We start from the raw sequence: 56,512 nt of genomic DNA, 5'->3' as shown, positions 1-56,512 counted from the left end.
CCCTCCAGGACCTCGATCGCGTCCCGGCGGGCGATGTAGTCCTCGTGCGCGGCCCGGTAGGCGGCGGCCAGCTCCGGATCGGTGGAGAGCCGGGCCTGCATCTCCTTCATGACCCCGTTCGCCTCCAGGGTGCCGATGGCGGAGGCGGCGCGGGGGCAGGTCAGGTAGTACGTGGTGGGGAAGGGGGTGCCGTCCGGGAGCCGCGGCGCGGTCTCGACGACGTCCGGGTTGCCGCACGGGCAGCGGTGCGCGATGGCGCGCAGCCCGCGGGGCGGGCGGCCGAGCTGCGCCTCGAATGCGGCGACGTCCGCCTCGGTCGGCTCGGTGCGTGCGGTCTGCGGAGGGGGCGTTTCCATGCCTGCGTCTGTCTTCTCGTCGGTGGGCGGTGCGGGGCGTGTTGCCGTCACACCATCATCTCGCGCCCGCGTGTTCACGGGGCGCGTCGGCGCGGTCGACGCCGTCCCAGAGGTTGGAGTACCACGGGCGGCCGGCCGCCCCCTGCTCGGCGCGGCGGGCGCGCTCCGCCTCGGGGTCGTTCACGGTGAAACCGGTCTCGCCGGGGAGGACGTAGTGCAAATGCTCGCGGGCGAGGCGGCGGACGTACGCCGGGTCCTGGAGCCGTGCCTTCTCGTCCCGCAGCTCCTCGACCCGGGCCGCGGCCTCGGCGGCCTGGCGCTCCTGCTCGGCGATCTCGCCCTGCTGGGAGACGTACTGCCGCATGGGATAGGCGAGCGCCACGACCAGCGAGCAGACGATCAGGGCGAGGAGGGCCGCGCGGCCGGTGAGCCGGGAGCGGCGGGCCTGACGGCGGGTCTGGGAGCGGTAGACACGGGCGGCGGTCTGCTCCCCGAGCAGCCTGATCCGGGTCGCGGTCGAGAAGCGGTCCCGGTTCTTCGCGGCCATGTCGTGTCGCCTCCCCTGTCCGTTCCCTCACGCGCGTACGTCCCCGCACACGGTACGGGACCGGGTGCGGGGACGTACGGAAGCTACCTGCGGGAGGTCGTTCAGCCCTTGAAGCGGGGGAACGCGCTGCGGCCGGCGTAGACCGCGGCGTCGTCGAGGATCTCCTCGATGCGCAGCAGCTGGTTGTACTTGGCGACGCGCTCGGAGCGGGCCGGGGCGCCGGTCTTGATCTGGCCGCAGTTGGTGGCGACGGCGAGGTCGGCGATGGTGACGTCCTCGGTCTCGCCGGAGCGGTGGGACATCATGCACTTGAAGCCGTTGCGCTGGGCCAGCTCGACGGCGTCCAGGGTCTCGGTCAGCGAACCGATCTGGTTGACCTTCACCAGGAGGGCGTTGGCGGACGCCTCCTCGATGCCGCGGGCCAGGCGCTCCGGGTTGGTGACGAAGAGGTCGTCGCCGACGAGCTGCACCTTGGCGCCGAGCTTCTCGGTGATGACCTTCCAGCCGGCCCAGTCGTCCTCGAACAGCGGGTCCTCGATGGAGACCAGCGGGTAGGAGGCGACGAGCTCCTCGTAGTACTCGGTCATCTCGGCGGCCGAGCGGGACTTGCCCTCGAACTCGTACGAGCCGTCCTTGTAGAACTCGGAGGCGGCGCAGTCGAGCGCGAGCGCGATGTCCTTGCCCGGGACGTAGCCGGCCTGCTTGATGGCCTCGAGGATGAGGTCGAGCGCGGCGCGGTTGGAGTCCAGGTTCGGGGCGAAGCCGCCCTCGTCGCCCAGGCCGGTGGAGAGGCCCTTGGTCTTCAGGACGGACTTGAGGGTGTGGTAGACCTCCGTGCCCCAGCGCAGCGCCTCGGAGAAGGACTCCGCGCCGATCGGGGCGATCATGAACTCCTGGATGTCCACGTTGGAGTCGGCGTGCGAGCCGCCGTTCAGGATGTTCATCATCGGAACGGGCAGCAGGTGCGCGTTCGGGCCGCCGAGGTAGCGGAAGAGCGGCAGGTCCGACGCCTCGGAGGCGGCGTGCGCGACGGCGAGGGAGACGCCGAGGATGGCGTTGGCGCCGAGCGAGGACTTGTCCGGGGTGGCGTCCAGGTCGAACATCGCCTGGTCGATCAGGCGCTGCTCGGTGGCGTCGTAGCCGACGAGCTCCGGGCCGATCTGCTCGATGACGGCGAGGACGGCCTTCTCGACACCCTTGCCCTGGTAGCGGTTCGGGTCACCGTCGCGAAGCTCGAGGGCCTCGAACGCACCGGTGGAGGCGCCGGACGGAACAGCAGCACGGCCGGTGCTGCCGTCGTCGAGGCCGACCTCGACCTCGACCGTGGGGTTGCCTCGGGAGTCCAGGATTTCCCGGGCTACGACGACGTCGATGGACGGCACGAGCATCTCCTTCTGGGATGTGAAGCTAGATGTGAAGCATGCGGCGCAGGGTCTCTTTGGCCTTGCGGCAAGAGCCTAACCGGCTCCGGGGCTCCCGTCGGCCGGGCGCCCGCCCGCTGGGACGAAAAAGGACCCGGGGGCATGCATATGGGGCCAAAGGCCCTCAGATCTACTCGGCGGTAACCACGGGTGGGGCCCGGACGCGCGGAACCCCGGCCCGCAGCGCTCGGGGGAAGGGCGCTGCGGACCGGGGTGGTCACCGCGGGAGGGTCGTGGGGCCCGTGCGAGCCGCCGGACGCGCACGGGCCGCCGGGCTCACTTCAGGTGGAGCTGCTGGCCCGGGTAGATCAGGTCGGCGTCGTCGACGATGTCCTTGTTGAGCTCGAAGAGCTTCGCCCAGCCGCCCTTGACGTCGTGGGCGGCGGCGATGGTGCTCAGGGTGTCGTCGGCCTTGACCTTGTACTCGCCGTCACCCTTCTCGACCTTCTTGCCGGTGGGGGTGGTGACGGTCTTCTTCGGCGCGGCCTTCTTCTCCGCCTTCGGCGCGGTGCGCTTCTCGCTGCGGGTCGTCGGCTGCTCGGCCTTGCGCTCCGGCGCGGGGGCGGCCTGCTCGGCGGAGCCGCCGTCGTACGAGGCGCCGGAGAGGCCCACGCCGCAGCTCGGCCAGGCACCCTTGCCCTGGCCGGCCAGGACCTTCTCGGCGACCTGGATCTGCTGCGACTTGGAGGCCTGGTCGGCGGAGGCGGCGTACGCGGTGCCGCCGTAGGCGGCCCAGGTGGAGGCCGAGAACTGCAGGCCGCCGTAGTAGCCGTTGCCGGTGTTGATGGACCAGTTGCCGCCGGACTCGCACTGGGCGACGGCGTCCCACTCGGAGGACGTGGCGGCGGAGGCGGAGCCCGCGGTCATCAGCGGGGCGGCGACGGCGACACCGGCGACGCCGACGAGCGCGACGGCGCGGGTGGCCTTGGAAGCGCGACGGTGCTTGCCCTTACCCGAAAGCAGCATGGAGTTCTCCTCACCGACGCCTGCGAGGTGAGCTGTCGGGTTCGGACCAAGTGAGTTGTCCGGCCGCGTGACCAGCACGCGGCTCCACCCCAAGCCGGTGTTCCGGCCGTCTCTCAACGGCCGGGACCGGCGCTTACCTTGGGTCCCCCGCTCCTGCCTACGGCGCTTGCGCGACGACTGTTCCCATCGACCGACGGCAGGATTCGGCGTTCCCGGTCGACGAGGCCCGCGGTGGCGAGCGGTGTCGACCGTAAACACAGACCCCCGTGAAGTTCAAAGAGGTCCATAGGGGAGAAATCACCCCTCCTTGCCCCTGCCCAAAAGCCGTTTACGCAGGTGAGAGGCGACAGGAGCAAACTTTGCGGACGTGACACGCCAGTTGGGGCAAAGAGACCCTTGTCTCACTTGCACAGAACCGGACATACAGCCCCTAACTACCCCTGCGCGGGGACGGTTTCGGGGGTCAGGTCGAGGCTCTGGCCAGGGAGGATGAGGTCCGGGTCGGCACCCACCGTTCCACGGTTGGCGTCATAGAGGGCGGTCCAGCCGCCGGGCAGCTCGTTCTGCTGGGCGATCTCGGTGAGGTTGTCCCCCGGCTTGACGGTGTATTCGTCCGCAGTGCCGGGAGTGCCCGTATTGTCCACAGGCTTCCCGGGGGTGGCGTCCTTTGTCGTCCCGTCAGTCCCGGTCGCGCCCTCGGTCGGCTCGGCGCCCTCGGCCGGCTCGCCCGGCGAGGCGTGACGGCCGCCCTCGCGGCTCGCTTCCGTACCGCTTTCGCGCGTGGTGTCCGTTTGGCCCGGCTCTTCGGGGGCGGCGCCGCCGCGGTGCTTGCCGGTGCCGGGGGCGACCGGCTCGGACGGGGTCCCGGACTCCGGCGCGCCGGTGGCCGTGGAGGCGTCCGGCGTCGCCGGGGTGGCGGGCGCGGACGTGGCGGGCGCGGACGCCCTGGGGGTGACGGGCGCGATCGGGGAGGTCCCCGGGGTGGCGGACGCGGACGGGAGGCCGTCGGTCCGGTTCGACTCCGCGGCCGGCCCGGTGGGCTCCTCCGGCGTGATCGGAGGCCCCGGGTCGACGTCGGGGGCGGTGCCGTCGTTGGTCAGACCGGCGATCGGGGCGCAGGTGGCCCACTCGGTGCCGCCCGCGGCGAACGCCCGCTCGGCCACGGTGATCTGCTGCGCCCGGCTGGCGAGGTCCGCACTGGTCGCGTACGACAGGCCGCCGTGCCGCTCCCAGGTCTCCTGGGTGAACTGGAGTCCGCCGTAGAGCCCGTTGCCGAAGTTGGCACTCCACAGGCCACCCGATTCGCACTCGGCCACCCGGTCCCAGGTGGCGACATCGGCGGCCGAGGCGGACCCGGCGCCGAGCAACGGCAGCGCGAGAGCCGATCCGGTCACGCCTGCGGCGACGACTATGGCGGGGGCCTGGCGGGGTCTGCGGTGACGTCCGTTCCCGGAGCGCATGCGAGGTGCCTTTCGCGTGACGGCTGAGACTGCGGTGAACGTAGCGGCATTCGAACGTCAGTCACAAGTCGATGCAGCGGAGATCACGTAAAAGTCACAGTCTTGATGGGCCGTCAGCTGCCAGAACGGGTGAACTCCACCGGAAGCGTGCGCAATCCACGCATGATGAGACCTCCGCGCCACCGCAGATCCGCCGGGTCGGCGGCGAGGCGGAGGTCCGGCAGCCGGGTCAGAAGGGTGGCCAGGGCGATCTGTCCTTCGAGCCGGGCGAGGGGGGCGCCGATGCAGTAGTGGATGCCGTGGCCGTACCCCAGGTGCTGGTTGTCGCGCCGGGACAGATCGAGGGTGTCGGGCGCGTCGAACCGCGCCGGATCGCGGTCGGCGGCGGCGAGCACGACGAGGACGGGATCCCCCGCCGGAATCTGCTGCCCGCCGATCGTCAGCGGCTCCAAGGCGTAGCGCCACGTGGCCAGTTCGACCGGCCCGTCATAGCGCAGCAGCTCCTCGACACCGGTCTCCAAGAGGCCCCGCTCCCCCGCCGCGAGCGACTCCTGCAGACGCGCGCGCTGGCCGGGGTTCCGCAGCAGGGCGTAGACCCCGTTCCCGACCAGATTGACCGTGGTCTCGAAGCCGGCGAAGAGCAGGATGAAGGCCATCGCCGCGGCCTCGTTCTCGGTGAGGTGCTCCCCGTGGTCCGAGGCCTTGATGAGCCCCGAGATCAGGTCGTCCCCGGGGTCGAGCCGCTTGCGGTGGATCAGCTCGGCGAGGTACCCGCGCATCTTCTTCACCGACCGCGCGACCCCGCCGCGCGGCCCGCCGCCGTGCCGGATCATCATCCCGGCCCAGTCCCGGAAGTCGTCCTGGTCCTCGCGCGGGACACCGAGCAGGTCGCAGATGGCGTAGATGGGGAGCGGGAAGGCGAACTCGTGGATCAGGTCGGCGCTGCCCTCCCGCGCGAACCCGTCGATGAGCCGGTCCGTCAGCTCCTGCACCCGGGGCGCGAACTCGGCGACCCGCCGCGGCGTGAACGCCTTCGACACCAGCCGCCGCAGCCGGGTGTGGTCCGGCGGGTCGATGTTGAGCAGGTGCGTCATCAGCTCGGCCTTGCGCTCCCCCGGGATCCCCGTCTTCCCCTTGGCGTGCGCGGACTCGGCGTGGTGCGCCGGGTTCTTCGACAGCCGCTGGTCGGCGAGCGCCTGACGCGCGTCGGCGTAGCGGGTCACCAGCCACGCCTCGACCCCGCTGGGCAGCTGGGCCCGGTGCACGGGGGCGTGCTCGCGGAGCCAGGCGTAGGCGGGGTACGGATCGGTCGCGAACTCCCAGGTGAAGAGCTCGGGAGCGGCGGGGAGACCGGAGACGGAGGGCTGGTCGTGCATGGTGCCGACAGTAACCGGCCGGGCCGGGGGCGGGGCGCCGGGCTGCGGGGCCTCCGCGGCGCGGAGCGCCCCGGCCGCGCGTCCGGGGGCCGCGAGGCGCCTCCCCTCCACAGTGCCCCCCTAGACCGTGAGGCCCTACACCGTGAGGCCCTCCGCCGCGCGGATCGTGTCGCGGTAGGCGCGGGCGGCCGCGCGGAGGGCCGCCTCCGGGTCGACGCCGTCCGCCTCCGCCCGGGCGGCGAGGGCGAGCAGTTCGTAGCCGATGCCCTCGCCGGCCGGAGGTTTCACGTCGAGGCCGGCCGTCCGGACCCGGCCGGCCAGCTTCGTGGCAAGCGCGAGGCCCGGCTGCCCGAGGGGCACCCCGTCCGTCACCGAGGCGCGCTGCTTCTCGGCGGCCTTGGTGCGCAGCCAGTGGGCCTTGACCTCCTCCGGGGTCTCGGCGGTCGCGTCGCCGAAGACGTGCGGGTGGCGGTGGATCAGCTTCTCCACGATCGTCGCGGCGACGTCGTCGACCGAGAAGGGCTCGTCCTCGTCCTCCTCGGCGATCCGGGCGTGGAAGACGACCTGGAGGAGGACGTCGCCGAGCTCCTCGCGCAGCTCGTCGCGGTCGCCGACCTCGATCGCCTCGACGAGTTCGTACGCCTCCTCGATGCCGTACTTCGCGAGCCCCTTGTGGGTCTGCCGGGAGGACCACGGGCACTCCCGGCGGATGCGGTCCATGACCTGCACCAGGTCGAGGAGGCGGGCGCCGGGCAGGTCGTACGAGCCGGGCAGCAGCTCCAGGTCGGGCATGGCCACCCGGCCCGAGCCGGCGAGCCGGGCGAGCCCGTCCGTCAGCGCCTGGTCGCCCTCGCCGGACGGCAGGACGACCACGGTCCGTCCGCCGGCGCACCGGTCGACGAGGTCCTGCGCGGTGGGCCGGGCGTGCTCGACGGTGATCCCGGCCTCGCGGAGGTACGGCAGCTGGGGGTGGTGCTCGTCGGCGCACACCACGCCGTCGGCGGCGCGCAGCGCCTGCCAGGCGGGCCAGGACAGCAGTCCGGGGGCCACGCGATGGCTGGCGGTGAGAAGGACGACACGACCGGTCCCGGCGGGTGCTTCAGCGTTCACCCTTCGACCTTACGCGGGCCCGGCGGGCGCCCGGTCCCCGCGTCCCGCCGCCCGCCCGGCCGGTGAACCGGGCCGTGGCGGCCGCTGCTCCTCGTCCGTTCCTCGTCCGTCCTGCTACGCGCCCGCCGGGACGGCCTGCGGGTCCTGGCTGATCTGGCGCAGCCAGGGCGCGGTGTAGGTGCCGAGCTGGATCTTCTCGTCGTCCCAGGCGCCGAACCGCGGGTTCACGTCGATGTCGAGGTCCTTGGAGGCGGCGGTGAAGACCTCGGTGAGCTTCTTCTGGCCCTCGGGGGTGTTGGCGATGCCGAGCTTGGCGGCGATCTTGTTCATGAGGACGGTGCGGCGGACGACCTCGTCGATCCGGTCGGGGGCGACCCCCTGCTGCTGGAGCAGCATCGCGGCGAGCTGGGCCTCGCCGCCGCTCTGCGCGGCGAACTCGCCGCGCGCCTTCTGGATCTCCCCGCGGCTGACGGTGATGCCGTGGTCGGCGCCGACCCGCTCCACCACCCGGTCGAAGATCATCACGTTGAGCTTCTCGCGGCTGAGGTCACCGGTGGCCTTGATCAGGTCCGCGGACTGGGGCGACTTCTGCTGGGCGGACCGTACGTCCCGCACCTGCGCCTGGAGGCTGGACACCTCGATCCGCTCGCCGCCGACGACGGCGGCGGCCCCCGGGTGGGCGTCGCTGCCGCAGGCGGCGAGCAGCGGAGCCGCGGCGAGGAGCGCGGCGGAGACGGAGAGCGCGGTGCGGCGGTGCAAAGGAGCCTCCCGGCGTGGGTCGTGCGGCAGTGGAACGACCTTGCGGTGATCGATGTTAGGCAGTCGCCGTGGCCGGGGCCACTACTTCGAAGCGACTGTTTCGGTCAACGACTCCCGTGTTCGGGTGGTGTCGGGTCGCAACATGATCGTCCGGGAGACCAGGAAGGTGATGGGGATGGCCGCCGCGGCGGCCATCAGGGGGGCGTAGCGGCTGTCGACGCCGGCCAGGTCGACCAGGACGTAGACGCCGACGGTGGTGATCACGAAGTTCGCCGCGTTGGTGAGCGGGAAGAGCAGGAACTTCCGCCAGGTGGGGCGGGTGCGGTAGGTGAAGTACGAGGTGAGGAAGAACGAGCCGATCATGGAGAACACGGACGCGACGACGTGCGCGGCGATGTACGGCATCCAGGCGACGAGGAGCAGATACGGGCCGTAGTAGGTGGCCGTGTTCACGACGCCGACCAGCGCGAAGCGCACGGCCTGCCAGGTCACCGTCATCGCCGTACGAGCTCCTCCGGGCGCTGCCGCTGGGCGGGCACCCCCACGTTCGTCGCCTTCACCAGGAAGTGCGGGCGTCGCTTCACCTCGTAGTAGATCCTGCCGACGTACTCCCCCACCAGCCCCAGCATCACCATCTGGACGCCGGCCAGCGCCGTGACCGTCACGAGCAGGGTGACGTATCCGGGTGTGTCCACGCCGTTCACCAGCGCGACACCGACGATCCAGGCCGCGTACGCCAGGGCCACCGAGACCAGGACCATTCCCAGATAGACGGCGGCTCGCAGGGGCTTGTTGTTGAAGGAGAGAAGTCCGTCGAGGCCGTAGTTCAGCAGCTTTCCGAAGCTCCATTTCGAGCGGCCTTCCTCCCGCACCGCATTCTCGTACTCGAATGTGGTGGTACGGAATCCGACCCAGGCGAAGATGCCCTTGGAGAATCGGTTGTACTCGGTCAGTTCCAGGATCGAGTCGACCGTTCGGCGGGAAAGCAGCCGGAAGTCGCCGACCCCGTCCACCAGCTCGACGTCCACCAGCCGGTTGATCGCCCAGTAGTAGGCGCGCGCGGTCACGGTGCGGGTCACCCGGTCGCCGGTGCGGGTCCGGCGGGCGATGACCTGGTCGTACCCCTCGGCGTGGAGGGCGACCATGCGGTGCACGAGCTCCGGCGGATGCTGGAGGTCGGCGTCCATGATCACCACGGCGTCGCCCGCGGCGTGCCGCAGGCCGGCCAGCATCGCCGCCTCCTTGCCGAAGTTGCGGCTGAAGGAGACGTAGCGGGCACGGGGGTCGGAGGCGGCGATCTCCTCCAGGAGCGGGAGCGTACGGTCGTGACTTCCGTCGTCCACGTAGACCAGCTCGAATTCGCCGTCGAAGCGGGAGAGTTCGGTGGTCACATGGTCGTGGAAGCGGCCGATGATCTCCTCTTCGTTGAAGCACGGGACCACAATCGAGAGCAGCACGGGAGAAACGACAACGGAGCCGGATGTCGGCGGCGGATTCGCGACGTGACGGCGAGACGACCATTGAATGAACTGGCCGCCGAAGCGCACGATTTCGTTTCTCCGGCTGGCATATTCGAACCATCATGAAGATCAGGACCCAGCGGGCGGGACGCGCCGCGGGGCTCGCCGGGTTCCTCACCGTGCTCGCCGTGTGCACCGGGGACGCCGTCGCCCGTGCCTTCCCCTTCGGCCCGCGCCGACGCGCCGTCAACGACCTGGCCAACCAGTTCGTCCCGTTCCACGCGCACCTGTGGGACCTGCTGCGCGGGGACGCCGACGGCGGGCTGCTCCTCAACTGGCGGTCCGGCTGGGGCACCAGCTTCCTGCCCGACCTCGGCACCTATCTGACGAGCCCCTTCGCTCCGCTCGTCGCGCTGTTCCCGCGCGACGACATCGAGTACGCGGTCTACGCCGTCACGGTCCTGAAGACGGCGGTGGCGGCCGCCGCCATGACCGCGCTGCTGCTGCGCACCCGGCCGGGCACGTGGTGGGCGGCCGGGCTGCTCGGCGCCTCGTACGGCCTGTGCGGCTGGTCCGTCGCCGAGGCCACGTACAACCCCATGTGGCTCGACGGGCTGATCGCCTTCCCGCTGCTGTGCCTGGTGGGCGAGTGGGTGCGGGAGGGGCGGCGGCCGCTCCTCGGGCCGCTGGTGGTCGCGCTCTGCTGGATCGCGAACTTCTACACCGCATACATGGCCACCCTCGGCGCGGCCCTGGTCCTGCTGGTCCGGCTCGCCGAGACCGACTCCTTCCGCCTCCGCGTGGTGGGCCGGGCGGCCGCCACGACCGGGCTCGGCGTGGGGCTCGCCGCGCCCGTCCTGTTCCCCGTCCTCCTCGGCTCCCGGCTCGCGCACCCCGGTCTCATCCGGGAGTTCGCCCCGGTCGCCTGGCCGGACTTCCTCGCCCGGCTGCTGCCCGCCACGTACAGCTTCTCCAGCCCCGCGGTCTTCGTCTTCACCGCCGTGCCGTTGCTCGCGCTGTCGCTGCCGCTGCGCCGGGACGTCGCGTGGCGCGGGCGGTGGCTGTGGGCGGGGCTGGCCGTGACCGTGGCGGTGTCCACGCAGTGGGGCCCGACCCATCTGCTGTGGCACCTCTTCGCCACGCCGAACGGCAGCCCCTACCGGCAGACGTTCGTCCTCGCGGGCGTCCTCGTCCTCACCGCCTGGGCCGGCCTCGCGCACGGCCCGCCCGACCGGCGGGCGCTGCTCGGCGGGGCCGGGGCGGTGGGTCTCGCGGCGGCGGTCGCGCTGCTCAGCCCGCTGGCGCACGGCTGGGCGCTGCTGCTGGGCGCGGCCGGATGCGCCGCCGTCGTCGGGGCGATGCTCCTGCCCCGGCGGGGGCGGTACGCGGCCGTGGCCGCCGTCGTCCTGTCGGGGGCGCTGGTCGGGCAGGCGGCGGCGACCACCGCGTACGCCGACCGGGAGCGGGCGGCCCGCCTCGACGACTATCCGGCGTACGGCGCGGAACACGCGCGGCGGGCCGCGGCGCTCGCGGCTGCCGACGGCTGGCCGGCCTACCGGACGGATTCCGGGCTGCCCCGGGTCGCGGGCAACGACCCGCTGCTGCTGGGCGGGCAGGGCGGCGCCTACTACAGCAGCCACACCCCGGAGGCCCTGACGCGGACGCTGACGGCGCTCGGCGGCGGCTGGACCTCGCGCGGCCGGAACCTGCTGGGCCTCGACAACCCGGTGACGGACGCCCTGTTCGGGGTCGGCGCGCGGTGGCGGGACGGCGCCGTCGTCCGCACGGATCCCGCGCTGGTCCTCCCGCTGGTGACCGTACGGCCGGAGGGCACGGCGCCGCCGCGGTACGGACCTTCGCCGTTCCGCAACCAGGAGCTGCTGCTCGGGGCGCGGGTCTACGAACCGGCGGGGGCGGGCGGGGTCTGCCCGGCCGGCCGCGAGGTCGTCCTCTGGGCGCCGGACTTCACCGGCACGGCCCGGCTCGGGGCCCGGACCGCGCGGCTCCTCGGCGGCCTGCCGAAGCGGCGGGCGGCGATGGTCGCCCTCGGCGTCCCGCGCACGGCGGGCGAACGCCCGGTCCTGACCGGGCGGGGCGAGCGGGGGCAGGTGGAGTGCCTGGACCACGCGCGCCTGCGGACGGCGGTGGCGGGGCTGCGGGCGACGGCGCCGACGTCGGTACGGATCACGTCCACCGGCCTGCGGGCCACCTTCGCCCCCGGCACCCGCGGCACGCTCGTCCTGGCGGCCCCCCGCATCGCGGGCTGGCGCTGCGAGGGCCGCCCGGCCGGTTCGTACGGCGGCCTGGTGGCGACCCCCGTTCCGCCCGCCGGCACCGCGGTGACCTGCGCGTTCCGTCCCCCGGGGCTCCGGGCCGGGCTGGGCGCGGGGGGTGCGGCGGCGGTGCTGCTGCTGGGTTCGGTCCTCCGGCGGCGGCGTTCCTGCGGCCCGTCCGCGCCTTCCATGGGCCCGGGGCCGGGAACGCGCGAGGGGCCGGACGCGGTGCGTCCGGCCCCCTCCGCGCGGAGCGGCGTCAGTTCTTGACGGGCTGCAGGCAGAGGACGAACTTCTCGTGCTCCCACTCCTGCGCCAGCGCGCTCAGCTCGCCGCACTTCTCGACGTCGAAGGTGCCGTCGACGACCTTGGTGACCTTGTAGAGGTCGGGCGCCTTGTCGTCGCACCCCTTGGTCTCGACCTTCGGGTCGTTGTCCGGGCCGGTGACGGTGATGCAGTCGCCGGCCTCGGCGTGGGTGGGAAGGTCGCCGCTGATCGCCGCGTACCCGAACTTCACGCCGAGCGCGATCGCGATGGCCGCGACGATGCCCAGGATCTTCTTGCCCAGGCCGCCCTTCTTCGGCGGCTCGGCGGGGGCGACGGGCTCGCCGAAGGCGGCGGGCTGCTCGGGGGTGACGGGCGGCGGCGTGGTGGTCATGAAGGATTCCTTGGGGACGTGTACATGATCGAACGCGAACGCTACATGTCGCAGATCGGTCAAAACGGACCAGGAGGAACCCGTCACCGATCAGATGCGCACTCGTGATCCTGTCGCCCCGTCAGCCGCCGCCCGGGTCCCTACAGACCCTCCGACTCCGACGCCGCCCGCTGGGCCGCGAAGTTCACCGCGTAGGCGTCGAAGACCGCCGGGTCCTCGTACTTCAGCATCGCCTCGTCGTTCACCTTCAGCGCCATCGTCGTGTACGTGTGGCTGCCGGTGAAGACGATCTTCTTGTTGGCTCCGCCCAGGTACGCGCCGTCGATCAGCAGGTACTTCGTGTGCGACGACGTGCCGCCGCGCTCGTGGGCGTGGAGCTGGTGGAGCACGATGCGGCCCTTCGCCGTCGGGCGCGTCAGCCACTCGGCCACCCGCAGCGGGAACTTCGCCGCGTCGATCGGCCAGTTGTCGAGCTTGCCGTAGACGATCTCGACGTCGCAGCCCGCGTCCGCCAGCTTCCAGAGCTGCTCGGCCACGTCCGGGCGGGCGATGTGGCCCTGCGCGATCCGGATCCGCGTACGGCCGTCGGACGTGCCGAAGCCCGGGGCGTTGCCGTAGCAGGGAGCCGCCGTGCCGACCGGCTGGGCCACCGTCTTCAGGACGTTGACCACCGGGTCGGTGCCGGAGCGCGGGAAGAAGTAGACCTTCGCCTTGCCCGCCTGCGTGTCGTGCGCGTACTCGTCGACCTGCGGGACCTGCCCGACGGCCGCCCCCGCCTGGTCGCCGAAGTACGCCGTGTACGCGTCGAACAGCTCCTTGTTGCCCGCCACCGTCATCGCGTCGTTCCACAGCTTCGTGCGGTCCTGCTCGATGAGGTTGCCCGAGGACTGCACCACCACGTCGTCCACCGGCACGGTGCCGTTCCCCTTGGTACGGGAGAACAGGAAGTACTTGTTGTGGTTGACGTTGTCGTACCAGCCGTTCGGGTCCGCCGCCGTGGTGCCCGGGTCCTTCGCGAGACAGGCCTCCTCCGGCTTGCATATCCGCACCCAGGAGTCGCCGCCGAGCCCGTTCTTGAGGTTCGAGACGGCCGGGTAGCCGGCGGTGTCGGCGTCGAGGACCACCTGGACGGTCACCCCGCGCGCGTGGGCGGCGAGCAGCCGCTCGGTGAGCCACTGGGAGCCGTAGAGGTACAGGGAAACCCGGATGGACGACTGCGGCTCGGCGCCGTCGACGAGCCGGCCCAGGTGGCTGAGGATCCGCCCCTGGGCGGTGGTGTCGCCCGACGGGTCGTTGAAGACCGGCCCGGTCGTGACGGCCGTGACCGGCTCCGCGCTCGCCGCCGGGGTCGCCATCAGCAGGGCGCCCAGCGCGAGCGAGGCCGCCGTCGTTCTGTATCCGTGCTTCTTCGCGCGCTGCTTCGTGGTCACGTGCCCTCGTTCTCGTTCCTTCGGGTGGCGTCCGCGCACCCGCGCGTACGCTGCACGGCCCGGGCGGAGGAGCCGCCCGGGCCGGACGAGAATCATCGCCCGACCGACGATCTTGCGGCCGTGATCCGGCTCACACCCCGTCAGACGTGCGGGCCCATCTGCTGCTGGCGGGCGAGCGCGCGCCGCAGATCGGCCGGGACCGCGTGGTACGGACCGTAGGCGCGCTCGGTGTCGTAGAGCAGCGCCTGGAGGTGCTGGTGCGCCGTCGCGTGGTCGCCCATGGCCAGCAGGAGGTTCCCGATCCGCCGGCGGATGTCGAAGCCGCGCGACGGGTCCGTGCCGCCGTCGACGTACGGCAGCAGCGCGCGGTACTCCGCCAGCGCGTCCGCGGTCTCGCCGAGCTGTTCCAGGCACTGCGCCGCGTCGAAGCGGAACCGCAAGGTCTGCGGGTCGGCCGGGCCCGCCTCCGCGGTGCGGTCCTCGGCCAGGCGGCGCAGCTCCGGCAGGGCGCGGCGGTACTGGCCGTCGTCCATCAGGGTCGTGGCGTACTGCTTGCGCAGGATCCGGACGACGGGCGAGTGCTCGCCGTGCTCGGCCGCGGCGGCGGGCAGGATGCCGCCGAGGATGTCGACGGCCTGGGTGATCGACCCCTCGCCCAGCAGCCGCTTGACCTCGTCGACGGCGGCGGCCACGTCCGGGCGCGAGACGGGCGGGGCGACCGGCGGCGCGACGGGCGGCGGCGGCGGGACGGCGGCCCGGTCGGGCCACGGCGCGTGCGGGCGCAGGAAGGGGCGCGTCGGATCGAGCGGCCCCGAGGGGACCCCGCGCGCGGGCAGCAGCGGCAGCAGCGCCTCGTACACCTCGTGCGCGTCGGACGGCCGGTGCCGGTGGTCCTTGGCGAGCAGCCGCAGGACCAGCGCCTCCAGGGCCTCGGGCACCTCGGGGCGCAGCCGGCGGACCGGCAGCGGCGGCTCGTACAGGTGCCGGTGCAGCACGCCGAGGGCGGTGGAGCCGGCGAAGGGCACGTTCCCGCTGAGGAGTTCGTGGAGCAGCACGCCGAGCGCGTACAGGTCGGTGTACGGGCCGACGGCGCCGCCCATCGCCTGTTCGGGCGCCATGTAGGCGGGGCTGCCGATGGGCGAACCGGTGTGGGTGAGGCGGGTGGTGTCGGTGTCCAGGACGGAGGCGACGCCGAGGTCGAGGACGGTGACGCTGCCGTCGGGGCGCACCATCACGTTCCGCGGCTTGAGGTCGCGGTGGACGATCGGCACCGCGTGCACGGCGGCGAGGACGGCGCACAGCTGCGCGGCAACGGAGACCGCCCAGGGCCAGGGGTACGGGTCGTGTTCGGCCAGGTGGTCGGCGAGGTCCGCGCCCTCGACGTACTGCATGACGAGGTACAGCTCGTCGCCGTCGCTGCCGGCGTCGTGGACGGTGACCAGGCCCGGGTGGTCGACCTGGGCGGTGACCCGGCACTCGCGGACGAAGCGGCGCCGCATCTCGCCGGCGGCGGTGGCGGCGGCCATGTGGTCGGGTCGCAGGAGTTTGACGGCGACACGGCGGTCGAGCCGTGTGTCGTACGCCGTCCACACCTGGCCCATGCCGCCCTGGCCGATGAGCGTGGAGAGTTCGTAACGGCCGCCGATGACGCGTCCGTTCACTTCCCCTCGTCCTTACGGAGGAGGTGGCTCAGCTCGTCCAGCTCGGCGCGGACCTCGTCGAGCCGGGGGTTGTGCGGCTGGGGGGCGGGGGTCTGAGGGGTGTGCGGCGGCGGGGTGGGGTGGGGCTGCTGTTGCGGCTGGGGCGGGACGGCCGGGAGGGGCTGGGCCTGCGGCTGCGGGTGCGCCTGGGGCTGGACCTGGGGGTAGGCGGGCGGGTAGCCGTACCCCGTCCGGTGCTGCGGGACGGTCGTCGCGTACGGCGACGCTCCCGCCGGTCCCATCCGGCGCACCTTGTCGTGCCGGATGTCGGCGTAGAGGAAGTAGGCCGTGAACACGAGGGCGCTGAGCAGGATCAGGCCGACGGTGACGTCCGCCTGCGTCGTCTCGACGTCGTCGGGCATCAGGACCAGGCCGGTGATCACGACGGCGGTCGCCACACCGCACAGGATCCAGTCGGACGTACGGCGCGTCACGATGGCGAGCCGCAGCATCGTCGCCCAGGTCAGCATCCCGCAGCTGAAGAGCGGAAGCGCGGCGAAGAGCACACGGAGCACGACGATCGACGTCGGGAGGGCACGCGGAGGTGCCGGGGGCTCATAGCCGGGGCCGTACATTCCTGCTCCTGGTCACCTGGATCGGTTGCGGGTCCGAGCGTATACACCGACGACGACAACGGCTCCCGGGTTGTACGGAACCGTTGCCGAACCGATCAGGGCGCGGGGGTCAGGGAGCCACCGTGCCGTCCGCGAGCCCGTCGTAGAGACCCTGGACCAGCAGGTCGCCGAGCCGTCCCGCGAGGCGCAGGGCGTCCTCGAACTCGGCGAGGGCGCGGAAGCGTTCGCCGTACCGCTGCTGCTCGGCGAGCGGCAGGCGCGGGAGCTGGAGGCGGCGGACGTCGAGCCGGGTGGCCGTGGAGGCGTAGCTGCTGGCTTGGCGGTTGTTGGCGGTGCCGCGCAGGAACCCGGCGAGGAACCAGGGGTCGAGTGCGGCCGGGTCGGGGCGCAGCAGCTGGAGGTTGCGGCCGAGGGCGGCCCCGGCGGTGGCGGCGTCGACGACCCGGGCGACGGAGCCGCCGCCGAGGACGGGGACGACGACGTCGCCGGCGCGGAGCACGACGGGCTCCTCGGGCGGCCCGTCGGGGAGGGCGCCGGAGGGCGGCTGGGCGGCGAAGACGTCGTTCTCGGTGAGCACCCGGGCGGGGTGGTCCCGGCGGGGCGCCTCGGGGCCGGCCGTGCCGGTGGTGCCCGCGCCGGTGGTGCCCGCGCCGCCGGCACGGAGTTCGAGGGCTCCGGTGCGGGCGAGTTCGCCGACGGTGACGCCGGTGAGACGGGCGGCGGCGGCCGGGTCGGCGGTCGTGGGCGGCGGGGGCGGGGGGGCAAGGGCGACGGTGCGGCTCAGGGTCTCGGCGAGCCGGTCGCGGACCCGCGCCAGGTCCGCCGCGCCGCCGGCGGCGGCCGGGGGCGGCAGGTGGCGGGCGGGGGCCAGGTCGACGTCGTCGTCGAGGAGTTCGATGACGGGCACGGCCCGGCTCGCGCCGGGGACCTGCTCGACGGTGCCGTCCTGGGCGAAGGGCAGCCAGGCGTCGAGGACGGCGGTGTGCACGGCCTGCCAGTCGAGCCGGTCGCGGCCCGGGCCGCCGCCCTGCTGGTCGGCGGCGAGGGACGCGGTGTCGACGACGAGGAGTTCCTGGGAGGCGGCGGTTCCGGCGACGGGCCTGCGCAGCACCCAGAGGTGGAGCGGGATGCCGTACGGCGGCGCGGCGCCGGCGGGCAGGGCGACGACGGCCCGCAGGGCGCCCCGGCGCAGCAGGTCGGCGCGGATGCGGCGGCCGGAGCGGCGGGAGGCCGCGGCGGGCGGCATGAGCAGGACGGCCGTGCCGCCGGGGCGGAGGCGGGCCAGGGCGTGCTGGACCCAGGCGAGTTCGGATTCCGTACGGGCCGGGAAGCCGTACTCCCACCGTGGGTCGTAGGCCAGTTCCTCGTGGCCCCAGTTGCGCTCGTTGAACGGCGGGTGGCACAGCACGGCGTCCGCCGCCAGGTGCGGGAAGGCGTCGGCGCGCAGGCTGTCGCCGGCCCGCACGCGGACGTCGGCGTCGCCGGCCAGGGCCAGGCGCAGGGCGGTGAGGGCGGCCAGGTCGGGGTCGGCGTCCTGGCCGTGGAGGGCGCCGGGCCGCTCGACGGCGCGCAGCAGGGTGCCGGTTCCCGAGGCGGGGTCGAGGACGGTGGGGGGTCCGTCGGTGCCGGCGGCGGCGAGGGCGGCCATCAGGGCGGCGGGCCCGGGCGGAGTGAGCGTGTACTGGCGCGGGTTGGCGTCGAGGTACCGGCCGAGGAGGAACTCGAAGGCCTCACGGGGCCCGGTCTCGGCGGCGAGGTCGGCGGCCCCGCGCACGAGGGGGAGGGACGGGGCGAGTTCGGCGGCGGTGGGGGTGCGCACGCTGCGCTCGGGGCCGAACCGCTCGGTGAGCGTCTCCTCCAGGGCGATCGGCAGGGTCGCGGCGAGCCGTTCGTCGTCGGCGGCGGCGAGCGTCGGCCAGGCCGCGGCCCGGTCGCGTACGAGCAGCAGCACGGCGCCCGCGTGGGCGAGGGCGGTGACGGCTCCCGCGGGATGGCCGGCGACCTGCTGCCAGACCCGCTCGCGCAGGGGGACCTCGGCGAGCTTGCCCTGGGCGCGCAGCCACTCCTCGACCTCGGCGAGGGCGAAGGAGGGACTGGTCTCCGTGCCGCCGACGGGACGGGGGAAGTCGGCGTGCCGGCGCCGCCAGTTGCTGACGGCGGCGCGGCCGACCCCGGCCAGCCGGGCGATCCCGGCGGCGGTCACCTCTGTCGCGCGCTCCGGCACCGTCCGACTCCCTTCGTGGTCCTGCTGTCGTCGTTGTGGCGTCGATAGTACCGACGCGCGCAAGGCTCACCGCTTCACAGCGTGATCAGACCTGAAAGACGTGAACCGTGTTGACTCGGTTCACAGGCTCTGCTGTTATTGATCCATCGCTCCAGTCAGTCGACCGGTCCGGGAGGACACAGTCATGTCGTACGACACCACGCACTTCCAGCCCGCGCCGGCGCCGACGGCGTTCCGCAACGGGCTCGGCACCGCGGCCCTGGTCCTCGGGATCATCGGCACGGTCTCCGGCCTGATCCCGTTCTTCTTCTGGCTGGCGGGCATCCTGGGCCTGATCGCGCTGGTCCTCGGGCTTGTGGGCAAGGGCCGGGTGAAGCGCGGCGAGGCGAACAACAAGGGCGCGACCGTCACGGGCGTCGTCCTCGGCCTCGCGGCCCTGGTCCTCTCGGTGGTCGGCGCAGTGATCACGTTCGCGGCGGTCAGCGAGGCGGTCGACGAGATCGACAAGGCCGTCAAGGACGCCGCCCCGAAGGACCCGACGTCCAAGAAGCCGGGCGCGTCGGCGGGCGGCGGGGACACGGGCACGGCCAAGGCCCTGGGGGCCGGCGCGAGCTCCACGTACGACGACGGGCTGAAGGTCACGGTCTCGGCGGCGAAGACGTACTCCCCGAGCGAGTACGCCGTCGGCCACACCGAGGGCAACAAGGCCTACCAGGTCACCGTCGTCATCGAGAACGGCGGCACGAAGCGGTTCGACTCCACGCTGGCGACGCTGGACGCCCGCGCGGGCAAGGACGGGGTCGCGGCCGAGCAGATCTTCGACGAGAAGGTCGGCAGCGGCTTCGACGGCGCGGTCCTGCCCGGCAAGAAGTCCACGGTCACCTTCGCCTTCGACGCCCCGGCCGACGCGAAGACCCTCATGGTCGACGTGAGCCCCGGCCTGGAGCACAACGCCGCCCAGTGGGAGCTGAAGATCGGCTGACCGCCGGGGCCCCGCGGGCCCCCGCCCCCCGGCACCGCCCGGCGCTCCCCCGCCGCCACGGCGCACCCCACCCCCGCACCGCCCGGCGCCTCCCCGCCGCCTCCGCTCGTCCCCGCCGCCGCCACGGCGCTCGTACCGCACGCAGTCCCACCGCCGCCACGGCGTCCCGCACCGCACGCTTCCCACCTCCGGAGAACCCCGCATGTCCGAGCTCACCCACCCCCGCCCCCGTCCCCGCCTCCGTCTCCGTCGTACGGCGCTCGCCACGGCGTTCTGTGCCGCTCTGGCGCTCGGCGCCGCCGCCTGCGGGCCGTTCGGGGACGACCCGAAGGCCGCCGGGCCGTTCGGGGAGCTGACCGGGCCGCAGATCGCCGACAAGGCGATCACCGCGACCAAGGCCGCCGACTCCCTCACCCTCGACCTGGCCGTCAGGACGACCGACGGGCCGATGAAGGCGCGTCTGGCCGTCGACATCCGGAAGAAGTGCGCCGGCACGCTGACGGTCGGCACGACGGGCACGGCGGAGGTGGTGAAGCCGGACGACACGTTCGCCTACCTCCGCTTCGACGAGGCCTTCCTGCGGGAGCAGGCCAAGGGCGAGTCCGCCGAGATGCAGGAGGCCGTGCTGAAGGAGCTGAGGGGCCGCTGGGTGAAGACGGCGGTGTCGGACCCGGAGGCCAAGGAGAGCCTGGAGCTCTGCGACCTGAAGGCGCTCCTCGCCGACTTCGAGCAGGGGACCGCCCTCTCCGTGAAGAGCGGCGAGACCACGGTCGGCGGCAGGAAGGCGCTCATGCTCACGCAGGCGTTCGACAAGGAGAAGACGACGCTCTACGTCGCCACGGAGGGCGAGCCGCACCTGCTGAAGATCGTGACGGCGGGCGGCGAGGAGCCGGGGACGATCGCCTTCACCGACTACGGCAAGCCGGTCACCGCCACGCCCCCGCCCGCCAAGGACATCCTCGACGAGAAGCAGTAGCCCGAGGAGCGCTGAGCCGAGGAGCCGGGGGACGGCGACGGGGTGTGCGGGCCGCCGGAGGGGGGCGGCCCGCACACCCCGTCGGGTGTTCACGGATCGGTCGGGTTCACAGGCGGTGGCGGACCCAGACGTTCGGCTCGACGTAGACGGCGTAGCCGCGGGAGACATCGCAGTGCACCGGCACCAGGGCGCCCTCGACCTCCACCGGGCCGTCGGTGTCGAAGGGCAGGCCGGTCCACTTGCGCCAGTCGTCCAGGGCGGCGGCGATCGTCATCGACACCGGGGCGACGGACTCCACCGCCCCGCCGGCGCGGACGTGGACCCGCAGCCAGGGGTCGGTGGGCAGCCCGTCCGCCTCGCGGGTACGGAAGGCGTACTCGCTCATCGGCGTACCGGCCTCCAGATGCTTGCCGTTGGGCCGCACCGGCGCGACGAGCTGGGTGAAGCCGAGGCGCTCGGCGTTGTCCCGCATGGCGGCCAGCATCCTGGCGGAGATGCCCCGGCCCAGCGCCTCGCGGGCGACGGTGACCTCGATGGCGCTGACGGTGTCGGGGATCCGGCCGTGCCGCTTGTCGGAGAAGGCCCACAGCAGCACCTGGTCCCAGCCGGTGGCGGGCAGTTCGCCACGGCCCTCGGCCCCGAGCTGGAACGGGACGCTGAACGCGCGCGCCACGACCGTGCCTTCGGGGTCGGTGGCGACCAGGACGTACTCCGGGAGTTCGCCGACGATCCGGCCGATGTTGGCCCAGCCGATCGGGTCGTGGAGCATGAACTCCGGCCACAGGTCGAGCATCCGCCACATCGGCCCCTCGAGTTCGGGACGTTCGGCGAGGGTGGTTATGTTCAGCTCCATCCGCGCAGGCTAACGATCCCGCCCCTGCCCCCCAACCGGTTTTTCTTCGGGCCCGCCCGGTTCCTACGGCAGTTTCTGCCGCGGGCAGGCGGCGAGGACCCGCTTCATCGCGTCCCGCTCGGCGCGTGTGACCCACACGCCGTACTTCTTCTTCACCGCGACCTGCCCGGCCACGTACGGGCAGCGGTACGTCTTGTTCGGCGGCAGCCAGGTCGCCGCGTCGCCGTCGGACTTGCGTCGGTTGGCGCCGGAGTCGACGGCGAGGAGGTTGAGCGGGTCGTTGGCGAACCGGCGCCGCTTGCCCGCGTCCCACTGCTGCGCGCCTTTCTGCCAGGCGTCGGAGAGGGCCACGACATGGTCTATGTCGATCTTGCTGCGGCCGCGGACGTAGTCGACGCGGCCGCCGGTGTAGGGGTCGTCGGCGAGGACCCCGGAGGCGACCTTGCAGCGGCCGTCGGTGAAGCGGACGTCGGCGAGGTCGCGCTTGAGGATGTCGTCGCGGGTGCCGCAGCCGTTGCCGTCGACGTCGGCCCAGGCGCGGCCGAACTTCTCCCGGTCGTAGCCGGTCTTCGGGGCGCGGCCCTTGACGGTGAGGGTGTCCACGGCGGCGAGCGCGGATCCGGCGCCCCCGGGGGCGCCCTTGGCGGGCGGTCCTTCCGGTGGCGGCGTACAGCCGGAGGCGAGGAGGGCGGCGGCGGCGAGCGCGGCGAGACGCGGGATCCTGCGGTAGCTGGGCACGCGGGGATATTAGCCAGGCACCGCGGGGGGTCCGCCAGGGTGCCGGGTCGCCCGGCGCGCGGAATCGGCGCGGGGCGCGTAGCGTCGAATGCGGTGTATGTCCCCTTCCGAAGGAGTCTGGACGCATGGGGATCATGGGCAAGCTCAAAGAGATGATGGGCCAGCACCCGGACAAGACCCAACAGGGGGTCGAACGCGCCGGGGACATGGTCGACAAGAAGACCGGCAACAAGTACACGGGTCAGGTCGACCAGGCACAGCGGCACGTCGGGGACAGGCTCGGCGCGAAGGACCGGCGGGAAGAACCCCCGCCGCCCCCTCCGCCCACCACCTGACGGCGCCGGTCCGACCCAGGACGTGTCGCGACGTTCCCGCCTGGCCGGGAACGCCGGGCACGCGCTGGCTCCACCCCCACACCTCCGCGGCCGTGGACGTGCTTCGCGCACGCCACGGCCGCGGCGCGTTCCGCCGCGCCCCCGCGGCTCCGCTCAGATCTTGCCGATGCCGAGGGTGTTCTCGGCCGGGAGCAGCCCCGAGCCGATCACCGCCAGCCAGGGGCCGCCGAGGAGTTCGGCGAGCCGGGCGGTTCCTTCGTGGCCGAGGGCGTCCCAGGGGGCGGCGGCCAGACGGTCGGTGCGCAGTTCGACCTCCGCGCGCAGGGCCCGGCCGGCCTCGGTGGCCGTGCCGTCGGCGGCGAGCAGACCGCGGGCGGCGAGGCGGTCCCGGGCCGCGCCCCATTCGGCCTCGCTCCAGCCCCGGCTCTCGAAGGTCTTCTCCGAGGCGGCGCCGACCGCGGCGAAGGAGACCAGCGAGGCGGCGGGGTCCAGCTCGGCGGCGATCAGGGCGGCGAGGTGCCCGTCGCCCCGGTGCTCGCGCAGCAGCGTCGCGGCGTGCCAGAGGACGAGGTGCGGCGCCTCCGGCCAGGGCAGCGCGGCGTGGGCGGCGGCGAGCGGTCGCCCCGCCGTCCCGGCGGCCTCGGCGGCGCGGCGCGCCAGCCCGGCGGCCTCGGCGACTTCGGGGCCGTCGACGGTCTCCGCGCCGAGGACGCTCCGGTACGCCCGGTCGGCGGCCCGCAGCCGGGCGGCGAGCACCGCGTCGGGCGCGGCCGTGTGCCAGACCGCCGGGACGTACCGGCCGACCATGTCGGGGCTGAAGCCGTAGAAGGCGGAGGCGACCCGCTCCCGTCCGGCGGGGCCGAGCGGCGCGGCGCGCCAGGCGAAGTAGCTCGGCCAGCGCTCCTCGACGGCGTAGCCGAGGCGGGCGGCCTCGTCGAACGCCTCCGGGGCGTAGTACAGCAGGGCGTGCAGCGGTTCCAGCAGGTGCCACATCTGGCGTACGCGCCCGGGCTGGACGCCTGTCTCCGGTTCCACGGTCATGGCTTCCCCCTCCACCTCATCTTGTCACTGTCTAGATTGCGCGCCCGACTCCAACCTGTCAATGACTAGATCCGCGTAGGATGGGGATTCATGACCGCTCGGCGCACCTATCACCACGGCGACCTGCGGCAGGCCGTCCTGACCGCCGCCCTCGACGTCATCGCCGCCGAGGGCCCCGCGGCGCTGAGCCTGCGCGACCTGGCCCGCCGCGCGGGCGTCTCCCATGCCGCGCCGGCCCACCACTTCAAGGACCGCACGGGCCTGCTGACCGCGATCGCCGCCGAAGGCCACGACCTCCTGGCCGACGCCCTCGCCGCCGCACCCAACCTCCGCGAACGCGGGGTCGCCTACGTCCGCTTCGCCGTCGACCGTCCCGCCCACTTCCAGGTCATGTTCCAGCCCGCCCTGCTGCGGGGCGACGACCCGGACCTGCTGGCGGCCCGGCGACGCTCCTCGGCCGAACTCCGCGCGGGCATCGACTCCCTGACCCCGGCGGCCACCCCCACCGCGGACGCCCGCACGGCGGGCATCGCCGCCTGGTCGCTGGCCCACGGCTTCGCGACGCTCCTGCTGACCGAGAACCTGGACGCGCGCAACGCCCGCTACCCCGGAGACGATCCGCGCGCCGAAGGGGACGGGCAGAGCGCGGAATCGGGGGAAGACGGGGACGGTGCCGCACACCGGGCCGAGGCGGGCCCGATGGGCGACCTGGACCCCACCGAGTACTTCCGCCGCCTCGCGGCCCTGCTGTTCTGAACCCCGCCGACCGCCCCTAGGCCCCTACGACCCGAGGATCGTGGTCAGGAACTCGCCCGTCCACGCCAGCAGTTCGCGTCCCACCACCGGCTTTCCGCCGATCTTGCCGCTCGTCGGGCGCGGGACCAGGATCTGGTGGACCGTCGGCTTGATGACCGTCCGCGGGTACAGGCGCTTGAGCCGGAGCTCCTGGGACTCGCGCAGCTCCACCGGGGCGAAGCGGATGTTCGGACCCTGCAGCACGATCTCGCCGACTCCGCAGGCACGGGCCAGCATGCGCAGGCCCGCCACCAGGAGCAGGTTCTCGACCGGCTCCGGGAGCTTGCCGTAGCGGTCCGTCAGCTCCTCCCGTACCGCCTTGATGTCCTCCTCGGAGTTCGCCGACGCGATGGCGCGGTACGCCTGGAGGCGCAGCCGCTCGCCCGGGGCGTAGTCGTGCGGGACGTGGGCGTCGACCGGCAGTTCGATCTTGACCTCCAGGGCCGGCTCCTCCTCCACCCCGCCCTCCAGCGAGGCGCGGTAGTCCGCGACCGCCTCGCCGACCATCCGTACGTACAGGTCGAAGCCGACGCCCGCGATGTGACCGGACTGCTCACCGCCCAGGAGATTGCCGGCGCCGCGGATCTCCAGGTCCTTCATGGCGACGTACATGCCGGCGCCCATCTCGGTGTGCTGCGCGATCGTCGCAAGACGCTCGTGCGCCGTCTCGGTCAGCGGCTTCTCCGGCGGGTACAGGAAGTAGGCGTAGCCGCGCTCGCGGCCGCGCCCGACCCGGCCGCGCAGCTGGTGCAGCTGCGAAAGACCGAAGTTGTCGCCCCGCTCCACGATCAGCGTGTTCGCGTTGGAGATGTCGATGCCCGACTCGACGATCGTCGTGGAGACCAGGACGTCGAACTTCTTCTCCCAGAAGTCGACCACGACCTGCTCGAGCGCCGACTCGCCCATCTGGCCGTGCGCCGTCGCGATCCGCGCCTCGGGGACGATGTCCCGCAGCCGCGCCGCCGCCCGGTCGATCGACTCGACGCGGTTGTGGATGTAGAAGACCTGGCCCTCGCGGAGCAGTTCACGGCGGATGGCCGCGCCGATCTGCTTCTCCTCGTACGGACCTACGAAGGTGAGGACCGGGTGCCGCTCCTCCGGCGGGGTGGTGATCGTCGACATCTCGCGGATGCCGGTCACCGCCATCTCCAGCGTGCGGGGGATGGGGGTCGCGGACATCGTCAGGACGTCGACGTTGGCCCGCAGCTTCTTCAGCTGCTCCTTGTGCTCGACGCCGAAGCGCTGCTCCTCGTCGACGATGACCAGGCCCAGGTCCTTGAACTTCGTCTCCGACGAGAACAGCCGGTGTGTGCCGATGACGATGTCGACCGAGCCGTCCCGCAGCCCCTCCAGCGTCGCCTTCGACTCGGTCTCCGTCTGGAAGCGGGAGAGCGCCCGGGTGACGACGGGGAACTGCGAGTACCGCTCCGAGAACGTGCCGAAGTGCTGCTGCACGAGCAGCGTGGTCGGGACGAGGACGGCGACCTGCTTGCCGTCCTGCACCGCCTTGAAGGCGGCGCGGACCGCGATCTCCGTCTTGCCGTAGCCGACGTCGCCGCAGATCAGACGGTCCATCGGGACCGTCTTCTCCATGTCCTCCTTCACCTCGGCGATGGTGGACAGCTGGTCGGGCGTCTCCACGTACGGGAAGGCGTCCTCCAGCTCGCGCTGCCAGGGGGTGTCGGGGCCGAAGGCGTGGCCGGGGGCCGCCATCCGCGCCGAGTACAGCTTGATCAGGTCGGCGGCGATCTCCTTGACCGCCTTCTTCGCGCGCGCCTTCGTCTTCGTCCAGTCCGCGCCGCCGAGCCGGTGCAGCGTCGGCGCCTCGCCGCCCACGTACTTGGTGACCTGCTCCAGCTGGTCGGTGGGGATGTACAGCCGGTCGCCGGGCTGGCCGCGCTTGGCCGGCGCGTACTCGACGAGGAGGTACTCACGGGTGGCGCCCTGGACGGTCCGCTGGACCATCTCGATGTACCGGCCGACGCCGTGCTGCTCGTGCACGATGTAGTCGCCGACCTCCAGGGTCAGTGGATCGATCGTCTTGCGGCGCTTGGCCGGCATCCGCCGGCCGTCCTTCCCGGCCGCCTTCTGCCCGGACAGGTCGGTCTCGGTCAGCACCGCCAGCTTGAGCGCCGGGTCGACGAAGCCGTAGTCGATCGAGCCGCAGGCCACATGGACGACCGCCGGGGAGATCTCCGTCAGGTCCGAGTCCAGCCGGGCCGCGATGCCCTCGCCGCCGAGGACCTCGACCGTCCGGGCCGCGGGCCCGTGCGCCTCCGTGACGTAGACCGTGCGCCAGCCGTCGGCCAGCCAGCCCTTCGTGTCGGCGAGCGCCCGCGCGGTGTCGCCGCGGTACGACTCCGGGGCGCGCATGCCCAGCTTGACCGTGTCGGCGTCCAGGTCGGCGTCGTCGTCCGCGCCGAACGGCGAGACCGACCACCACATCATGCCGAGCTCCCGCGCCCGGTCACGGACGTCCGCGATGCCCCACAGCGAGGCCGCGCCGACGTCGATGGGCGCCTCGCCGCCGCCGGCGGTGGCCGCCCAGGACGCCTGCAGGAACTCCTGGGAGGTGGCCACCAGGTCCGCCGCGCGGGTACGCACCCGCTCGGGGTCGCAGACCACGGCCATGGATCCCTCGGGCAGCACGTCGAGCAGCAGCTCCATGTCGTCGACCAGGACCGGCGCCAGGGACTCCATGCCCTCGACGGCGATCCCCTCGGCGATCTTCCCCAGCAGCTCGCCCAGCTCCGGGTGCGCCTCGGCCAGGGCGGCGGCCCGCCGCTTCACCTCGTCGGTGAGCAGCAGCTCACGGCAGGGCGGCGCCCACAGGCCGTGCTCGGCCACTTCCAGGGAGCGCTGGTCGGCGACCTTGAAGTAGCGGATCTCCTCGATGTCGTCGCCCCAGAACTCGATCCGGAGCGGGTGTTCCTCGGTCGGCGGGAAGACGTCCAGGATGCCGCCGCGGACGGCGAACTCGCCGCGCTTCTCGACCAGCTCCACCCGGGAGTACGCGGCCGCCGCCAGCCCTTCCACGACCTCGTTCAGATCGGCGGTGGATCCGGTCCGCAGGGCTACGGGATCCAGGTCGCCGAGGCCCTTGACCTGCGGCTGGAGCACGGAGCGTACGGGGGCGACGACGACGGACACCGGTCCGGCGGCCGGGTCGTCCGCCGAGGGGTGGGCGAGGCGGCGCAGCACCGCGAGGCGCCGGCCGACGGTGTCGGAGCGGGGCGAGAGGCGCTCGTGCGGCAGGGTCTCCCAGGACGGGTACTCGACGACCGTCTCCGGGTCGAGGAGGGTCCGCAGGGCGGCCGCCAGGTCCTCGGCCTCCCGGCCGGTCGCGGTGACGGCCAGCACCGGGCGGCCGGCCCGGCGGGCCAGCGCGGCCACGGCGAAGGGGCGCGCGGCCGGGGGCCCGACCAGGTCCACGTGCATGCGGTTGCCGTCCGCCGCGGCCCTGACCGCTTCGGCGAGGGCCGCGTCCTTGACGACGACGTCGAGCAGACCGTGCAGGCTCATGGACTTCCATCCCGGGAGAGGGCAACGCGAACAGCCCGACACGTGGTACGGGCCGGGGGATCTCCAGACTACGACGTGCCGACGACCCCCGCGCCCGAAACCCGGGGCGGCGGGGGTGTGGCGGCGGGGACAGCGCGGTGACAGGGGGACGAAGGGGGCGGCCTGGAGGCGCTCCGAGGGGCCGCCGTGCCTTGGCGGACGGCGCCCGCCCCAGGGGGGCCAGGGGCCTCGTACGCACGGCCGACCGGAGGCCGCCTCGTGCACACAGCCGTGCCGGGGGCTGCCCGTACGCACGGCCACGGCCCCGGCCGGCATCGTGTGCGATGCCCACCGGGGCCGTACCCCCGTGCTCCCGTCCGTACCGTGCCGTGCACCGGCCCGCGGGCCGTCCGGCTATTCCGGCTGTTCCGGCTATTCGGTCGCGATCGCGTTCAGGACGTTCATCCGTCCCGCCCGGAACGCCGGGACCAGCGCCGCGAACAGTCCCACGAACGCCGAGGCGACGAAGACCGTCAGGATCGTCGGCCACGGGATCTCGAGGACCCCGAGCCCCTCCAGCGCCAGCAGCTTCTGCGCGGCCGTGCCCCAGCCCATGCCCAGGCCGAGGCCGAGCAGCGCGCCGAAGAGGGCGATCACCACCGACTCCAGCCGGATCATGCGGCGCAGCTGGCGGCGGGAGAGGCCGATGGCCCGCATCAGGCCGATCTCGCGGGTCCGCTCGACGACCGAGAGCGCGAGCGTGTTCACCACGCCGAGCACGGCGACGATGATCGCCAGGGCGAGCAGGCCGTAGACGATGTTGAGGAGCTGGCCGACCTGGTCCTTCAGGGTCTGCTTGTAGTCGGCCTGGTTCTGGACGGTGTACTGCGGGTAGGCGGCGAGCGCCTTCTTGAGCGCCGTGTACACCTCGGCTTCCTTGCCGTCCTGCGCGGTCGCGAAGAGGATCATGCTCTGGGGCATCTTCTCGGCCGGGAGGTGGCGGGCGGCGGTGGTGACGTTGGTGTACATCGCCCCCTTGTCGACGTTGTTCTCGTCGGAGGTGATCGCCGCGACCTTCAGGCGCGCGGTCGTCCCGCCCTTGAAGGCGACGGTCAGCGTGTCGCCGACCTTCACCCCGTGCTCGGCGGCGTAGTCGCTGCCGACGGACATCGCGTTCTCGCCGTAGGCGTCGGCGAGGGTGCCGCCGGTGGTGTCACGGCGCAGGTCCTTCGCGTACGTCGGTTCGGCGGCGGCCAGGCCCTTCTCCACGGCCTTGCCGCCGGGCGCGGTGACCGTGGCCTCGATCCACCGGTACTCGGTGACGTGGGCCAGGCCCGGGGTGCGCTCCAGTGCGGCCTGGGCCTGCGGCATGACGGGCTGGCCGTTGGTGGACTGGACGATGAAGTCGGCGCCGACCGAGCGGTCCAGCTCCTCGGTGGCCGAGGCGACCATCGACGAGCCGACCACCGACAGGCAGGCCACGAGGGCGAGCCCGATCATCAGGGCGGCGGCGGTGGCGCCCGTGCGGCGGGGGTTGCGCAGCGCGTTGCGCTCGGCCATCCGGCCGACCGGGCCGAAGACCCGCAGGACGACGACGCCGAGGCCGCGGACGACCCCGCCCGCGAGGAGCGGTCCGACGACGACGAAGCCGATGAGGGAGAGGACGATGCCGAGGCCGAGCCAGAGGGAGCCGGCGGACGCCTTCTCGGCCTGGGTGGCCGCCCACAGCGCGCCGGCGCCGCCGGCGGTGAGGAGCAGGCCGAGCCCGCCGCGGATCCGGCCGGCGCGGCCGTCGGCCGGGGTGCCGGCGTCACGCAGGGCCGCCATCGGGGAGACCTTGCCGGCCCGGCGGGCCGGGATGTAAGCGGCGAGGACGGTGACGACGACGCCGAGGAGGACGCCGAGGGCGGGCGTGGTCCACCGGACGGTGAGGTCGCCGGTGGACAGCTCCATGCCCATGGTGCCCATCAGCTCCATCAGCCCGATGGCGAGCCCGACACCGGCGGCGACGCCGGCGGCCGAGCCGACGAGGCCGAGGAGCAGGGCCTCCAGGAGGACGGAACGGTTGACCTGCTTGCGGCTGGACCCGATGGCCCGCATGAGGCCGATCTCGCGGGTGCGCTGGGCGACGAGCATGGAGAAGGTGTTGACGATGAGGAAGATGCCGACGAGGAACGCGATCCCGGCGAAGCCGAGCATCGCGTACTTCATCACGTCGAGGAAGCCGGCGACGTCCTCGCGGCCGGCGTCCGCGACCTCCGCGGCGGTCTGCAGGGTGTAGCCGGCGCCGACCGCGGAGGCGATGTTCGCCTTCAGCGCCTCGTCGCTGACGCCGGGCGCCGCGTCGGCCGTGATCTGGGTGAACAGGCCTTCTTTGCCGAGGAGTTCACGCTGGGCGGTGGCGGTGTCGAAGTAGACGACGGTGGCGCCGGGGTTGGTGACCTTGAAGTCGACGATGCCGGAGATCCGGGCCGTGAAGTCGCCGGTGACGGCGATGGTGCGCAGCTCGTCGCCGATCTTCAGGCCGTGCTTCTCCGCGGTGCCGCCGTCGACCATCACCTCGGTGGGTCCGCGCGGCTCGTGTCCGGAGGTGACGTCCACCGAACGCAGCTCGATCGGGGACCAGTTGACCGCGATCGTCGGAGCGCCGCCGGTGGGCCCGACGTTCTTGTCGCGGGAGTCGACGACGGTGACGCTCAGCGAGATGACCGAGCCCTGGGCGTCCTTGACGCCCTCCGCGGCGCGGACCCGGTCCACGAGGGAGGCGGGGAGAGTCGCGGGGCGGCCGGTCTGCGGTGTCTCGGACTCGACCGTCCCGTCCCTGGAGCTGACCGTGACGTCGGCGGCGGTCGACGCGAAGAGCTTGTCGAAGGTGGTGTTCATGGTGTCGGTGAACACGAGCGTGCCGCTGACGAACGCCACGGACAGCAGGACGGCGACGGCCGAGAGCGCCATCCGCCCCTTGTGGGCGAGGAAGTTGCGCAGCGAGGTCTTCAGGACGGTCATGACGTCCGCTCCGCGCCGTCGACGTCGGTGGCCTGGGGGCGGCCCGCGGAGAAGAGCAGCATGCGGTCCAGTACGGCGTCGGCGGTGGGCCGGAGCATCTCGTCGACGATCCGTCCGTCCGCGAGGTAGAGCACCCGGTCGGCGTGGCTGGCGGCGACGGGGTCGTGGGTGACCATCACGATGGTCTGGCCGAGCTCGTCGACGGACTGGCGGAGGAAGCCGAGCACCTCCGCCCCGGCCCGGGAGTCGAGGTTTCCGGTCGGCTCGTCGCCGAAGATGATCTCGGGGCGGGCGGCGAGCGCGCGGGCCACGGCGACGCGCTGCTGCTGGCCGCCGGAGAGCTGGGTGGGCCGGTGCTTCAACCGGTCGGCGAGACCGACGGTCGTCACCACCCGGTCGAGCCACTCCTGGTCCGCCTTGCGGCCGGCGATGTCCATCGGCAGCGTGATGTTCTCCAGCGCGTTCAGCGTCGGCAGCAGGTTGAAGGCCTGGAAGATGAAGCCGATCCGGTCGCGGCGCAGTCTGGTGAGCTTTCTGTCCTTCAGGCCGGTGATCTCGGTCTCGTCGAGATGGATCCGGCCGCTGGTGACGGTGTCGAGCCCGGCGAGGCAGTGCATCAGGGTCGACTTGCCGGAGCCCGAGGGCCCCATGATGGCGGTGAACTGCCCGCGGGCGATGTCCACGTCGACGTGGTCGAGCGCCACGACCCGGGTCTCCCCCGCGCCGTACGCCTTGACGACCTGCCGCGCCCGCGCGGCGACGGCCGTACGTCCGCCCGTATCCCCGTGCCGGGGGATGGTCACAGCCGAAGTCACGGTATGTCTCCTCAGGATGGATTGATCATGGCCGGATTCGGCGCATGTCGAGTCTGCGTGGGGGCGGGGCGCGGGTCATTGGTGTCCGCCGCACTCTTCGCCCTGGGGTTTTCCTCAGGGCCGAGCGGGTCCGGGGGGCGGGACGCCCTCCGGAGGACCGGGTGTCTTCCGTAAGAACAAGGTAAAGACGGGAACGTGCTCTCCTCGTCCTCCGCCGGGACGAACGACCCCTGCCCCGTATGGGGGAGAGTCCCCTAGGGGTTCTCCGCCCGCGGTTCGAGTGAGAGGCTGTGCCGACGAAGTAGATGTACGACGCACCGGCACGGTCCGGTACGCGTCGGGGCGCATCGGCCGCAGGGGGAGGAACGACGGGGTGTCCGGGACCACGACGCGGCGGGCCGGTGCCCCCGCCACCACCCCGCGCGGCCGCGGACCGGTCGTCGCCGCCATGATGCTGGGGATGGGGCTGGCCGCCCTGGACGGCACCGTCGTCGCCACGGCCGTGCCCCAGATCGTCGGCGACCTCGGCGGACTGGCGGTGTTCTCCTGGCTGTTCTCCGGCTATCTGCTCGCCGTGACGGTCACCCTTCCGGTCTACGGCAAGCTCTGCGACACCTTCGGCCGCAAGCCGGTCCTGATCGCGGGGACGGTCCTCTTCCTCATCGGCTCCCTGCTCTGCGCGACGGCCTGGAACATGGGCTCGCTCATCGCCTTCCGCGTGGTGCAGGGCCTCGGCGGCGGCGCGCTCCAGGGCACCATCCAGACCCTCGCGGCGGACCTGTACCCGCTGAAGGAACGGCCGAAGATCCAGGCCAAGTTGTCCTCGGTGTGGGCCACGGCGTCGGTGGCGGGCCCGGCGGCGGGCGGCCTCCTCGCGGGGTACGCCGACTGGCGCTGGATCTTCCTGATCAACCTGCCGGTCGGGCTGGTGGCGCTGTGGCTGATCGTCCGCTACCTGGTCGAACCGGAGCGGGGCGGGGCGGCCGGGGCCGGGACCGCCAGGACCGGGGCCGGCACCGCGGCCGCCAAGGCCGGGGCCAGGACCGGCGCCGGGATCGGGGCTGCGCGAGCCGGGGCCGCCGGGGCCAGGACCGGTGCCGGGATCGGGGCTGCGCGAGCCGGGGCCGCCGGGGGCGGGCGGCCCTCCGTGGACTGGGCCGGAGCGCTCGCCATCTTCGGCACCGGCGCGCTCCTGCTCACTGCCCTCGTCCAGGGCGGAGTCGCCTGGCCCTGGCTCTCCGCCCCCTCCCTCGGACTCTTCGGCGGCGCGCTCGCCCTCGCCGCGGTCACCGTCCTCGTCGAACGGCGCGCCGCGGAGCCGATCATTCCCGGCTGGATCTGGCGCCGCCGCACCATCGCCGCCGTCAACCTCGCCCTCGGCGCTCTCGGCCTCCTGATGGTCGCCCCCACCGTCTTCCTGCCGACCTACGCCCAGGCCGTCCTCGGCCTCGGCCCGATCGCCGCCGGTTTCGTCCTCTCCGCCATGACCCTCAGCTGGCCGGTCACCGCCGCCCTGTCCAACCGCGTCTACAACCGCATCGGCTTCCGCTCCACCGCCGTCCTCGGCATCAGCCTCGCCCTGGCCGTCCTGCTGGCCTTCCCCTTCCTGCCCTTCCCCGGCGAACCCTGGCAACCGGCCCTGCTCATGCTGCTGCTCGGCGGCGCCCTCGGCTTCTTCCAGCTCCCGCTGATCGTCGGGGTCCAGTCGACGGTCCCGTACCAGGAGCGCGGCACGACGACCGCGTCCGTCCTCTTCTGCCGCCAGGTCGGACAGAGCGTCGGCGCGGCGCTCTTCGGGGCGGTCGCCAACGGCGTCCTGGCCGCCCGGCTCGGCGGCGGCGGCGACCTCGACTCCCTCGCCCGCGCCCTGGAGACGCCCGGCTCCCTGACCGACTCCGCCGCCGACCACCTGCGGCGCGCGGTCGACGCGGCGGTCGACTACGTCTACCTCGGCGCGGCGGGCGCGGCGGCGATCGCCCTCGTCGTCCTGCTCACGCTCGCGCCCCGCCGCTTCCCGGTCCTGACGGACGGCGAGGAACAGCCGAAGTCCTGAGGGGCGTCCGGAACGAAGCGCCTGGCCCGCGCCTCAGGTCGTGTCGGGAAAGTCCCGCCTGGCCGGCGACGCCTGGCCCGCGCCTTAGGCCCCTGCCTCCGGAGCCGCCGTCTCGGCACGGGGACCGTCAGCGCACCCCCGTCTCCCGTCGGCGGTCCCGGTCCTCGACCCCGGTCCGGACCTGCTCCCGGTCCCGCCGCGGGTCTTCGGCCTCGGCCTCGTCCTGGTCGCGCGCCGGAGCGACCCGGCCCGTCAGCGCCGCCAGGGACGTCCGGATGTGGTCCATGTGCGCGAGGATCTCCTCCCGGGCCTCCTGGTGCTCGCGCAGCAAGCGCTCCGTCTCGCGCTCCGCCCGCTCCTGACGCATCCTCGCCTCCGCGAGGATCTCCGCCGCCCGCGCCTCCGCGTCCTCCTGGCCGTGACGGGCGTTCTCCTCCGCCACGGCGTACGCCCGCTTCGCCTCGTCCAGACGCGCCTCGGCCCCGGTGAGGAGCCCGGTGTGCCCGCCCTCCTGTTCCGCCTGCCGGGCCGCCGCCGCGCGGTCCTCGTCCTCCGTGCGGGCCGCCTGCTTCCGCCGCTGCCCGGCCAGCAGCGCCTCGGCCCGCCGCCGCGTCTCCTCCAGCGCGGCCCGGCCCTCACCCCGCAGCCCCTCCGCCTCCCGGCGCGCCCGGTCCCGCAGCTCCTCCGCCTCGGCTCCGGCCGCCGCCAGGACCGCCTCGGCCGCGGCCTCCGCGTCCGCGAGCGTCTTCTCCGCGTACGCCCGGGCCGCGTCGGCCGTCGCCCGGCCGGCCGCCCGCGCCTCGTCGCCGAGGGCCTGCGCCCGCGCCTCCGCCTCCCGGACCAGCTCCTCGTCCTCGGCCTCGGCCAATTCCAGAATCCGGCGGGCCCGTTCGCTCAGAGAGTCGTACCGCTGCGGCGCGAGCCCCGCCACGACCTCCGCCAGCCGTGCCGCCTCCGCCTCCCGCTCCTCCACCAGGGCGGCGAGCCGGGCCTCGCGCTCCCGGGCGTCGTCGCGTTCGCCGGAGAGGGAGGTGACGTATCGGTCGACCTGCGCGGGGCGGTATCCGCGACCCCGTCCGACGGCGAAACTCATTCCTGACGCCCCTTCCGGTGATGGCTGGCCCTTCAAGGATGCGGCATCCGGCAGGACAAAAGGCGCCCGACGTGACGTACACGTCGGGCGCCTTCGATCACACAGGCTCTTTCCGGACACGCTCCGATGGCACGCTCCGGGGGAGGTCCTAGAGGAGCCCGTCCCACATCTGCTCGAGGAGCACGGACCACCAGCTGTCCGGGGACGCCAGCGCCGCCGGGTCCAGCATCGCCAGCTGTGCCTGGAAGTCGACCGTCCAGCGGCCCGCCTGCTCGGGGTTGAGCCCGAACCGCAGCCGCCACATCCGCCCGAGCAGGGCCATGGACCGGGTGAACTCCGGCAGCCCGCTGTTCACGAACTGCGGCGGCACCGGCTGCCCGCCCGGACCGGCCTCCACCGGCACGGCGACGATGTGCGCGGTGCCGTACTGCACACAGATCGCCCGGCCGAAGTCCGAGCCGATCACGAGGTACGACCCCGCGTCCGACGCCGGCTGGATCTGCCGCTGCGCCGCCAGCTCGGCGAGCGTCGGCACGACCGGCTGGGCCGGCTGGGCCCAGAAAAACGGCCCGAAGTCGGCCGGGAGGCCCGCCCAGACCAGCGTCAGCGCGACCACCTCGGGCACGCCCTGCCGGGACACCGCCCGCTGGTCGAACCGGCAGATACCGGGACCGAACGCCCCGGCCAGCTCCTGCGCGACCCCCTCCGGGGGGACCGGCGGCAGCGGCTGCACCTGCGGCAGCGGGGCGCGGACCGGCGCCGGACGCGCCGGGCCGTCCGCGACCTGATGCAACTCACCCTGGTGAGTGAGAAGTTGTCGCATGCCCTGCTGTCGGCTGGAGTGATCCGTGCCGTACGGCGCGATGTTCGTGATCCGCGCCTGCGGCCAGGTCTCCCTGATCATCCGGGCGCAGTAGCCGCCGGGCAGCTCACAGGACTCCAACTCCGTGTGCAGTTCGAGCACTTGCTGCGGCGGCACGTTCATGGCGCGCAGCTCGTGCAGGATCTGCCACTCCGGGTGCGGGGTGCCGGGAGCCGACCGGCGGATGATCTGCGCCTCCGATCCGTCGGGCGCGCGGTAGCGCAGCACGGCCTGGTAGCCGGGGCCGACGGTCGGCAGACCGGCCGGCTGCTGCGGGTATCCGTAAGCCGACGGCGGTACGGCACCCCCGACGGGCCCGGGCGGCGCGGGCGGCGGCGGAGCGGCCGGGCCACCGGGCGCACCCGGGCCGCCCGGCGGACCGGGCTGCGCGAGCATCGTCGCCGCGTGGTGGACACCCGGCGCTCCGGGCGCACCCGGGGCAGCGGGCGCACCGGGGGCGCCCGGCGGACCGGGCGGCGCCGGCGGGGCGCCGGGACCGCCCTGGCTCGGATGGGCCAGCATCGTCGCGGCGTGCTCGACCCCGCCGCCCCGTGTGCCGGGCGCGCCGGGCGGCGCGGGCGGCGGCGGAGGCGTGCCGGGGCCGCCCTGGCTCGGGTTCGGGTTGGCGAGCATGGTCGCGGCCTGGTCCACCGGCCGCGGAGGCGTCGGCGGACCGGGCGGCGTCGGGGCCCCGGGCGGACCGGCGGGCAGGGGCCCGTCGGGTCCGAGCTGCGCCACCAGCTGGGTCGGGATGTAACCCCCGGCGGGAGCGCCCGGTACACCCGGCGCCTGCGGCGGCGGAGGCGTCGTGCTGCCCCCGCCCCGCGAGGCGCGCGGGGGCAGGGCGGCCTTGCTCGTGGCGGCGTCCGCGATGTCCCCGGCCGAGGCGTGGGTCCCGGACGCCGGCGTACCGGCACCTCCGGTTCCGGACCCGGCGGGAGAAGCGGGAGCACCCGGGGGCGGGGTCGCCCCGCCACCCGGAACGGCCCCCGGCCCACCGGCACCGGCCGGCACACCCGGCACACCAGGCACACCCGGCACACCCGGAGCCGCGGGTCCCCCCGGGCCGCCCGTGCCCGGCGTCGAAGGCGCCCCCGTCCCGGGGCCCTCCTGCCTCGGGGCGTGCGGATCCAGCCGAGGGGCGATCGCCGTGGCGGGCAGCGCACTGCCCCCCGACATCAGCGCCGTCGGAGCGTCGGCACCCACCACCGGCGGCGGCGTGTCGTCGTCGTCCGCGCCCGACAGCGGCGGCGCGAAGACCGTCGCCGGCAGCGGCACCGAACCCTCCGCACCGCCCGAGCTCGCGTTCGCGTCCGCCCACGGGCTCGCCGAACCGCCACCCGTACCACCGGCACCGGCCGCGCCGCCGACACTCACATCGGCCCACGAGTCGCCCGGCGACCGCGCCGGCACCCCGTCCTGAGCGGTCGGCTCGTAATCGGCCGCCGCCGCGGGCGCACCGGCGGCCCCGCCCTGCGACGGACCCTCCGGCGCCCGCTCGGGCGTGCTCTCCGCCATGCCCCCGGCCGCGTCCTCCGACGCGGGGCCGCCGCCCGTCTGCGCAGCGCCCGCGGCCTTCGGCGGCAGGCCCAGCTTGTCCGCCGCGTCCTGCAACCACTCCGGCGGACTCAACAGGAACGACGTCTGGTTCAGGTCCACCCGCTCCGGGGGCGCGGCCGCGGCGGCCGGACCCGACTCCTCCGAAGCCCCGTACTCCTCTTCGTACCGCCGGATCACCTCGCCCACCGGCAGCCCCGGCCACAGCGTGGCCTCACCGCTGTCCCGCGCGATCACCAGCCGCTGACGGCCGCCGTCCGACCGCGGACCCTCCTCACGGTCCTCGGCCCACACCACGAACCCCAGACCGAACTCCCGCACCCGCACCTCCCGGTGCTGGTAGGCGGGCACGTCACCGTTGACCCATTCCTCGGCGCGCTCCTGCGCCTGCGCGAACGTCACCACAGAAACTTCACTCCCCTACCGGGACCACGGGCACCGCACGGGCGAACCCGCCGTCCACCATCAGGTTCGCCACCGTCTCCAGCTCCGGCGGATTGCCCGCCAGACGCTGCAGGAAGACATCGAAATCCTCACCGCACGGCAACAGCAACCGCTCCACCCGCTCCTGCACCGTCCAGCCGTCCTGATCCCGCGCGTCGTCGTACGCGCAGAACCACACCGACCCGACCCGATCGCCCTTCACCTTCACCGCGACGATCCCGCCCTGCGCGAACGCCACACCCAGGTAGTCCTTCGTCAGGTGGTCCCGCAGACACTTGTTGACGTACACGAGGTCATTGACCCCCGCCTCCTCCCGCACCGTGAAGAACGGCTGGTCCAGCAGGAGCCCCAGCTCCGCGTCGAGCGCCGCGCCCACCGGCGCGCACCCGCCCGCCGCCTTCAGGAAGGAGCGGTACGCACCCGGCAGGCGGTACCCCAGGTCCTCCTCCACACCCAGCAGCTGCTGCTCCGACACCGCGACGCGGCCCTTCGGCACCGCGAAGTGCGCCGGCCGGGTCTCCTGCAGGGGACGCGTCCCCCGCTTCGTCTGGTCCACCGCCGCCGTCGTGACCCCGCCGTGGTGACGCAGCAACGCCTTCACCTCGACCGGCACCAGCTCCATCCGCCGGCCGCCCGCCACGTGGTGCCACGTCCAGCCGTGCGGAGTCGCCACCGCCGGAATCGTGTCCCACAACGCGTGGCCCGTCGCCGCCAGCGCCGCGTTCGCCGAGACGTAGTCCGTCAGCCGCAGCTCGTCGACGCCGAACCCCTCCGGCGGCTCCGCGATCTCCGCCGCCGCACGGGCGTACGGAGAGAAGTCCGGGTAGCCCTGCTCGTCCACCCGCACCCCTCGGGGATGCCGGGAAGCCCGGACCGGGTCCGGGAAGTGCACGACCTGCCCGGCATAGGCCGCGTTCGGTGGCGCGGCTGACTGCCCGAGCCGACCTGTCGTCATGGCGGATGCCCCCTGCGCTGGCTGCTGGCTGATTCCGCACAGCCTAAGCGCTGCCACAACCCCCCGACCCGGCCCGATACGGCCACGACCACACCCCGTGACCAACTGTCACGACCGGATGACGCACCGGCGATAGTTACGACACACCGTCGGCGTGTTTCCGTGCCCCGCTTCCCCAGGAGGTGCCCCATTTGGCAGTCTGTTCCCGCAACTCGGGGGATTGCAGGAGGGGAAGAAACGCACCATGTACGCAGCACCGACGCCCACACAGGGTGACCCACGCCTCAACTGGAGCAGCACCGAACCGACGCGCGCACCGTTACTGCGCTTCCGCCGCGACGGGATCCTCCCCACCGTCGGCGCCGCCCTGTCCGTGCGCGGCGAGACCCTCACCTGCACCGCCGGCCGCGGCGACCGGCCGCCCGCCCTGCACCCCCTCGTCCAGGACTTCCTGGACACCCTCACCAGCGGCCAGCGCGAACGCTTCACCGGCCGCTGCCCCGAGGCGATCCTGCTCTCCCGCCACCTCTCGGCGACCGACTCCGCGCGCTCCAAGCGCGCCCAGCGCAAGCCCCTCACCCACAGCGAGGCCCGCCGCTCGCTCAAGCACGCCAAACTGACCGCCCGCCGCATCCGCGAGGACGGCGACCCCCTCCACGGCAGCTACGCCGCACCCTGCCGCTCCTGTACGGCGATGCTCGCCCACTTCGGTGTCCGCACCGTCGACCCCACCTCGACTGTCGAGAACGGCTGACCGCACCTCCATGCCCGACCACCTGAGCACCACCCGGTTCCCGGTCAACGTCGACGCCGCCCTCCGCGAGGCCGGCTGGCAGCCCGGCCGCTGGGACATCAAGCTCGCCGAACACTGGGCCGACACGCTGCGCGCCCACGTCTCCCCGGCCGGCCACCGCCACCACGTCTTCCCGGCCGCCGTCGAGGCCTGGGCCGAATTCGGCGGCCTGAGCCTCACGGCCCCCGGCGCCGGACGCCAGATCGCCCCGGCCACCGTGCGCTTCGACCCGCTCGCCGGGCTCCACATCGCCCGCACCCTCGCCGACCTCGGCCGCGCGCTGGACACCCGGATCGCCCCGCTCGGCGAAGAGGGAGACCACCAGGCGGTCCTCGCGATCGACCAGGAGGGGCGGGTCTACAGCCTCGACCACACGGGCGACTGGTTCCTCGGCCGCGACATCGACACGGCGCTGTCCACCCTGGTCACCGGGGTGCAACCGGCCCGACTCGTCACGGGCTGAACGGCCGACCGGCCGAACGCGGGCCCACCGGCCGCGGGCCGACCGAACGGCGGGCCGACGGGCCCGCGCCGCGCAGCCCTCCGGCCTGCCCCGACGCGCCTTACGCAGCCCGCTCCTCAGGCGCCGGCAACACCGCCGACACCCGAAAACCGCCCGCGTCCGTCGGCCCCGATACGAACACGCCCCCCAGACGCGACACACGCTCCCGCATCCCCACCAGGCCGTTCCCCCCGCTCGGCAGATCCGCGCCCGTCGCCGCCCCGTCCGACGGGCCGTTCTCCACCTGCATGGCCACCTCGCCACCCCGGTGCGCCAACCGGACCACGACCCTCGCCCCCGCCGCGTGCTTGTGGACGTTCGTCAACGCCTCCTGGACCACCCGGTACGCCGTACGCTCCACCTCCGCCCCGTACACCCGCACCTCCCCCGAGACCACCAGCTCCACCACCGCACCCGCCTGCCGCGACTGCTCCACCAACGACTCCAGCGCGTCCAGACACGGCCCGTCCTCCGAAGCCGCCTCCGCCGCCGCCGCGGCCGCCAGACCCACCGCCGCCAACGGCACCGCCGCCGGAGCCGGAGCCGCCCCCTCCCGCAGCACCCCCAACATCTCCCGCAACTCCGTCAACGCCTGCCGGCCCATGTCCCCCACCAGCGCCGCGTTCCGCACCGCCTTCTGCGGATCCTTCAACGCCACCGCCTGCAACGCCGCCGCGTGCACCACCATCAACGACACCCGGTGCGCCACCACGTCGTGCATCTCCCGCGCGATCCGCGTCCGCTCCTCCTGCCGCGCCCACTGCGCCCGCTGCTCCGCCCGGTCCGCGAGCAACGACAACTCCTGCTCCAGGCTGTCCGCCCGCTCCCGCAGACTCTCCATGAGCCTGCGCCGCGCACCGATGTACAGACCGAACAACACCGGCGGAGCGTTCAGCCCCAAGGTCATGAACAGCGAGACGACCGGGACGTACCAGCCACTCGGATCGAAATCCCGCTGATCCACATCGGCCTGGGCCACGTCCTGCCGCAGCCGCACCACCGTCACCAGGAACACCGCGACCGTCGACATCCCCGCCAGCGCCGCCGTGATCCGGCGCGGCACCTCGGAAGCGGCGAGCGTGTAGAGCCCGACGATCCCCATCAGATAGCCCATCTCGGCCGGCGTGATCGCGATCGAGACCAGCACCACCGTGATCGGCCACCGCCGCCGCACCACCAGCACGGACCCCGCCAGCAGGCCGAACAACACCCCCACCGGCACCGGCAGCGACGCCTGCCCGGCGAACGCCACCCCCTCCAGCGCGCACTCGAGCGCCGACACCACGGCCAGCCCGATGTCGAGCACCGCGCCACGCCGTCTCTCCCACCACCACGGCCCACGGGCGGTCGAACCCGTGGCCTCCTGGTGCGCCCCCGTTACGGTCATGACTCCCAGACTACGGGCGACGGCGACCCGTTTTCCGGAGAGCGCCGGACCCCGAAGTTCCGCATGTCAACGCCGCACACAGAGCAGTCCCTCGAACTACTGAATCGCCCACACTTTCGACCCGGACGTCCGCATTCCGGACAACGCTGGCCCCATGACACCCGAAACGAACCGCTACGCGGACTTCGAGACCCTGCGCGAACAGGCGATCGCCCTACGCCGCGAGGGCCTCAGCCTCCGCCGGATCCGCGACCGCCTCCAGGTCTACAACAACGACATCCTCCAGCGCCTCGTGCGGGGCGAGCCCGCACCGGAATGGACGAAGCGCCCGAGGGCGAAGGACGACCTCCGCGCGAAGGCGAGGGAGCTGCGCCTCCAGGGCCTGACCTACGACCAGATCCAGCTGGAGCTGGGCTGCTCGAAGAGCTCGATCTCGCTGTGGGTGCGGGACCTCCCGAAGCCGGAGCGCCGTGACGCCGCGGAGCAGGCGAGGCTCGCCGCGCGCAAGCGGTGGGAACACGAGCTCGCCGTGCGCGACGTCGCACGGCAGAGGACCAAGGACGCCGCAGCGCAGGACGTCGGCAGGCTGACCGAGCGGGAACTCCTGCTCGCCGGGGCCGCCCTCTATTGGGCAGAGGGCGCGAAGGACAAGCCCTACTCGCGGAGGGAGAACGTCCTCTTCGTGAACAGCGACCCCGGCGTCATCCGGGTGTACATGGCCTGGTTACGCCTCCTGGGGATCGAGCCGGACCGGCTCACCTTCCGGGTCATGATCCACATGACGGCGGATGTCGAGGGGGCCGAGCGCTACTGGGCCGATCTGGTGGGCGTCGACGTGGACACGTTCCGGAAGACGACCATCAAGCGGCACAACCCCAAGACCCTCCGGAAGAACACCGGCGAGGACTACCGAGGGTGTCTCGTGATCCGCGTCTCCAAAGGCGCCGAGCTCTACCGGCGTATCGAGGGATGGTGGGCCGGCATGGTGAGGTCGGTGGGCGGGACCGGCCCGGGCGATCCCTCCGGTAAGGTCTGACGTAGATCCGCCGTGGGGTAGCGGCATCCCGCAGGCCTTTGGAGCCTTGAGACGCTGGTTCGAATCCAGCCGGCGGAGCGAAGCTCGGGTCCTGACCTCCACGGTCAGGACCCGCACTCGTTTGCGCCCCGAAACCCCCCGGTATCCTGCGGTTGTCCACCACCCGAAGCCGAAGGGCATTCCCGTGAGCGCCAACCGCCCGGCCGCCGTCGTCGTCCTCGCAGCGGGTGAGGGCACCCGCATGAAGTCCAAGACTCCCAAGGTCCTGCACGAGATCGCCGGGCGCTCGCTCGTCGGACATGTCGTCTCCGCCGCGCGCGAGCTGGAGCCGGAGAGCCTCGTCGTGGTCGTCGGGCACGCCCGTGAGCAGGTGTCCGCGCATCTCGACGCGCACTACGCCGGCACGCGTACCGCCGTGCAGCACGAGCAGAACGGCACCGGGCACGCCGTCCGGATGGGTCTCGAGGAGCTGGGCGCGGCGCCCGACGGCACGGTCGTCGTCGTCTGCGGGGACACCCCCCTGCTCTCCGGGGAGACGCTGCGGGAGCTGGCCGCCACGCACGCGGCCGACGGGAACGCCGTGACGGTGCTGACCGCGGAGGTCCCGGATTCGACGGGGTACGGACGGATCGTGCGGGACGAGGTCAGTGGCGCGGTCACGGCGATCGTGGAGCACAAGGACGCGTCGGACGCGCAGCGGGCGATCAGGGAGATCAATTCCGGGGTGTTCGCGTTCGACGGCCGGCTGCTGGCGGACGCGCTGGGGAAGGTGCGGACGGACAACAGCCAGGGCGAGGAGTACCTCACCGACGTGCTGTCGATCCTGCGTGAGGCGGGTCATCGGGTGGGTGCGTCGGTGGCCGCCGATCACCGGGAGATCCTGGGGATCAACAACCGGGTGCAGCTGGCCGAGGCGCGGGCGCTGCTGAACCGGCGGCTCCTCGAGCGGGCGATGACGGCGGGCGTGACGGTGGTGGATCCGTCGTCGGTGCTGGTGGACGTGACGGTGACGTTCGAGCGGGACGCGATCGTGCACCCGGGGACGCAGCTGCTGGGTACGACGCATATCGGCGAGGACGCCGAGGTGGGTCCGAACTCGCGTCTGAAGGACACGACGGTCGGCAGGGGCGCGCGGGTGGACAACACGGTCGCCGATTCGGCCGAGATCGGCGAGAGCGCTTCGGTGGGGCCGTTCGCGTATCTGCGTCCGGGGACGCGGCTCGGTGTGAAGGCCAAGGCCGGGACGTATGTGGAGATGAAGAACGCGACGATCGGTGAGGGGACGAAGGTTCCGCACCTGTCGTACGTGGGGGACGCGACGATCGGTGAGTACACCAATATCGGCGCGGCGAGCGTGTTCGTGAACTACGACGGCGAGGCGAAGCACCACACGACGATCGGTTCGCACTGCCGGACAGGGTCGGACAACATGTTTGTGGCTCCCATCACGATCGGGGACGGTGCCTATACGGCTGCCGGTTCGGTGATCACGAAGGATGTTCCGGCGGGTTCGCTGGCTGTCGCCCGCGGCCAGCAGCGGAATATCGAGGGTTGGGTGGCGCGGAAGCGGCCGGGGAGCGCGGCCGCGCAGGCTGCTCAGGCGGCCGTGGAGGGGCCTGGCGGCGAAGGCTGACCGGAAACAGGTGCGTCGAACTCGGCGTACCGTGATACGTGCACATAAATTCGGCTGGCTCGCACGCGCGCACGAAAGCTCGTTGGTCGCGGCCAGGGAACACGTCTGAGGAGACAGTGCTGTGACCGGGATCAAGACGACCGGCGAGAAGAAGCTGATGCTCTTCTCCGGCCGCGCCCACCCCGAGCTGGCCGAGGAGGTCGCACACCAGCTGGGTGTCGGTCTCGTGCCGACCAAGGCTTTCGACTTCGCGAACGGTGAGATCTACGTTCGTTTTCAGGAGTCGGCTCGTGGCGCGGACTGCTTCCTGATCCAGAGCCACACGGCTCCGATCAATAAGTGGATCATGGAACAGCTGATCATGCTGGATGCGCTGAAGCGGGCCTCGGCCCGGAGCATCACGGTGATCATCCCGTCGTACGGCTATGCCCGTCAGGACAAGAAGCACCGTGGCAGGGAGCCGATCTCGGCCCGTCTGATCGCCGACATGCTGAAGACGGCGGGTGCCGACCGGATCCTCACGGTGGATCTGCACACGGACCAGATCCAGGGCTTCTTCGACGGTCCGGTGGACCATCTGTCGGCGCTGCCGGTGCTGGCGGACTACGTGGGCGCGAAGGTCGACCGGGCGAAGCTGACGATCGTCTCCCCGGACGCGGGCCGGGTGCGGGTCGCCGACCGCTGGTGCGACCGTCTGGACGCGCCGCTGGCGATCGTGCACAAGCGTCGTGACAAGGACGTCGCCAATCAGGTGACGGTGCACGAGGTCGTGGGTGACGTCGAGGGCCGGGTGTGTGTGCTGGTCGACGACATGATCGACACGGGTGGCACGATCTGCGCCGCGGCGGACGCGCTGTTCGCCCACGGCGCGGAGGACGTCATCGTGACGGCGACGCACGGCATCCTGTCGGGTCCGGCGGCGGACCGCCTGAAGAACTCGAAGGTGAGCGAGTTCGTGTTCACGGACACGCTGCCCGACCCCAGCTCGCTGGAGCTGGACAAGATCACGGTGCTGTCCATCGCGCCGACGATCGCGCGCGCGGTGCGCGAGGTGTTCGAGGACGGCTCGGTGACGAGCCTCTTCGAGGAGCAGTAGGCCTCGGCGAGAGGTGGGCGTGGGCCGTTCTCCCGTGTGGCGGGAGGGCGGCCTTCGTCGTGGGCGGCCCTTCGTGGTGATCGAGTTGGGTGGCCGGGGGGTGGGCGAGTAGACTGCCGTAGTTGCTCGGCGAGGGAGGCCGTACCCGTGGTGGTGCGGCGGTCCGTTATCGACGCGCTCTTCGTAGCAGGCCAGTCGTGGCCGGGTAGCCGCCAGACTGTCCCTTTTCTGCTTACGAGGAGTGCATATGTCCGAGGTCAAGATCGCCACTGAGACGCGTACCGAGTTCGGCAAGGGCGCTGCCCGCCGTATCCGTCGCGAGAACAAGGTTCCCGGCGTTCTGTACGGTCACGGCACCGAGCCGGTCCACGTCACCCTTCCGGGCCACGAGCTGCTGCTCGCCCTGCGTACGCCGAACGTCCTGCTGTCGCTGGACCTCGGTGGCACCTCCGAGCTGGCGATCCCGAAGGCCGTGCAGCGCGACCCGCTGAAGGGCTTCCTGGAGCACGTCGACCTGCTGCTGGTGAAGAAGGGCGAGACGGTCACCGTCGAGGTCGTCGTCGAGACCGAGGGCGAGCTCGCCCCGGGTGCCTTCCTGGTCGAGAACGTGCTGAACACGCTCTCCGTCGACACCGAGGCCACGCACATCCCGACCTCCGTCACCGTCTCCATCGAGGGCCTGTCGGCCGGCGACTCCATCCACGCGAAGGACGTCGAGCTGCCGAAGGGCACCACGCTGTCGACCGACCCCGAGGCCGTCGTCATCCAGATCCTGGCCGCGCAGGCCGAGGAGCCGGCCGCCGACGCCGAGGGTGAGACCGAGGGCGCGGAGGCCTGAGCCGTAGGCTCTTGTCCGACGTGACGGGGTGGCGGGCCGCGCAGGCGGTCCGTCACCCCGTTTCTCTGTACGCAGGTGTGGACGCATTCGAGGAGACGTGACGCACATGACGGATGACGCGAACGCCCCCTGGCTGATCGTCGGTCTCGGGAATCCGGGCCCGGAGTACGCGGCCCATCGGCACAACGTCGGGTTCATGGTGGTGGATCTGCTGGCCGCGCGGATCGGCGGGAAGTTCAAGCGGGCGCAGAAGGCGCAGGCGCAGGTCGTGGAGGGGCGGATGGGTCCGCCCGGGCCGGCGAACCGTCGGGTGATCCTGGCGAAGCCCATGTCGTACATGAACCTGTCCGGTGGGCCGGTGACGGCGTTGCGTGATTTCTACAAGGTGCCGACGGCGCGCATCGTGGCTGTGCATGACGAGTTGGACATCGACTACGGGGTGCTGCGGCTCAAGCTGGGCGGCGGGGACAACGGCCACAACGGGCTGAAGTCGATGACGAAGGCGATGGGCGCGGACTATCACCGGTTGCGGTTCGGTATCGGTCGTCCGCCGGGGCGGATGCAGGTGGCGGATTTCGTTCTGAAGGACTTCTCGTCCTCGGAGCGCAAGGAGTTGGACTATTTCGTGGACCGGGCCGCCGACGGGGTGGAGTGCCTGGTGGCGGAGGGTCTGGAGCGGGCGCAGTCGGCGTACAACTCCTGACGGGGCGGGCGCGGGGGTACGACTGTACGATCGCGGGTCATGAACCACGCCCGTAACGCCGCCATGGCTCTGGTCGCCCTGTTGCTCGTCGTCGCGGGCGTCTGGTCGTCGTGGGAGACGGCGCAGCATGTCCTGCTTCCCAAGGGCCGTGAGCACGGCACGTTGACGGTGACCGGCTGCGACGAGGAGACGTGCAGGGGGCGTTATGTCCCGGAGGGTCCCGCTTCGCCGCACGCGTCGCTGAGGATCGAGCATTCGGTGGCGGCGGCGAAGGGCCAGACGCTGCCGGTGGTGGTGAAGCCGGGGACGGACGAGGCGGTGCGCACGGGGTGGGGTGGCGGTCTGCACGCCTGGCTGCCGCTGGGCGGGGCGTTGCTGCTGGCGGCGCCGGTGGTGGGCGGCGGGCTGCGGATGACGCGTACGGCGTGGTCGGCGGCGGGTCTGGGCGGGGCGTTGCTGCTGGGGGCGTTCTTCGCGTTGTGAGGGCGGGCGGGGCGGCTCTGGTCGGTGGGCTGCGCGTTCCGATCGTTATGCGCGCGGGGTAAGTGCGGGACGGGGTTCCGGTTAGGCTACGGCCGCCGCCCCCCACGGCCCTCTCATCTCCGTTGGACAGCCCTTATGAGACGTTCCCTGATTTCCGCCGGCACCGTCGTCACCTCCGTGGTGGCCGCTTCGTTGCTGCTGGCTCCCGCCGCTTCCGCCACGGGCAACCCCAAGGGTGACCCGAAGGGGGACAACGGCACCGTGAAGATCCATGACGCGAAGACCGGTGAGGAGCTCCGTAAGAACGAGCCCAAGGTCTGCGCGTTCTACCTGGACGCCTTCGGGTTCGACGCCGGTCAGAAGGTGGACTGGCAGATCAAGGCCTGGGCGAAGAACGACCAGGACAAGGGCACCGTCGTCAAGTCGGGTGCCCTCACGCTCGATGCGGACGGTCACGAGCGCACCGAGGACATGACCCTTCCCGACGGGCAGTACAAGCTGTTCTGGGACTTCGAGGGCAAGAAGGGCGCGCCGAAGCACAAGGTCTTCAAGAGCGAGTGCGAGCCCGCCGGCCCGGGTAGCGAGACGCCCGGTACCGGGACTCCTGGTACGGGAACGCCCGGTACGGAGACGCCCGGTACGGAGACCCCCGGCGCGGAGACCCCCGGCACCGGAACTCCGGGCGCGTCCGCGTCTCCCTCCCCCGGAGCCCCCGGTGAGCAGGGTGGCGGCCAGGGCGGTTCCGAGGGCGGCCTGGCCGAGACCGGTGCGGGTGCCCCTGTGGGTGCCATCGCCGCCGTGGCCGTCGCCCTCGCGGGTGTCGGTGGCTTCCTGGTGACCCGTCGTCGCAGGGCCGGGCAGCACTGACGTCTACGGAAACAAGGGTGCCCCCACCGGCCGGGCCGGTGGGGGCACTTGCGTGTCGGGGCGGGTGTCAGCCGGTGTTGCGGAGCCCGGCCGCGACGCCGTTGACCGTGAGGAGCAGGGCGCGGGCGAGGAGGGGGTCGGGGGCCTCGTCGCGCTCGACGGCCGCGCGCTGGCGGGCGAGGAGGGCGACCTGGAGGTAGGAGATCGGGTCCAGGTAGGCGTCGCGGATGGCGAAGGTCTGCTGGAGGACCGGGTTGGAGTCCAGGAGCTTCTCGCCGCCGGTGATCTTGAGGACCTCGGCGACGGTCAGCGCGTGCTCGGCCTCGATGGTGTCGAAGACGTGCTTGAGGTCGTCGGGGACCAGGGTGTCGACGTAGTGGCGGGCGATCCGCAGGTCGGTCTTCGCGAGCGTCATCTCGACGTTGGAGAGGAAGTTGCGGAAGAAGTGCCACTGCTCGTACATCTCGCCGAGGACCGGGTCGAGACCGGCCTCGCGCAGGGCCTTGAGGCCGGATCCGACGCCGAACCAGCCGGGGACGATCTGCCGTGACTGGGTCCAGCCGAAGACCCACGGGATGGCCCGGAGGCCGTCGAGGGAGACGCCCGAGCCGGGGCGGCGGGAGGGCCGCGAGCCCAGGTGCAGGTCGGCGAGCTGGTCGACCGGGGTCGAGGCGAGGAAGTACGTCGGCAGGTCGGGGTCCTCGACGAGCCTGCGGTAGGCGGTGTGGGCGGCCTCGGAGGCGGTGTCCATGGCCGCGTCCCAGCGGGCGAGGGCTTCGTCGGACTGCCGGGGCGCGGTGTGCAGGGCGGAGGCCTGCAGGGTGGCGGCGACGGTGAGTTCGAGGTTCTCGCGGGCGAGGGACGGGATGAGGTACTTGTCGGAGATGACCTCGCCCTGTTCGGTCACCTTGATCTCGCCCTCCAGGGTTCCCCAGGGCTGGGCGAGGATGGCGTCGTGGGAGGGGCCGCCGCCGCGGCCGACGGTGCCGCCGCGGCCGTGGAAGAGGCGGAGGCGTACGCCGTAGCGGTGTGCGACGTCGCGGAGGCGGCGCTGGGCGCGGTGGATCTCCCACTGGCTGGTGGTGATGCCGCCGAACTTGGAGGAGTCGGAGTATCCGAGCATGACCTCCTGGACGTCGCCGCGGAGGGAGACGAGCCGGCGGTAGGAGGGGTCGGCGAGCATGCCGTCGAGGATGACGTCGGCGGCCTTGAGCTCGTCGGTGGTCTCCAGGAGCGGCACGATGCCGATCTTGGCCCAGCCGGCGTGCAGGTCGATGAGGCCGGCCTCGCGGGCGAGGACGGCGGCGGCGAAGACGTCGTCGGCTCCCTGGCACATCGAGATGATGTACGACTCGATGACCTCGGGGCCGAAGCGCTCGAAGGACTCCTTGATGGTGTGGAACACACCGAGGGTCTTCTCGCCGGCGGCGTCGAGGGGGGCCGGGGTGGGCGCGAGGGGGCGGCGGGAGCGCAGTTCCTTGGCGAGGAGCTTCTGCCGGTAGTCGCGGGGCATGTCGGCGTAGCGCCAGGACTCCTCGCCGAGCCGGTCGAAGAGCTGGCCGAGGGCGTGGTGGTGGGCGTCGGCGTGTTCGCGGACGTCCATGGTGGCGAGCTGGAGGCCGAAGGCGGTGAGGGTGCGGATGGTGCGGTCCATCCGGCCGTCGGCGAAGAGGCCGCCGCGGTGCTCGCGCAGGGAGGTCTGGATGAGGGCGAGGTCCTGGACCAGTTCGGCGGTGCCGAGGTAGTCGCGGCCGGCCTGGTGGGGGGTGCCCTTGGCCAGGCGCTCGCGGGTGTTGACGAGCTTCTGGCGGATGCAGGTGGCCTTGAGGCGGTAGGGCTCCTCGGCGTTGAGGCGCTTGTACCGCGGGCTGATCTCGGGCAGTCGTTCGAGGTCGGCCTGGAGGGAGCCGAGGAGCTCGTCGGTGGCTCCGGCGTAGCGGATGGAGTTGGAGAGGAAGCCGCGCAGCTCGTCGATGAGGTCGAGGGCGTCGTTGATGCCGTGTTCGTGCTGGAGGATCAGCACGTCCCAGGTGACGGCGGGGGTGACGTTGGGGTTGCCGTCGCGGTCGCCGCCGATCCAGGTGCCGAAGGTGAGGGGGCGGGTGCCGGGCGGGAGTTCGACGCCGACGCGTTCGAGTTCGGCGGCGAGGTCCTCGAGGACGTCGCCGACGGCGTTGGCGTGGAGTTCGTCGAGGTAATAGATGGCGTTGCGGGCTTCGTCGGCCGGCTCGGGGCGTACGACGCGGAGTTCGTCGGTCTGCCAGATGAGGTCGATGTTCTCGGCGAGCCGGAGGTCGTGGCGGCGCCGGTCGGCCTCGATGACCGGGGTCTCCAGGAGGGCGGCGATGCGGCGCAGCTTGTTGAGGACGGAGCGGCGGGCGGCCTCGGTGGGGTGGGCCGTGAAGACGGGCCGGACGTTGAGGTTCTTGACGGTGGCCCGGACGTGCTCGGGGTCGCCGTCCTTGAGCATGTCGGCGGTGCGGGCGAGGAGCCCGCCCTCGGCGGCGCGCCGGTCGCGCATCTCGCGGCCGCGGTGGACCTGCTCGGTGACGTTCGCCAGGTGGAAGTAGGTGGAGAAGGCGCGGACGAGCTTGGCGGCGGTCTCGAGGTCGGTGTCGCCGAGCAGCTCGGCGGCGGCCTCGCCGTCCTCGCGGGTGAGGCGGCGGACCTTCTCGACGAGGTCGAGGAGGTCGTGGCCCTCCTGGCGGACGAGGGTCTCGCCCAGGAGGTCGCCCAGTCGGCGGATGTCGGAACGCAGCTCGGCGCTGGCGGTGGAGGACTGGTCGGCACTGCTCACAGGTGCGGCTCCTTGCAGTGTTTGAGCACGTCTGGAGGGGTTCTGGAGGCTTGCGGACCGCGCTGTCCGACGCACCCAGGATAGGTGTCCGCGGGCGCGGCGCCGCCGGTGGCCCTGTCGCGCCCTCTTGCCGCGCGCCACCGCGCTGCCATACTTACGTCGCCGTAGGTTACGGAAGCGTAGCCACGCGCCGGTATTGGTCCGTGCTTGTCCCTCTTCCTCCCCCTTCCGCTCGTCCGCTCTCGCACCGTTTCGCCGCTCTTCACCCGCTCGTCCGCTTCTCTCCCCCACTCCCCCTTCCTTCCTTTTCTCCCCAAGGGGACACCTATGTCCGCAAGCCCCCAGGTCACCTCGGACTCCGAGGTAGGCGACCCCGCCGCCCCGCCCTCCGCCACGCTCGGCGGGGACAGCAAGGGGTCGGTCGAGCAGATCGCGCTGCTGCTGTTCATCGTCGTCCCCTTCCTCGCGCTGCTGGCGGCGGTGCCGCTGGCGTGGGGGTGGGGGGTGAGCTGGCTCGATCTGGGCCTGATGGTGGCGATGTACTACATCGGCTGCCACGGCATCACGATCGGCTTCCACCGGTACTTCACGCACGGCGCCTTCAAGGCGAAGCGGCCGCTGCGGATCGCGCTGGCGGTCATGGGGTCGCTGGCGGTGGAGGGTCCGCTGGTGCGCTGGGTGGCCGATCACCGCAAGCACCACAAGTTCTCCGACGCGGAGGGCGACCCGCACTCGCCGTGGCGTTTCGGCGAGACCGTTCCGGCGCTGATGAAGGGCCTGTGGTGGGCGCACATCGGCTGGATGTTCGACGAGGAGCGGACGCCGCAGCACAAGTACGCGCCGGATCTGATCAAGGACCCGGCGCTCCGGGCGATCTCCCGCCAGTTCGTGCTCTGGACGGTCCTGTCGCTGGCGATCCCACCGCTGGTGGGCGGTCTGGTGACGATGTCGTGGTGGGGGGCGTTCACGGCGTTCTTCTGGGGTTCCCTGGTCCGGGTGGCGCTGCTGCACCACGTCACGTGGTCGATCAACTCGATCTGTCACGCGGTGGGCAAGCGTCCGTTCAAGTCGCGGGACCGGTCGGGCAACGTCTGGTGGCTGGCGGTGCTGTCGTGCGGTGAGTCGTGGCACAACCTGCACCACGCGGACCCGACCTCGGCGCGGCACGGGGTGCTGCGGGGGCAGGTGGACTCCAGCGCGCGGCTGATCCGGTGGTTCGAGATGTGCGGCTGGGCGTACGACGTGCGCTGGCCGGACGCGGCCCGGATCGAAGCCCGGCGCCGGGGCGAGCCCGTCGACGCGGCATGATGGAGAACGTGGCGATCGACGGCAGTCCCAGCAAGACCGACGCATCCAGCGGCAGTGAGAAGCCCCGGCGCGGGCGCCGGGTGCGGATGACGGGCGCGGAGCGCCGGGAGCAGCTGCTGGACATCGGCCGGACGCTGTTCGCGGCGAAGGGCTTCGAGGGCACGTCGGTGGAGGAGATCGCGGCGAAGGCGGGCGTCTCCAAGCCGGTGGTGTACGAGCACTTCGGGGGCAAGGAGGGGCTCTACGCGGTGGTCGTGGACCGCGAGATGCGCCAGTTGCTCGACATGGTGACGGGGGCGCTGACGGCGGGGCATCCGCGTGAGCTGCTGGAGCAGGCCGCGTTCGCGCTGCTCGACTACATCGAGCGGTACACCGACGGTTTCCGGATCCTGGTCCGTGACTCGCCGGTGGCGCAGTCGACGGGCACGTTCGCCTCGCTGATCAGCGACATCGCCACGCAGGTGGAGGACATCCTGGGCCTGGAGTTCAAGGCCCGCGGCTTCGACCCGAAGCTGGCCCCGCTGTACGCCCAGGCGCTGGTGGGCAGTGTGGCGCTGACGGGCCAGTGGTGGCTGGACGTACGCAAGCCGAAGAAGGCGGAGGTCGCGGCCCATCTGGTGAACCTGGCCTGGCACGGCCTGGACGGTCTGGAGCAGAAGCCGCGGCTGATAGGGCACCGCAAGAGCTGATCCTCGCGGGTGGTCCGCTGGGGGGTGCGGAGGGTCGGGGGCGTCGCCTGGGGGCGGCGCCCCCGCCCGCGTGTCAGGCTCCCTTTCTCGCGACGGCGAAGATGCGGCGGAAGGGGAAGACCGTGCCCCGGGGCCCGCGCGGGTAGGCGGCGCGCAGCAGGTCGCGGTACTGGCAGAGGAAGGCATCCGTCGCCTCCTGGTCGCCCTCCAGCGCGGTCAGGACCGGGCGCAGGGCGGTGCCCTTGACCCAGTCGAGGATCGGGTCCTCGCCCGGCAGGAGCTGGGAGTACGTGGTCTCCCAGACGTCGGTCTCGCAGCCGAGGTCGGTCAGGCGGTGGAGGTAGTCGGCCGGGTCGAGGACGTGGACGAAGCGGCGGCCCTCGTCGCCGAGGCGGTCGCGCCACCGGGGGGTGTCGCAGAGTTCGCCGAGCAGGGCGTGGCTGGGCGAGGTGAAGTTGCCGGGGACCTGGAAGGCAAACGTTCCGCCGGGGCGGAGGCCGTCGATCCAGGGGGCGAAGGACTCGGGGTGGTTGGGGACCCACTGGAGTGCGGCGTTGGAGACGATGAGGTCGTAGGGCTCGCCCGGGGTCCAGTGCGCGGCGTCGGCGGGCCGGAAGTCGAGCCAGCCGCCGCCGGCCGTGGTGCCGGCGTGGTCCTTCTCGGCGCGTTCCAGCATGTCGGGTGAGAGGTCGAAGCCGGTGATGTGGGCGTCCGGCCAGCGTTCGGCGAGGAGCACGGTCACGTTGCCGGGTCCGCAGCCGAGGTCGGCGATCCGGGCGGGGTGGTCGCCGCCGGGCAGCTGCGGTATTCGGGCGAGCAGGTCGAGGAACGGGCGGGTGCGGTGGCCGGAGTGACGGAGGTACTGCTGTGGGTCCCATGTCGGTGCGACAGAAGCAGAAGCTGGTCCGGAATGCATGTTCGAAGCCCCCTTGCTGGAACGAGTTGCCGAAGCGGAACAGGGTTCCGGCCCGGTCCTTCCCCATAGTCCAGCGGAATATATCTTGACGTCAAGAGACTTTATGTCAACAGACCCTTTACACTGATCGTCATGGAGGACGAGGTCGACCGTCTGGTCGCTGCATGGCGCCGCGAGCGCCCCGACCTCGACGTGGAACCGCTCGAGGTGCTCAGCCGCGTCTCGCGGCTCGCCCGGCACCTCGACCGCGCCCGTCGGCTCGCCTTCTCCGAGCACCAGCTGGAGCCCTGGGAGTTCGACGTCCTCACGTCGCTGCGCCGGGCCGGCGCGCCCTACCAGCTCTCCCCCGGCCAGCTGCTGACCCAGACGCTGGTCACCTCGGGCACGATGACCAACCGCATCGACCGGCTCACCAAGAAGGGTCTCGTGGAGCGCCTCCCGGACCCCAGTGACCGGCGCGGGGTCCTGGTCCGTCTCACCCCCGAGGGCCGCGACCGGGCCGACCAGGCGCTCGCCGGCCTCCTCGCGCAGGAGCGGGCCATCCTGGCCCAGCTCTCCCGCACCCAGCGCGGTGAACTGGCCGATCTGCTACGCCAGCTGACCGCCCCGTTCGACAACATCCCCGGCTAGCGGGACCGGGTCCGCGGGTCCGACGCCCGCCCGGCGCGCCAGCGCCACGGCCGCCAGCGTGGAGTGCACGCCCAGCTTCCCGAGCACGTTCTGCATGTGCGTACGGACGGTGTGCGGGGAGAGGAACAGCCGCTCGGCGACCGCCTTGCGCCCCAGGCCCGCCACCATGCAGCGCAGCACCTCCCGCTCGCGCGGGGTCAGCGACTCGACCAGCTGCTCGCTCTCACTGCGGTGCTTGCGGGCCGCCGTCAGCTCCCGCAGCACGCCGGTGAGCAGGGCGGGGGGCAGATGGGTCTCGTCGCGCAGGACGCCCCGGATGACGGCGAGCAGGCGTTGCAGGGAGCAGTCCTTGGCCACCCAGCCCGAGGCGCCGGCCTGGAGCGCGAGGGCGGCCCGGTGCGGATCGTCCCGCTCGGCGAGCACGACGGTACGGACGGCGGGGCGGGCCTCCGCGACGCCGGCGACCAGCGAGATGCCGTCGACCACGCCTCCGCCGTCGTCCGGTACGGCGCGGGCGACGGGGGGCGGGCCGGGGGCCGCGCCGAGGTCGGCGTCGACCAGCATCACGTCGTAGCGGCGCCCTTCGGCGGCGGCGCGGTCGAGACAGCGCAGGGCGGCGGGGCCGCTGCCCGCCGCCGAGACGTCGACGTCGGGCTCCGCCGCGAGGGCGGCGGCCAGCGACTCGGCGAAGATGCGGTGGTCGTCCACCACCAGGACCCGGATACGGACCACGGACACCCCCAAGTGTCGAGGAACGGACCGGCGCGGGCACAGCGCCGGAGAGGAGGTCCGTCGTCGCACGGCCGCCGCCGTGCTGACCCTTACCCCGCCCCGGGCGCCGTACCCGACTGGTCTCACCCCTGATCAGCACCGGCCCCCACCGGTGCTGCGCATCAGAGTACGGGCGGGGCGCCCGAGCGGAAGCCGAATTGCGGAACTGGTGGAACACGGCGGTACGCAGGGGGCGCGTGTGACCGAACGCGACTGAAGTCGACAGTTCGAGCCCGTTCCCGGGGGTGGGCCGGCCCATTCCGGGGGTTACTCGGAGAGCCTGCGCGCCCCCTCCGACGGCACCGCGGGGAAGACGCGCGGCGCGGCATAGCCCGCTTCGGCGAAGGCCTTCTCGACGGCGGAGCCCACCGCGTCCGCCGCGCGGGACTCCACGAGCACGACCGCCGAGCCGCCGAACCCGCCGCCCGTCATCCGGGCGCCGAGCGCGCCGGCCGCGCAGGCCGTCTCGACCGCGAGGTCCAGCTCGGCGCAGGAGACCCGCAGGTCGTCCCGGAGCGAGAGGTGCCCCTCGGTGAGGACCGGGCCGACCGCCCGGACGTCCCCGGCGTCCAGGAGCGCGATCGTCCGCTCCACCCGCTCGTTGTCGGAGACCACGTGCCGGACATAGCGCCGAACCGTCTCGTCGTCCAGGCGGGCGAGGGCGTCGGGCAGGTGCGCGTACGGCACGTCGCGCAGGGCGCGCACTCCGAGCGCCCGCGCACCGGCTTCACACCCGGCGCGCCGCTCCGCGTACGCGCCGTCTCCGAGCGCGTGCTTCACCCGGGTGTCGACCACGAGGAGCCGCAGGCCCCGCGCGGCGAGGTCGAAGGGCACCTGCCGGAAGGAGAGGTCGCGGGTGTCGAGGTGCAGGGCGTGGCCCGCGACGGAGCAGGCGGAGGCCATCTGGTCCATCACGCCGCAGGGGACGCCGACGAAGGCGTTCTCGGCGCGCTGGGCGATCACCGCCAGCTCCGGGCGGGTCAGGCCGAGTCCGCACAGGTCGTTCAGGGCGAGGGCGGTGACGACCTCCAGGGCGGCGGAGGACGAGAGTCCCGCGCCGGTCGGGACCGTGGAGGCGAGGTGGATGTCCGCGCCGGTGACCGGATGGCCGGCCTCCCGCAGCGCCCAGGCGACACCGGCCGGGTACGCGGCCCAGCCGGTGCCGGAGAGGGGTTCGAGGGAGTCGACGTCGAGCTGGACGATGCCGCCCTCGACGTCGGCGGAGTGGATCCGCAGGACTCCGTCGGTACGGCGGGCGACGGCGGCGACCGCGGTGTGCGGCAGCGCCAGCGGCATCACGAACCCGTCGTTGAAGTCGGTGTACTCACCGATCAGGTTGACGCGCCCGGGGGCGGCCCAGATGCCCTCCGGCTCCACCCCGTACAGCGCCTCGAACTCCCCCGTCACGCTCATACGCGTCCCTGCTCCCTCTCCCTCGCGAACGCCCACGCGTCCCGCACGATGTCCGCCAGGTCCGGGCGGGACGGATTCCAGCCGAGCCGCTCACGCGCGGTGTCGGCCGAGGCGACGAGCACCGCCGGGTCTCCGGCGCGGCGCTCGGCCGTCACCTCGGGGACCGGGTGCCCGGTCACCTTGCGCACGGTCTCGACGACCTCCCGTACGGAGAAGCCGCTGCCGTTGCCGAGGTTGCAGATCAGGTGCTCGCCCGGGGTCATGGCGCCCAGGGCCAGCAGGTGGGCCTCGGCGAGGTCGGCGACGTGGATGTAGTCGCGGACGCAGGT

General features: G+C 72.7%; 48 protein-coding genes, 1 tRNA gene and 1 riboswitch (2 of these 50 cut by a window edge). Of the genes, 19 read left to right on the top strand and 30 right to left on the bottom strand.

All coding sequences use genetic code 11. The annotated features are described in order from the left end of the window. From ACZ6RC_RS27415 to ACZ6RC_RS27370, 10 genes are all read right to left on the bottom strand, one after another. Positions 1-356, bottom strand: the 5' portion of a protein-coding gene (locus tag ACZ6RC_RS27415) for a DUF501 domain-containing protein (protein ID WP_391145543.1). It extends 196 nt beyond the left edge of the window; only the first 356 of its 552 coding nucleotides appear in the window; the start codon lies at positions 354-356; its stop codon lies off the left edge, out of view. Positions 357-411: 55 nt separating this feature from the next. After that, positions 412-903 (bottom strand): FtsB family cell division protein, encoded by a 492-nt coding sequence (locus tag ACZ6RC_RS27410; protein WP_469587977.1) that lies wholly within the window; start codon positions 901-903, stop codon positions 412-414. A 101-nt stretch (positions 904-1,004) separates the two neighbouring features. Continuing rightward, positions 1,005-2,291: a phosphopyruvate hydratase gene (gene eno, locus ACZ6RC_RS27405; protein ID WP_365715901.1), complete on the bottom strand. Its 1,287-nt coding sequence runs from the start codon at positions 2,289-2,291 to the stop codon at positions 1,005-1,007. 309 nt (positions 2,292-2,600) lie between these two features. Continuing rightward, entirely contained in the window at positions 2,601-3,290 is a 690-nt protein-coding gene (locus ACZ6RC_RS27400) for a transglycosylase family protein (protein WP_391145548.1), read from the bottom strand. A 2-nt stretch (positions 3,291-3,292) separates the two neighbouring features. Beyond that, a riboswitch (cyclic di-AMP (ydaO/yuaA leader) is annotated at positions 3,293-3,465 on the bottom strand. 259 nt (positions 3,466-3,724) lie between these two features. Beyond that, on the bottom strand, positions 3,725-4,684 hold the full coding sequence (locus tag ACZ6RC_RS27395; protein WP_469587974.1) for a transglycosylase family protein: 960 nt from the start codon (positions 4,682-4,684) through the stop codon (positions 3,725-3,727). A 179-nt stretch (positions 4,685-4,863) separates the two neighbouring features. After that, positions 4,864-6,126, bottom strand: a complete 1,263-nt coding sequence (locus ACZ6RC_RS27390) for a cytochrome P450 family protein (RefSeq protein ID WP_391145553.1) — start codon at positions 6,124-6,126, stop codon at positions 4,864-4,866. A gap of 135 nt (positions 6,127-6,261) precedes the next feature. Further along, positions 6,262-7,236: a nucleoside triphosphate pyrophosphohydrolase gene (locus tag ACZ6RC_RS27385; protein ID WP_469587971.1), complete on the bottom strand. Its 975-nt coding sequence runs from the start codon at positions 7,234-7,236 to the stop codon at positions 6,262-6,264. 114 nt (positions 7,237-7,350) lie between these two features. Beyond that, the gene (locus tag ACZ6RC_RS27380) at positions 7,351-7,995 is read right to left on the bottom strand and encodes a SurA N-terminal domain-containing protein (protein WP_391145559.1); all 645 of its coding nucleotides are present in this window, start codon (positions 7,993-7,995) and stop codon (positions 7,351-7,353) included. Between the two features lie 81 nt (positions 7,996-8,076). Continuing rightward, on the bottom strand, positions 8,077-8,493 hold the full coding sequence (locus tag ACZ6RC_RS27375; protein WP_391145562.1) for a GtrA family protein: 417 nt from the start codon (positions 8,491-8,493) through the stop codon (positions 8,077-8,079). Next, positions 8,490-9,452 (bottom strand): glycosyltransferase family 2 protein, encoded by a 963-nt coding sequence (locus ACZ6RC_RS27370; RefSeq protein ID WP_391145565.1) that lies wholly within the window; start codon positions 9,450-9,452, stop codon positions 8,490-8,492. Before ACZ6RC_RS27370 ends, ACZ6RC_RS27375 begins: the two co-directional genes overlap by 4 nt. A gap of 125 nt (positions 9,453-9,577) precedes the next feature. On the opposite strand from ACZ6RC_RS27370, the gene ACZ6RC_RS27365 reads away from it, so the two are divergent. Next, positions 9,578-11,998 (top strand): YfhO family protein, encoded by a 2,421-nt coding sequence (locus ACZ6RC_RS27365; protein WP_469587966.1) that lies wholly within the window; start codon positions 9,578-9,580, stop codon positions 11,996-11,998. On the opposite strand, the gene ACZ6RC_RS27360 is transcribed toward ACZ6RC_RS27365, so the two are convergent. The 5 genes from ACZ6RC_RS27360 to ACZ6RC_RS27340 form a co-directional block, all read right to left on the bottom strand. Beyond that, complete coding sequence (locus ACZ6RC_RS27360; RefSeq protein ID WP_453617348.1) at positions 11,988-12,386, bottom strand: LppU/SCO3897 family protein; 399 nt, start codon at positions 12,384-12,386, stop codon at positions 11,988-11,990. The genes ACZ6RC_RS27365 and ACZ6RC_RS27360 overlap by 11 nt on opposite strands. A 140-nt stretch (positions 12,387-12,526) precedes the next feature. Beyond that, positions 12,527-13,816, bottom strand: a complete 1,290-nt coding sequence (locus tag ACZ6RC_RS27355) for a phospholipase D-like domain-containing protein (protein WP_469587964.1) — start codon at positions 13,814-13,816, stop codon at positions 12,527-12,529. Between the two features lie 140 nt (positions 13,817-13,956). Continuing rightward, a complete protein-coding gene (locus ACZ6RC_RS27350; RefSeq protein ID WP_453617350.1) occupies positions 13,957-15,477 on the bottom strand; it encodes a serine/threonine-protein kinase in 1,521 nt (506 codons plus the stop codon). After that, positions 15,474-16,031 carry a hypothetical protein gene (locus ACZ6RC_RS27345; protein ID WP_391145577.1) on the bottom strand — a complete coding sequence of 186 codons (558 nt, stop codon included), beginning with the start codon at positions 16,029-16,031 and terminating at the stop codon, positions 15,474-15,476. The genes ACZ6RC_RS27350 and ACZ6RC_RS27345 overlap by 4 nt, the downstream gene beginning before the upstream one ends. 169 nt (positions 16,032-16,200) lie before the next feature. After that, positions 16,201-18,315, bottom strand: a complete 2,115-nt coding sequence (locus ACZ6RC_RS27340) for an N-6 DNA methylase (RefSeq protein WP_469587958.1) — start codon at positions 18,313-18,315, stop codon at positions 16,201-16,203. 184 nt (positions 18,316-18,499) lie between these two features. Here ACZ6RC_RS27340 and ACZ6RC_RS27335 point away from each other — a divergent pair, with 184 nt between their 5' ends. Next, complete coding sequence (locus ACZ6RC_RS27335; protein WP_453617355.1) at positions 18,500-19,297, top strand: DUF4190 domain-containing protein; 798 nt, start codon at positions 18,500-18,502, stop codon at positions 19,295-19,297. Between the two features lie 202 nt (positions 19,298-19,499). Beyond that, on the top strand, positions 19,500-20,273 hold the full coding sequence (locus tag ACZ6RC_RS27330) for a hypothetical protein (protein WP_469587954.1): 774 nt from the start codon (positions 19,500-19,502) through the stop codon (positions 20,271-20,273). 106 nt (positions 20,274-20,379) lie between these two features. Here ACZ6RC_RS27330 and ACZ6RC_RS27325 read toward each other — a convergent pair whose 3' ends face one another. Together ACZ6RC_RS27325 and ACZ6RC_RS27320 are read right to left on the bottom strand one after the other, a co-directional pair. Continuing rightward, on the bottom strand, positions 20,380-21,126 hold the full coding sequence (locus tag ACZ6RC_RS27325) for an N-acetyltransferase (RefSeq protein ID WP_453617358.1): 747 nt from the start codon (positions 21,124-21,126) through the stop codon (positions 20,380-20,382). A gap of 63 nt (positions 21,127-21,189) precedes the next feature. After that, positions 21,190-21,864 (bottom strand): HNH endonuclease family protein, encoded by a 675-nt coding sequence (locus ACZ6RC_RS27320; RefSeq protein ID WP_453617360.1) that lies wholly within the window; start codon positions 21,862-21,864, stop codon positions 21,190-21,192. Between the two features lie 125 nt (positions 21,865-21,989). Here ACZ6RC_RS27320 and ACZ6RC_RS27315 point away from each other — a divergent pair, with 125 nt between their 5' ends. Next, a complete protein-coding gene (locus ACZ6RC_RS27315; RefSeq protein WP_469587950.1) occupies positions 21,990-22,199 on the top strand; it encodes an antitoxin in 210 nt (69 codons plus the stop codon). A 153-nt stretch (positions 22,200-22,352) separates the two neighbouring features. Here ACZ6RC_RS27315 and ACZ6RC_RS27310 read toward each other — a convergent pair whose 3' ends face one another. Further along, entirely contained in the window at positions 22,353-23,240 is an 888-nt protein-coding gene (locus tag ACZ6RC_RS27310) for an SCO6745 family protein (protein ID WP_469587947.1), read from the bottom strand. A 90-nt stretch (positions 23,241-23,330) separates the two neighbouring features. Here ACZ6RC_RS27310 and ACZ6RC_RS27305 point away from each other — a divergent pair, with 90 nt between their 5' ends. Further along, a complete protein-coding gene (locus ACZ6RC_RS27305; protein WP_469587944.1) occupies positions 23,331-23,996 on the top strand; it encodes a TetR/AcrR family transcriptional regulator in 666 nt (221 codons plus the stop codon). A 24-nt stretch (positions 23,997-24,020) separates the two neighbouring features. Here ACZ6RC_RS27305 and mfd read toward each other — a convergent pair whose 3' ends face one another. From mfd to ACZ6RC_RS27290, 3 genes are all read right to left on the bottom strand, one after another. Next, entirely contained in the window at positions 24,021-27,557 is a 3,537-nt protein-coding gene (gene mfd, locus ACZ6RC_RS27300) for a transcription-repair coupling factor (RefSeq protein ID WP_391145599.1), read from the bottom strand. 411 nt (positions 27,558-27,968) lie between these two features. After that, a complete protein-coding gene (locus ACZ6RC_RS27295) occupies positions 27,969-30,542 on the bottom strand; it encodes an ABC transporter permease (RefSeq protein WP_469587942.1) in 2,574 nt (857 codons plus the stop codon). Further along, positions 30,539-31,357, bottom strand: a complete 819-nt coding sequence (locus ACZ6RC_RS27290; protein WP_469587939.1) for an ABC transporter ATP-binding protein — start codon at positions 31,355-31,357, stop codon at positions 30,539-30,541. The genes ACZ6RC_RS27295 and ACZ6RC_RS27290 overlap by 4 nt, the downstream gene beginning before the upstream one ends. A gap of 373 nt (positions 31,358-31,730) precedes the next feature. Between ACZ6RC_RS27290 and ACZ6RC_RS27285 the strand changes: the two genes are divergently transcribed. Beyond that, positions 31,731-33,410 (top strand): MFS transporter, encoded by a 1,680-nt coding sequence (locus ACZ6RC_RS27285; protein ID WP_469587936.1) that lies wholly within the window; start codon positions 31,731-31,733, stop codon positions 33,408-33,410. A gap of 127 nt (positions 33,411-33,537) precedes the next feature. Here ACZ6RC_RS27285 and ACZ6RC_RS27280 read toward each other — a convergent pair whose 3' ends face one another. The 3 genes from ACZ6RC_RS27280 to ACZ6RC_RS27270 all read right to left on the bottom strand — a co-directional run bounded on the left by ACZ6RC_RS27280 (position 33,538) and on the right by ACZ6RC_RS27270 (position 38,321). Continuing rightward, positions 33,538-34,503: a cellulose-binding protein gene (locus tag ACZ6RC_RS27280; RefSeq protein WP_469587934.1), complete on the bottom strand. Its 966-nt coding sequence runs from the start codon at positions 34,501-34,503 to the stop codon at positions 33,538-33,540. A gap of 148 nt (positions 34,504-34,651) precedes the next feature. Further along, positions 34,652-37,327 carry an SUKH-4 family immunity protein gene (locus tag ACZ6RC_RS27275; RefSeq protein ID WP_469587931.1) on the bottom strand — a complete coding sequence of 892 codons (2,676 nt, stop codon included), beginning with the start codon at positions 37,325-37,327 and terminating at the stop codon, positions 34,652-34,654. 7 nt (positions 37,328-37,334) lie between these two features. Next, positions 37,335-38,321, bottom strand: coding sequence for an SMI1/KNR4 family protein (locus tag ACZ6RC_RS27270; RefSeq protein WP_391145610.1), 987 nt, complete (start codon positions 38,319-38,321; stop codon positions 37,335-37,337). Between the two features lie 244 nt (positions 38,322-38,565). On the opposite strand from ACZ6RC_RS27270, the gene ACZ6RC_RS27265 reads away from it, so the two are divergent. Both ACZ6RC_RS27265 and ACZ6RC_RS27260 read left to right on the top strand, forming a co-directional pair. Beyond that, positions 38,566-39,075, top strand: a complete 510-nt coding sequence (locus ACZ6RC_RS27265) for a YwqJ-related putative deaminase (RefSeq protein WP_391145613.1) — start codon at positions 38,566-38,568, stop codon at positions 39,073-39,075. 10 nt (positions 39,076-39,085) lie between these two features. Then, positions 39,086-39,577 carry an SUKH-3 domain-containing protein gene (locus ACZ6RC_RS27260; RefSeq protein WP_391145615.1) on the top strand — a complete coding sequence of 164 codons (492 nt, stop codon included), beginning with the start codon at positions 39,086-39,088 and terminating at the stop codon, positions 39,575-39,577. A 100-nt stretch (positions 39,578-39,677) separates the two neighbouring features. Here the strand turns inward: ACZ6RC_RS27260 and ACZ6RC_RS27255 are convergent, their stop codons facing one another. Next, a complete protein-coding gene (locus ACZ6RC_RS27255) occupies positions 39,678-41,003 on the bottom strand; it encodes a sensor histidine kinase (protein WP_469587926.1) in 1,326 nt (441 codons plus the stop codon). A 154-nt stretch (positions 41,004-41,157) separates the two neighbouring features. Here ACZ6RC_RS27255 and ACZ6RC_RS27250 point away from each other — a divergent pair, with 154 nt between their 5' ends. From ACZ6RC_RS27250 to ACZ6RC_RS27215, 8 genes are all read left to right on the top strand, one after another. Then, complete coding sequence (locus ACZ6RC_RS27250; protein ID WP_469587923.1) at positions 41,158-42,039, top strand: hypothetical protein; 882 nt, start codon at positions 41,158-41,160, stop codon at positions 42,037-42,039. Positions 42,040-42,045: 6 nt separating this feature from the next. Further along, positions 42,046-42,117, top strand: a tRNA-Gln gene (locus ACZ6RC_RS27245). Between the two features lie 106 nt (positions 42,118-42,223). Next, on the top strand, positions 42,224-43,672 hold the full coding sequence (gene glmU / locus ACZ6RC_RS27240) for a bifunctional UDP-N-acetylglucosamine diphosphorylase/glucosamine-1-phosphate N-acetyltransferase GlmU (protein WP_469588128.1): 1,449 nt from the start codon (positions 42,224-42,226) through the stop codon (positions 43,670-43,672). Positions 43,673-43,793: 121 nt separating this feature from the next. Then, on the top strand, positions 43,794-44,768 hold the full coding sequence (locus tag ACZ6RC_RS27235; protein ID WP_365715868.1) for a ribose-phosphate diphosphokinase: 975 nt from the start codon (positions 43,794-43,796) through the stop codon (positions 44,766-44,768). 247 nt (positions 44,769-45,015) lie between these two features. Continuing rightward, positions 45,016-45,606: a 50S ribosomal protein L25/general stress protein Ctc gene (locus tag ACZ6RC_RS27230; RefSeq protein WP_391145626.1), complete on the top strand. Its 591-nt coding sequence runs from the start codon at positions 45,016-45,018 to the stop codon at positions 45,604-45,606. A gap of 106 nt (positions 45,607-45,712) precedes the next feature. Further along, on the top strand, positions 45,713-46,309 hold the full coding sequence (gene pth, locus ACZ6RC_RS27225) for an aminoacyl-tRNA hydrolase (RefSeq protein WP_391145628.1): 597 nt from the start codon (positions 45,713-45,715) through the stop codon (positions 46,307-46,309). Positions 46,310-46,348: 39 nt separating this feature from the next. Further along, positions 46,349-46,792: a hypothetical protein gene (locus ACZ6RC_RS27220; RefSeq protein WP_469587919.1), complete on the top strand. Its 444-nt coding sequence runs from the start codon at positions 46,349-46,351 to the stop codon at positions 46,790-46,792. A 135-nt stretch (positions 46,793-46,927) separates the two neighbouring features. Next, the gene (locus ACZ6RC_RS27215) at positions 46,928-47,659 is read left to right on the top strand and encodes an LPXTG cell wall anchor domain-containing protein (protein ID WP_469587916.1); all 732 of its coding nucleotides are present in this window, start codon (positions 46,928-46,930) and stop codon (positions 47,657-47,659) included. A 67-nt stretch (positions 47,660-47,726) separates the two neighbouring features. Here the strand turns inward: ACZ6RC_RS27215 and ppc are convergent, their stop codons facing one another. Beyond that, positions 47,727-50,456 carry a phosphoenolpyruvate carboxylase gene (gene ppc / locus ACZ6RC_RS27210; protein WP_391145634.1) on the bottom strand — a complete coding sequence of 910 codons (2,730 nt, stop codon included), beginning with the start codon at positions 50,454-50,456 and terminating at the stop codon, positions 47,727-47,729. A gap of 327 nt (positions 50,457-50,783) precedes the next feature. On the opposite strand from ppc, the gene ACZ6RC_RS27205 reads away from it, so the two are divergent. Next, the gene (locus ACZ6RC_RS27205) at positions 50,784-51,764 is read left to right on the top strand and encodes an acyl-CoA desaturase (protein ID WP_391145636.1); all 981 of its coding nucleotides are present in this window, start codon (positions 50,784-50,786) and stop codon (positions 51,762-51,764) included. Further along, positions 51,761-52,453 carry a TetR/AcrR family transcriptional regulator gene (locus ACZ6RC_RS27200; protein ID WP_391145639.1) on the top strand — a complete coding sequence of 231 codons (693 nt, stop codon included), beginning with the start codon at positions 51,761-51,763 and terminating at the stop codon, positions 52,451-52,453. The genes ACZ6RC_RS27205 and ACZ6RC_RS27200 overlap by 4 nt, the downstream gene beginning before the upstream one ends. A gap of 73 nt (positions 52,454-52,526) precedes the next feature. Here the strand turns inward: ACZ6RC_RS27200 and ACZ6RC_RS27195 are convergent, their stop codons facing one another. Then, the gene (locus ACZ6RC_RS27195; protein WP_391145641.1) at positions 52,527-53,369 is read right to left on the bottom strand and encodes a trans-aconitate 2-methyltransferase; all 843 of its coding nucleotides are present in this window, start codon (positions 53,367-53,369) and stop codon (positions 52,527-52,529) included. A 132-nt stretch (positions 53,370-53,501) separates the two neighbouring features. On the opposite strand from ACZ6RC_RS27195, the gene ACZ6RC_RS27190 reads away from it, so the two are divergent. Continuing rightward, positions 53,502-53,999 carry a MarR family winged helix-turn-helix transcriptional regulator gene (locus ACZ6RC_RS27190; RefSeq protein ID WP_453617382.1) on the top strand — a complete coding sequence of 166 codons (498 nt, stop codon included), beginning with the start codon at positions 53,502-53,504 and terminating at the stop codon, positions 53,997-53,999. Here the strand turns inward: ACZ6RC_RS27190 and ACZ6RC_RS27185 are convergent. The 3 genes from ACZ6RC_RS27185 to galE form a co-directional block, all read right to left on the bottom strand. After that, the gene (locus ACZ6RC_RS27185) at positions 53,958-54,743 is read right to left on the bottom strand and encodes a LuxR C-terminal-related transcriptional regulator (RefSeq protein WP_391145645.1); all 786 of its coding nucleotides are present in this window, start codon (positions 54,741-54,743) and stop codon (positions 53,958-53,960) included. The genes ACZ6RC_RS27190 and ACZ6RC_RS27185 overlap by 42 nt on opposite strands. A gap of 294 nt (positions 54,744-55,037) precedes the next feature. Continuing rightward, on the bottom strand, positions 55,038-56,183 hold the full coding sequence (gene galK / locus ACZ6RC_RS27180) for a galactokinase (RefSeq protein ID WP_469587909.1): 1,146 nt from the start codon (positions 56,181-56,183) through the stop codon (positions 55,038-55,040). Continuing rightward, on the bottom strand, positions 56,180-56,512 hold the 3' portion of the coding sequence (galE, locus tag ACZ6RC_RS27175; protein WP_469587906.1) for a UDP-glucose 4-epimerase GalE. It continues 636 nt past the right edge of the window; only the last 333 of its 969 coding nucleotides appear in the window; its start codon lies off the right edge, out of view; its stop codon occupies positions 56,180-56,182. Before galE ends, galK begins: the two co-directional genes overlap by 4 nt.

Source organism: Streptomyces sp. NPDC048353 (genome assembly GCF_055587165.1).
This window is presented reverse-complemented; position numbering and strand designations above follow the sequence as displayed.

What these genes read in the sequence shown, in the direction of transcription:
- ACZ6RC_RS27230 (WP_391145626.1), top strand. Translation starts at nt 45,016, where the DNA reads ATGTCCGAGGTCAAGATCGCCACTGAGACGCGTACCGAGTTCGGCAAG.
- ACZ6RC_RS27215 (WP_469587916.1), top strand. Translation starts at nt 46,928, where the DNA reads ATGAGACGTTCCCTGATTTCCGCCGGCACCGTCGTCACCTCCGTGGTG.
- ACZ6RC_RS27410 (WP_469587977.1), bottom strand. Translation starts at nt 903, where the DNA reads ATGGCCGCGAAGAACCGGGACCGCTTCTCGACCGCGACCCGGATCAGG.
- ACZ6RC_RS27390 (WP_391145553.1), bottom strand. Translation starts at nt 6,126, where the DNA reads ATGCACGACCAGCCCTCCGTCTCCGGTCTCCCCGCCGCTCCCGAGCTC.
- ACZ6RC_RS27330 (WP_469587954.1), top strand. Translation starts at nt 19,500, where the DNA reads ATGTCCGAGCTCACCCACCCCCGCCCCCGTCCCCGCCTCCGTCTCCGT.
- ACZ6RC_RS27365 (WP_469587966.1), top strand. Translation starts at nt 9,578, where the DNA reads ATGAAGATCAGGACCCAGCGGGCGGGACGCGCCGCGGGGCTCGCCGGG.
- ACZ6RC_RS27400 (WP_391145548.1), bottom strand. Translation starts at nt 3,290, where the DNA reads ATGCTGCTTTCGGGTAAGGGCAAGCACCGTCGCGCTTCCAAGGCCACC.
- ACZ6RC_RS27270 (WP_391145610.1), bottom strand. Translation starts at nt 38,321, where the DNA reads ATGACGACAGGTCGGCTCGGGCAGTCAGCCGCGCCACCGAACGCGGCC.
- ACZ6RC_RS27190 (WP_453617382.1), top strand. Translation starts at nt 53,502, where the DNA reads ATGGAGGACGAGGTCGACCGTCTGGTCGCTGCATGGCGCCGCGAGCGC.
- ACZ6RC_RS27260 (WP_391145615.1), top strand. Translation starts at nt 39,086, where the DNA reads ATGCCCGACCACCTGAGCACCACCCGGTTCCCGGTCAACGTCGACGCC.
- pth (WP_391145628.1), top strand. Translation starts at nt 45,713, where the DNA reads ATGACGGATGACGCGAACGCCCCCTGGCTGATCGTCGGTCTCGGGAAT.
- ACZ6RC_RS27280 (WP_469587934.1), bottom strand. Translation starts at nt 34,503, where the DNA reads ATGAGTTTCGCCGTCGGACGGGGTCGCGGATACCGCCCCGCGCAGGTC.
- ACZ6RC_RS27335 (WP_453617355.1), top strand. Translation starts at nt 18,500, where the DNA reads ATGTCGTACGACACCACGCACTTCCAGCCCGCGCCGGCGCCGACGGCG.
- galK (WP_469587909.1), bottom strand. Translation starts at nt 56,183, where the DNA reads ATGAGCGTGACGGGGGAGTTCGAGGCGCTGTACGGGGTGGAGCCGGAG.
- ACZ6RC_RS27265 (WP_391145613.1), top strand. Translation starts at nt 38,566, where the DNA reads ATGTACGCAGCACCGACGCCCACACAGGGTGACCCACGCCTCAACTGG.
- ACZ6RC_RS27255 (WP_469587926.1), bottom strand. Translation starts at nt 41,003, where the DNA reads ATGACCGTAACGGGGGCGCACCAGGAGGCCACGGGTTCGACCGCCCGT.
- ACZ6RC_RS27205 (WP_391145636.1), top strand. Translation starts at nt 50,784, where the DNA reads ATGTCCGCAAGCCCCCAGGTCACCTCGGACTCCGAGGTAGGCGACCCC.
- ACZ6RC_RS27295 (WP_469587942.1), bottom strand. Translation starts at nt 30,542, where the DNA reads ATGACCGTCCTGAAGACCTCGCTGCGCAACTTCCTCGCCCACAAGGGG.
- eno (WP_365715901.1), bottom strand. Translation starts at nt 2,291, where the DNA reads ATGCTCGTGCCGTCCATCGACGTCGTCGTAGCCCGGGAAATCCTGGAC.
- ACZ6RC_RS27250 (WP_469587923.1), top strand. Translation starts at nt 41,158, where the DNA reads ATGACACCCGAAACGAACCGCTACGCGGACTTCGAGACCCTGCGCGAA.
- ACZ6RC_RS27195 (WP_391145641.1), bottom strand. Translation starts at nt 53,369, where the DNA reads ATGCATTCCGGACCAGCTTCTGCTTCTGTCGCACCGACATGGGACCCA.
- mfd (WP_391145599.1), bottom strand. Translation starts at nt 27,557, where the DNA reads ATGAGCCTGCACGGTCTGCTCGACGTCGTCGTCAAGGACGCGGCCCTC.
- ACZ6RC_RS27325 (WP_453617358.1), bottom strand. Translation starts at nt 21,126, where the DNA reads ATGGAGCTGAACATAACCACCCTCGCCGAACGTCCCGAACTCGAGGGG.
- ACZ6RC_RS27305 (WP_469587944.1), top strand. Translation starts at nt 23,331, where the DNA reads ATGACCGCTCGGCGCACCTATCACCACGGCGACCTGCGGCAGGCCGTC.
- ACZ6RC_RS27200 (WP_391145639.1), top strand. Translation starts at nt 51,761, where the DNA reads ATGATGGAGAACGTGGCGATCGACGGCAGTCCCAGCAAGACCGACGCA.
- ACZ6RC_RS27220 (WP_469587919.1), top strand. Translation starts at nt 46,349, where the DNA reads ATGAACCACGCCCGTAACGCCGCCATGGCTCTGGTCGCCCTGTTGCTC.
- ACZ6RC_RS27315 (WP_469587950.1), top strand. Translation starts at nt 21,990, where the DNA reads ATGGGGATCATGGGCAAGCTCAAAGAGATGATGGGCCAGCACCCGGAC.
- ACZ6RC_RS27375 (WP_391145562.1), bottom strand. Translation starts at nt 8,493, where the DNA reads ATGACGGTGACCTGGCAGGCCGTGCGCTTCGCGCTGGTCGGCGTCGTG.
- ACZ6RC_RS27360 (WP_453617348.1), bottom strand. Translation starts at nt 12,386, where the DNA reads ATGACCACCACGCCGCCGCCCGTCACCCCCGAGCAGCCCGCCGCCTTC.
- ACZ6RC_RS27310 (WP_469587947.1), bottom strand. Translation starts at nt 23,240, where the DNA reads ATGACCGTGGAACCGGAGACAGGCGTCCAGCCCGGGCGCGTACGCCAG.